Genomic DNA, 55,060 nt, shown 5'->3' with positions numbered 1-55,060 from the left:
GCAACCTGGGCCGCTTCACCTTCGCCGACGTGGCCGCCTACCGCTTCGCCCAGAAGCCGGTGCGCCTGTTCGCGGCGTCCGGCACGCTGGTCGTGGTGCTGTTCTACCTGATCGCCCAGATGGTCGGCGCCGGCCAGCTGATCAAGCTGCTGTTCGGCCTGGACTACTGGATCGCCGTGGTGCTGGTGGGCGTGCTGATGATGGTGTACGTGCTGTTCGGCGGCATGACGGCGACCACCTGGGTGCAGATCATCAAGGCCGTGATGCTGCTGGCCGCCACCAGCTACATGGCGTTCGCGGTGCTGGCCCTGTACGACTTCAGCCCGTCGGCGCTGTTCGCCAAAGCCGTGGAAGTGCACGACAAGGGCGATGCCATCATGGGCCCGGGTGGCTTCATCAAGGATCCGATCTCCGGCATTTCGTTCGGCATGGCGCTGATGTTCGGCACCGCCGGCCTGCCCCACATCCTGATGCGCTTCTTCACCGTGCCGAGCGCCAAGGAAGCACGCAAGTCGGTGCTGTGGGCCACCACCTGGATCGGCTACTTCTACGTGCTGGTGTTCATCATCGGCTTCGGCGCGATCGTGCTGGTCGGCACCAACCCGGTCTTCAAGGATGCCGCCGGCGCACTGCTGGGCGGTAACAACATGGCAGCCGTGCACCTGGCGAACGCCGTCGGCGGCGACATCTTCCTCGGCTTCATCTCGGCCGTGGCCTTCGCCACCATCCTGGCCGTGGTGGCCGGCCTGACGCTGTCCGGCGCATCGGCCGTGTCGCACGACCTGTATGCCACCGTGATCAAGAAAGGCAAGCCGGCCCCGGGCAGCGAGCTGCGTGTATCGAAATTCACGACCATTGTCCTCGGCGTGATCGCCGTGCTGCTGGGTATCGTCTTCGAGAAACAGAACGTGGCGTTCATGGTGTCGCTGGCCTTCGCCATCGCCGCCTCGGCGAACTTCCCGGTGCTGTTCATGTCCGTCCTGTGGAGCAAGTGCACCACGCGCGGCGCCACTGTCGGCGGCTTCCTCGGCCTGATCACCGCCGTGACGCTGACCGTGCTGTCGAAATCGGTGTGGGTCGACGTGTTCCACAACGCCGAAGCGATCTTCCCGTACACCTCGCCGGCGCTGTTCTCGATGACCGCGGGCTTTGTCGGCATCTGGCTGTTCTCGATCACCGACTCGAGCAAGCGCGCCGCCATCGACAAGGCCGGCTTCGAAGCGCAGGAAGTGCGTTCGGAAACCGGCATTGGCGCATCGGGCGCGCACGCGCACTGATGCCCTGAACCGAAGCTGACGGCCCGGGCGTGCGAGCGCCCGGGCCGTTTTTCATTCCAGCCGGACCGGTACGGCGAAGGAAATCAGTCCACAGGCTTGAGCGCAATCACGCGCCGGGCCATCGCCTGGCCGGATCGCCGGAGGCTTCGGCCGCATCGAACGGCAGGATCGGCACCAGCCAGTCGTCGCCGAACAGCTCGGAGGGATGCTGCGTTCGCTCGCTGCCATTGCCGCAGGCAAGGGCGTCGATGGAACAGTACTTGTCGCACCCCCAGCAGATGCGTTCTGGATGTGGCGGTTGATGCGGGAAATGTTTGCTCATGGTCTTGCTGCCGGCCCGGCAGCCCTGAAATTGCACCCATGACAGGATGGCCTTTACCCTTGTTCATTTCCATAACCTGGATTAAGCGCGGCAAGAATTGATCAGGCATGCGCGAGAGCCGTCGGCCTGCCGAACCGGCATCGATATTGCGCTGCGCCCCGGCCTGGCGAGCCAGGGCATGGCAGATGCAAAAAGCCCCGCAAGCGGGGGCCCCTGGACATGGGCACGGCAACCGGAAGGGTGCAGCGCGACTGCTATGGATGTACCTTTACATCGGATACCGCATGGCCGGACTAGGCCGCGCTCAGTTCCCAGATTGAATCGCCGTAGCGGTAGTGGAAACGGAAACCCAGGTGATCGGTGAGCCCCTCGACCTGCTCCATCAGTTCGTTCGCCAGCGTATGCGTCTTCCTGCGGTGGGAATCCTCGTCGCGGCTTTCGATCCTGCCCCATAGCAGGATATCGAACAGCGTGGAATCCACCCAGTCGACCTTCTTGTCGTAGCCGGCAACCCAGCGCAGGTGCGGCGCGGCGTTCATCAATTCCTCCAGGTTCTTCTCGGACCCGAACAGGCAGGAGCCGAAGTGCACGCAGCTGATGTTGCGGGCCGCCTGAACCGCCTGCTGGATCGACGTCCTGTTCAGGTTCTTCGATAGCCCGGACAGTTGACCATTGCTGCCGTGGCATGCGATGTACAGCAGTTTTGGACCTGCTATCGCCTCCTTGTCATAGGCCTCGACCCAGTGCTCGAACGACGCTTTGTCGAAAAAGGTCTGGTGAAATGCCTTGATGCCCCGCACTGCGGCGAATTCGCGGATCAGGGGCCAGACGGACGAGGATTCCAGCGAGTCGCTGTTCCATGGTGCTTCAAGCACGAGGATCGATTTGAACATGTTTCTCCTAAGAATAAATTTCTTAGAGAATACATTATTAGTTTCGTTGTGGCATCTTTTTTGGACGCGAAATCCGCTATGAATGGATGGGTTGTTTAGATCGACAAGGCCGGACGTGCAAGCGTCCGGGGCGTGTTTCATGCCGACGGCTTCAGCACGGCCTGCGCGGCCGTGCGCGTGGCTTCCATCGCCTGCAGGTAGGGCGCGGGGCCATGGCTGATGCGTGCAACACCCGCTTCGGCAAGGGCGCGGCTGTCTGCCATGCCGGGCATGACCATCACGTTCAATGGCAGCGCAATGGTTGCCGCCAGTTCGGCGATGACCGGCAGGTCGACCAGGCCCGGAACGAAGAAGCCGGAAGCGCCGGCGTCCGCATAGGCGGCTGCGCGCCGCCTCGCTTCGTCGACACCGTCTTGCGGTGACATATGCTCGTCGAAGAACAGGTCAGTGCGGGCATTGATGAACAGTGCGATACCGCGCGCCGCGGCCATCCTGCGCATGGCGGCGATGCGTTCGCACTGCGCATCGATCCGGTACAAGCCGGTACCGCCGACGACCCGGTCTTCGAAGTTGACGCCGACCACGCCGTGTTCGAGCAGCATCGACACATTGCTGGCGCACGCTTGCGGATCGGCGCTGTAGCCGCCCTCGATATCGGCCGTGACGGGCAACGTGACGGAACGGGCGATCCGGCCAAGGACCTGCACGACCAGCGACAGCGGAATCGACTCGCCATCCTCGTAGCCGTGCGCCGCGGCCACGGCCCAGCTGCTGGTGCCGATCGCCCGCGCACCGGTGCCGGCGATCGCCCTGGCGCTGCCGGGATCCCACGCGTTGTACAGCACCAGCGGCTCTCCCTTGCGATGCAGGGAGGTGAAATGGCGGGCGAGATCGTTTTGCTGGTTCATGTGCGAAGCTCCTTCATGATGGGTGTTGGTTGGTCCACCGATCATCGCGCCGCGCCGCCCGGCGATCAATTACCGGGGATTGCGCCCCGCCATGACCTCACAGGTTATGGAATGGTGCTGGGCAATTCGTTAAGATCGCGGGATGGAAAACGGATCGATCAGTTATGACAGCGGCACCGACGTGGGTGCGATGCTGCGCGAATGGCGCCTGGTCAGGCGCCTCTCCCAGCTGGACCTGGCGCTGCGGGCGGATGTCTCGGCACGGCACCTGAGCTATGTGGAGACCGGCAGGTCGAAGCCGAGCCGGGAAATGATCGTGCGGCTGGCTGAATCGCTGGCGGTGCCGCTGCGGGAGCGCAATGCGCTGTTCATTGCCGGCGGTTTCGCACCGAAGTACCCCGAAAGCGGACTGGATACGCCCCGGCTGGCGCAGATGCGGTATGCGGTCGAAGCGATACTTGCCCAGCAGGAGCCGTATCCGGCCTACCTGTGCAACCGCCACTGGGACATCCTGATAGAGAACCAGGCCGCCAAGCGGCTCAACCGCTGCATGCTCGACGGGCGCGACAGCCCGCACACTAACATGCTGCACCAGTTCTTCGATCCCGCCGATCTGCGCGGCTCCGTGGAGAACTGGGAGGAAATCGCCGGCAGCCTGCTGCGCTACCTGCACAACGAGGTGGCGGCCTCGCGCGAGGATACCAAGGCGGCCGGCCTGCTCGAGGAAATGCTCGCCTATCCCGGCGTGCCGGCGCACTGGCGCCACCGCGAGCTCGGCACCGCGCCGGCGCCGGTGCTCACCACCTGTTTCAAGCGCCATGGCGTGAGAATCGCGTTTTTCTCCACCATCACGACCTTCGGTACGCCACGCGACGTGACGCTGGACGAGGTATTCATCGAGTCGTGCTTCCCGGCGGATGAGGAGACGGCGGCGTTTTGCCGGCGCTTGAAGGCGGACGGGGTTTGAACTATCGGGCCAGGGGCAGGTAGCGATAGTGGCCGGTCACCGGGTAGGCGAACAGGATGTCGTCCAGCTTCGCACCGGCGCCGATGTTGTGGACGACCAGTGGCGTGCCAGCAGGCGATACCTGGTCGGCAACGATGCCGATGTGATTCAGGCCGCCTTGCAGGCGCCACGTGACGACGTCGCCGGGACGGTAATCGGCCGGCTTGTCGCTGGGCGGGAGCGATGTGCCGTGACGGCGGAAGAACGCAGCCTGGTTCGGCACGCGGCGGTGGTCGATATTGCGGTCGGTGGCTTTGCCGCCGGCCCGCCGCTGTTCGTGGATGCGCTGCTGTAGATCGACGCCGATGGCACGGTAGGCGCGGATGACGACGTCCGTGCAGACGCCGCGCTCGCGTGCCACGTCGCCGTTCGGGTAGGCGATGCGCTGGTAGCTGGGGTCGTATGCGAGCGTGACGCCGATCTGGGCGCGGGCGGCGGAGAGCAGGTCATCGGCGGGGCCGGCCAGGGCGTGCAGGGGCACGAGGGCTGCGAACAGCAGGATGATCAGGCGCGGCATGGGCGTCTCCCGGGTAAATTGAGCAGGATGGTGCTTGCCGTCCGGTCAACGAAGATGTTGCGCAGTTGAGTCCGGATCTCCATCCTATAGGCAATTATTGCGCCAAACCAACTTAGACAGCTGTCCACCGCTCGACAATGCATTGAGAAAGGGGGAACCATGCGAAAAATTTCCTTGGTCATTGCATTGTTGGCTTGTAGCGCCGTCCTGGCTCGCGGTGCGCAGTCGTGGGCGTTCGAGTACCGCCCGGTCAAAGGAAGCTACTTTGTCTACGGCGGCAGCCTGGGTGATACGACAGCGCCGACAAAACTCAGCAGAAATATCGCTTCAGCATCGAAGGCCCGGTTGCCAAAGGAATGTTTGCAGCGATGGGGCCGGACCTCAAGGATGTTTGTGGCGCGGACGATGATCAACGCATCCGTCAACGCGCCGAAGTCGTCTGCACATTCTCTGCAAAGAACGGGTACCACTGCAATTTCGGCTTCGATTTGATCACAGGCAGAAGTATTGCGGGATCGATATGCTGAAGCGAATACACGTCGCCATCGGCGCGTCGTGCTGCGTGATCGCGGTGGTCGGTACCGCCCATGCAGCCTGGGAGAACATGTACGGCAAATTTTCAGGACAGTACATCATTTACGGCGGCGAACCTGGCGAACGAGGCGCCCGGCCAGCCACGCCCGGTGATACCAAAGTCGCATTCAGTATCAAGGGACGCGCGGCAAGGGATTTGTTCCATGCGATCGGTCCCGCCCGAAGAGAAATGTCTCGAGGTGAGGAACGCTGCGAAGCCAATCCGAAAATTCGCACACGCCGTTTGGATACTATTTTTTGCCGTCATCATTCAAAGGCTGGCTACTGGTGTACGTTCGGTTTCGACCTGTCGACCGGATTAAGCACTCGGGGAAAAGTGGGCGACGCTGGGTGTGAGTGACGCACCTGATCTGTCATCAAAATACACTCGTCTGTATGCGGCGCATCGCAGTCCAGCCTGTAACCGCTACGCGGGATCGGCGGGGCGTGCCAAGTCACCCAGGCCTTGCAGACGCTGGCGATAGGTCGCCGGCGTCGCCCCGAACGTCCGTTTGAACAGGCTGATGAAAGTACTCGGCGTCGAATAGCCGAGTTGCAGCGCGATGGTCGTGACAGGCACGGCGTCGGCCAGCATTTCCAGCGCCCGCAGCAGCCGGGCACGCTGGCGCCATGCGGTAAAGGTGAAGCCCGTCTCGAGCACGAAGCGACGGCTCAGGGAGCGGGCACTGATCGCGGCCCAAGGGGCCCACGCTTCCAGGCTGCGTTCGTCGGATGGCTCATCAAGGATGGCGCGGGCGATGCGCAACAGGCGTGCGTCTTGCGGAAGCGGCAGGCCCAGCGCATCGATGGGGAGCGTGCGAATTTCATCCAGGATCACCGCGGCGATGCGTTCGCCCTGCGCATCCAGTTCCCCCGGTGGCCAGGCCGCGGCCCGCAGTACGGCTTCGCGCAGCAGACCGGAGACGCGGATACTGCAAGGCTGCGCTGGCAGGCTGGCACAACTGTCGTGCGCAACGTAGACTGCATAGCCTGAAAACAGGCCGTGCGAACGGGCCCAATGCGAGCGGTACGGCGGGACCCACACCGCATGCGTCGTCGGCACGACCCAGACACCGGTTTCCAACCCCACCGTAAGCAAACCGGACGCCGAGCCGAACAGCTGGCCGCGGCGGTGACTGTGCGGCGGCGAAGCACGCTCGCTGTCGTCACTGCCGGCCAGGACGATCACCGGCGGCGCATCGGATTCGGTGACAAAGTGGACGTCGACCGGAAGGTCGCTCATGGCGTCAAATCGATATACATTGGCTCGACTATTGTACATGCGCCATTCCGATGCGCCGTAAAGTGGCTCTTCCACAAGGAGACCACCATGACCGACACCGCCTTCCCGAACCTGAATGCCCTTTACGATCCGCCCGCCGAGCGCATCCAGAAATCCGTCCTCGACCATCTGATCGGCTTTCACCGCGACTACCTTGGCGCCGCAACTTTCTTTTGTCTCGCGACGGGCAGCGAGCGTGGACTCGACGTGTCGCCGCGCGGCGGACCGCCGGGCTTCGTGCGCGTGCTGGACGAGCGCCATGTCGCCTTTGCCGACTGGCCCGGCAACAACCGCATCGAGTCGATGCGCAATCTGGAACAGGACGACCGCGCCGGCATGCTGTTCATCTTTCCCGGCCTGGATATCTTCATGCGCATCAATGGCCGTGCCCGCGTCAGGACGACCCCGGAACTGCTGGATGCGCTCTGCGAGGGCGGCAAGCGGCCGAAGACGGCGATTGTCATCGCCATCGATGAGGTACTGTTTCACTGCGGTAAAGCGATCAATCGCGCTGGTTTGTGGAAGACGGATGCGCAGCTGGACCGCGATGCGTTGCCGACACCCGGCAAGATGGTGACGGCCATGAACGCTGCCGCCAATGGCAAGCCGGCCGATGAAGCGGAGGCTGCGCAGCTTGATGCTCATTACAGCCATGCAGTGAAGCATGATTTGTATGGTTGATGCTGCCGAAGTCGGATTGCGCGGCGTGGATACTGGTAGGCCTCCCGTGAGTCGAACACGGCACCAACGGCTTATGAGACTTTGGAGCGCGACGTTCGTCTCGATCGGCGACTAATCTCAGCAGCAGTTGTAAATTGATACCGCCCAGCGATTGAAAATTGATACACCAGTCTGAGACCATGGTCGCTTTTTGCGGAGCGGCCTTGATACCCAATGAGGTGTACGTGGAAATGGAAATACTGAAGAGGCAAGGTCTGAGTCTGCAGCGAATCGCCGCCAAGGTGGGATGCGCGGTGAACACGATGTGCAGCCATCGCGCGAGGGTGGCAGCGCCGAGGTGCGAGCGCAAGGTTACGCGGCCAAGCTCGGTCCGCACGAGGCGTATCTACGTGAGCGGCAAGCGGCGGCGGCCCCGGATTCCGGCAATGGTTCTGCTGCGCAAGATCGCCGAGCGAGGCCACACCGGCAGCCTAAGCCAGCTGCGTGCCTTCATGCGTTCGCCGCGGCCGACCGCGCCGGCCTAGCCGCTAGTGCGGTTCGAAATCCAAATGGGAGAACAATTGCAGGTTGACTGGGTCGAGTTCCGCCGCGGCGGCAAGGCACTTTATGCGTTTTGCACCACCCTGGGCTCCAGCCGTGCTAACTACGTCGAGTTCGTCGGTAACATGAAGGTGAAGACGCTTATCGCTGCCACGAGCGCGCCTTTACGATGTTCGGCGGCGTGCCGAAGAGCATTCTGCACGACAACATGAAAGCGGTAATCCTGCAACGAGACGCCGATCCGTTTCGTTCGGGTAGGTAATCCGCTGATAGCTGGATCGCATGCGAGGGTGGCGGCGATCTGGGCGTGGGCGGCTGAGACCAGATCTTCGGTTGGTCTGGGCAGGGCTTGCACGGGCGTGAGAGCTGCGAGCAGCAAATGGATCGGCTGCAGCGTCGAACTCTCGAAAAAACGAGGAATTGTAGCGTGCGTGGTCCTATCCTTCAATGCATGGCGCATGAACATTTACCTATCTCTACCCATTTCCTTCTGTTATTAGTCAAATAGCTATGACTGTTGCTGCGCAAGAATGAGCCTTCATCTTTCTTATGGAGGCACACATGGCCATCGACGTGTATTTGCAAATTGATGGAATCAAGGGCGAGTCGGCCGACTCGGCACACCTCGGGTGGATTGAAATCTCATCAGCTAACTGGGGCGTTGTTCAGCCGAGAAGTATGAGCGCCTCAACCGGCGGCGGCCTCACCGCCGAGCGCTGCGAGCACCGCACGTTGTCGTTCTCGAAGCTGGCAGATATCGCTTCACCGGTTTTAATGCAGACGTGCTCGACGGGCAAAACCATCTCCAAGGCAAAGCTGGAGTTCATGCGCGCTGACAGTAATAGCAAGCCAGTCAAGTATTACGAAGTGGAGTTGGAAAACGTGATGATCGCCAGCATGGATCAGGTAATCGGCGAAGGCATGCTGCTGCACGACGATATCGGCCTGCGCTTTTCAAAGGTGAAGTGGAAGTACACGCAACAAAAAATTAGTGGTGGAAGCGGTGGATGTACTACGGGCGGTTGGGATCTGGCTGGCGTGAAGTGCGCTCAAGGAGGCGATCATGGCTCCGATTCAACCGAAAGATTCGCTCGGCAATTTCATGCTGCCCCAAGCACCTGAAGGCGCAGGCTACTACGTCTACGGAAATGTAGGCGGTTTTCGTGGAACTGGCCATCTTGCACAATATGCTCATCCAAACTTGTTATCGATTATTTTCTCCGTTGAACGTGAATGGCAGGCCATTGATGACCGGAAATTCGGCATAGGAAACATAAGCTTGGCGGAAGGCCGTAAGTATGAACACAAAACTCATCGGAAAGGGGTTGAGATGGATATACGACCGATTCGGAAAGACAAGATGACTGGGCAAGCCGCTCGATGCTCGTATAAAGATTCAACCTACGACAGAGCCGCCACCATCAAACTACTCAGGCTCTTCTTACAACAACCGATGGTGACCAAGGTCTTCTTCAATGACGATGAAGTGACGAAGGCACTAGCGCGCGTGAGGTATATGATCGGCCACGACGATCATATCCATATCAAAATTCGGGAGTTTGTATGCATGCCCGAACTGTAATTGGTGTGCTAGCCATAGCGCTTTGCTCGATGGCTAATGCCACGGATGAGAAACAAGAGGGACGGTACTTGGCAAAACCGATTCAGGGCGATTATTACATTTACGGTGGAACGCTGGGAGAGATGACTCCACCAACAAAGAAAGATCGAAAGATATCCTTTATGTTTACTGGAACGTTAGCAAAAGAACTGTTTGACCAAATCGGCCCGGATTCGAAGAACTCATGCAGCTCGGATTCGGATTACAGAGAAAGACGGAAAGGTGATCTGGATTGCATCCACATGAAAGGGGAAGGCTATTCGTGTTACGTAGGCCTTGATGTGCGAAGCGGAAAATCGATGATTGGATCTATTTGCTAACTGAAATTGGACTGAATTTGCAAATCAGTCCAATCTCATAATTAGCTTTAAATTACTGGATAATTGATTTTAATCAACCAAGTCCAAGCTATTTTTCGGTCGTCCGTTAGGAAGCAATGAGTACTTGATCTGAAGCGTACGGTGCAGCAAGTTTCTAACGAAATCTAAAATTGATTTCATCTCTGCTCACATTTTCAGCATCAATAACGCCAAATGTTATAAGCGCAAACTTTCAGACGACTGCTTTTGTTCTCTTAAAATAGTCTAAGAAGCTAATGCACGACACTTCAACGGCGTTTAAGCCACATACCGCCGGGATCTTATAATTCGCCTTACTCTTTGGAAGCAAATTTTGAACAGCTTCGTTCGACACCAATCCCACATTGTTAACCTTAGCAGTGGCAATAATAAACAAATCGTTTTCGCCAACACCGCCGCCGTAACGGGCACCGATCTCAAGTAACTCTTTCAGTCGAAGTGCCTCGCGCAAAATCGGATTACTCATCGGTAAGTAAACTACGTCGCGACCCGAGAGCCAATCGAAACAGTCGGGCGAAACATGCTCCACCTCCCCCTGCACAACCTCTGGGAAACATATTTTTGAACTTTCTAACTCTTCCCTAGCCAAGACCATAGGCCTGGAAACTGTTCAGATGGATAATTATCCCAAGCATAGACGATTGAAGAAGTATCAAAGACTAGCATAGTGCCTTTCTAGCTCATGAATATCATTGAGCTTCAGGCCATCTAGATACGTACTAGCCTTGCTTAGCGAAATCTTCCTATCGCTAAGAGCATCTAAGACTGTGCGAACAAAATTATCGCCAAAGAGGTGCTTTGGCTCGCGATGTCTGAACAACCTTGGAGCCGATTCGGGAACTGGTTTTGGAAGAGATTGGCACCACGCACGGTAAGCTGCATATTCTGGCTGAGACAGTTTTCCGACCGCCAACAATCGCCGCAATATAACTTCTGTGCTAACACCCCATGCTCGCCTGTAAGGTTCAAGCCAATGGTCAAAAAGCGCAGCTTCACCAGGATGTGCGGACATATTTATAGTACGAAGATATTCTGGTGGCACCAGAAGATGCCCAGCAAAGCTATTCGCTTCACTTTCAGCCCCTCTAACCGATGCAATGTCGTCCTCATCATCTACTGAACTCTCACGGTGAAGCAGAAGATGACCTAACTCATGCATTAAAGTAAAAGCCTGACGTGTCTCGACACGCATTTTTCTTACGACTATAACTGGGCATTTCTCATCATAGAGCGCAAACCCTATAACGCTACTATCGCTTGCGATTTGCCATTTTCCGTTATAACCATTCGTACGAAATACTAATATTCCTTTTCTCTCAACAGCAGATCGGTAGCTTTCAAAATTATTGGTATCACCAAGCCCTAACCATTTTCTCGCAGCAGCAGCAGAAGCTGGAATATCGTCAGCTTGTAAGTCCGGCGGGGTGAATTGTGCTAGCGAATCCTGGCCGAGCTCTTCTGCTAAGCTAAGGTAAATGGAACGTTGCTGCTCCACACGTTCAATAAATAGCCTCAGCTTTGTAGAAAGCTCCGGCTTCTGATTAGCAATAGTACGAAACGCACTGGTGTGGACCTGCTCCGGCTCAAGCGGCGCTTCCTCTAGAAAAAACAGTACGCCTCTACCGAAGTATGCAGCGATTCTGCTGAGTTGTTTAAAGCTTAACCCAGCGGCCTCCTCACCGGAGACAACCCGTTGCAGTGTAGAGAGCGAAATCGAAGTATCACGCGCGAGCTGATCCAAGCCTACACCGAAGTCGGTGCAGCACCATAAAATGCGATCCGGGTTAATCGAGTGAATACGTTCCATAGCAAGTCCACTTGTTGTGAGGCGCGGACTGTTGAGAGACTCCGTGCTTGATGATAGCGCGTTGTAACGAAACGAGAAAGCACAGTTACACACGGGAAGACGCTTGAGCAGGCGCTTACAAGGTATGTACAAAGGAATCGCCATCGAAGGCAAATCTTCCATAAGTCCTTGATTTTATTGGTAGGCCTCCCCGGAGTCGAACCGGGCACCAACGGATTATGAGTCCGCTGCTCTAACCAGGCATGAGCTAGAGGCCCTGAGGTAGTGCGGATGCGCTGGCGAATGCCGGCGCGGATGTATCGAAGCCGGTGAAGCCCGCCCTGACACGAATTCGTTAAGCAAACATCTACAAAACGAACTCGGCAGAATAGGGCCTGTACCGCCTCCCGTCAAGACTTAGTTGCCTGACCGGCTAGCCTGGCTGGCCGCGCCAGCCAACGGTCAATTACCCTCGAGGAAGCTCTTCAACTTATCCGACCGCGACGGATGCCGCAGCTTGCGCAGCGCCTTCGCTTCGATCTGCCGGATACGCTCCCGCGTCACGTCGAACTGCTTGCCCACTTCTTCCAGCGTGTGGTCGGTCGACATCTCGATGCCGAAGCGCATGCGCAGCACTTTCGCTTCGCGCGGCGTCAGGGAATCGAGCACGTCCTTCACCACGCCGCGCATCGACGCGTGCAGCGCGGCGTCGGAAGGCGCGAGGGTGTTGTTGTCCTCGATGAAGTCGCCCAGGTGGGAGTCGTCATCGTCGCCGATCGGCGTTTCCATGGAGATCGGTTCCTTGGCGATCTTCATGATCTTGCGGATCTTGTCTTCCGGCATCTCCATCTTGATTGCCAGCGTTGCCGGATCGGGTTCGGCACCGGTTTCCTGCAGGATCTGGCGGCTGATCCGGTTCATCTTGTTGATCGTTTCGATCATGTGCACCGGGATGCGGATGGTGCGCGCCTGGTCGGCGATCGAGCGGGTGATGGCCTGGCGGATCCACCACGTGGCGTACGTGGAGAATTTATAGCCGCGGCGGTACTCGAACTTGTCCACGGCCTTCATCAGGCCGATATTGCCTTCCTGGATCAGGTCGAGGAACTGCAGGCCGCGGTTCGTGTACTTCTTCGCGATCGAGATTACCAGACGCAAGTTCGCTTCCGTCATCTCGCGCTTGGCCTTGCGCGCCTTCATTTCGCCGGCCGCCATCTGGCGGTTGATGTTGCGCAGGTCCGGCAGCGGCAGCACCACGCGCGCCTGCAGGTCGATCAGCCGTTGCTGCAGTTCCTTGATCGTGGGGATGTTGCGGCCCAGGATTGCGCTGTAGGCGTGGTTGGCGGCCACTTCGCCGTCGACCCACTCCAGGTTCGTTTCGTTGCCGGGGAAGACCTTGATGAAGTGGGCGCGCGGCATGCCGCACTTGTTCACGGCCACGTCGAGGATCTGCTTCTCGATGTGGCGCACTTCGTCGACCTGGCCGCGCAGCGTGTCGCACAGCTTTTCGACGACCTTGGCGGTGAAGCGGATGCCCAGCAGTTCATTCGAGATCGCATCCTGCGCCTTCACGTAGGATTTCGAGCTGTAGCCTTCCTTCTCGAAGGCCTTGCGCATCTTGTCGAACTGGTTGGCGATCTCGTCGAACTTGGCGAGGGCATTGTTCTTGAGGTTCTCCAGCTGTTCGGCCGAGTAGCCCGCGGCCGCGCCGGAAGCGTTGGCCTCTTCTTCTTCCTCTGCTTCCTCTTCTTCCTCTTCCTCTTCCTCGTCGTCCTCGTCGGAGGCGGCCGTTGGCGGCGCCTGGTTCGGCGCATCCTCGTTTTCGTCGACCAGGCCGTCGACGATCTCGTCGATCTTGATTTCGTCGTGGCGGATGCGGTCGGACGTGGCGATGATCTCGGCGATCGTGACCGGGCAGGCGGAAATGGCCTGGATCATGTCCTTCAGGCCATCTTCGATGCGCTTCGCGATCTCGATCTCGCCTTCGCGCGTCAGCAGCTCGACGGAGCCCATTTCACGCATGTACATGCGCACCGGGTCGGTCGTGCGGCCGAAGTCGGAGTCGACGGTGGACAGCGCGGCCTCGGCCGCGGCTTCCGCTTCGTCGTCGCTGGTGACCGTGGCCACGTTATCGGACAGCAGCAGCGTTTCGGCATCGGGCGCGTGTTCATACACGGCAATGCCCATGTCGTTGAACGTGCCGATGATGCCTTCGATCGCTTCCGGGTCGACGATATTGTCCGGCAGGTGGTCGTTGATCTCGGCGTACGTGAGGAAACCGCGTTCCTTGCCGAACTTGATCAGCGTTTTCAGCTTCTGGCGGCGGCGTTCCAGCTCTTCCTCGGTGGCTTCCGTATCCGACGAGAACGCATCCTTCAGCAATGCCTTTTCCTTGGCCTTGCGGTCCTTGGCCTTGGCCTTGTCCACGGCCTTCAGTTCGGCGCGCTCGACGGCGTTCAGCGCGGCGACTTCGTCGTTCTCGGGCTGGAATTCCTTTGGCTTGCGGCCGCGCCGGCCCGGCACCTTGACGGACGGGAGCACATAGCCGGACGTGTCGATCGCGGCGAGCGTTGCCGCATCGGTGGTCTGGCTGACCCCGGGTGGTGCCGCGGGCGCGCGCGGATCCATGCCCGCCTCCGTGCTGGTTTCGGACTTGTCGGCCGTCTTGGCTGCCTTGGCGGTCACTTTGCTGGGCTTTTCAGCCGCTTTGGTTTCAGGTTTCTTTGCTGGCACAGGCGCTTTCGATGTCACAACGACTTGCTTTACGGGTTAGGACGATGCCGTAATCACCGGAGCCCTCGCAGAAATAACCCTGCGGCACTCCCATCCGGCACTGCTACAAAACTTCCTTGCTCATTCCCGGCGACAGTCCTGAAGCTGCCGGCACCGCTCGATGTTAACGAACGGCTATGTTTGGCAGAAATTCTACTGTATGACTGCGCGCGGGGGCTAGGGGCACGAATGGTGTGAGGGTGCAGGCTGTTTTACCCGCGCGGCGACAAGAAACTCGCGCCGTCTCAACCAAGTCCGGACCTCGCCTCCGGCGCGCCGCATTTATCATGCATCCTGCACCGGCAATGAGCCCAACTAACTGAAAACAAACACAAATTCTGAACTGAAGAAACCTTGCCAAGGTATTGAAATACTTAGCGTTTTATTATAGCACGCCACTTTTTTAACACCAGAAGTGCGGCCTTGGCACCGCATCGCCGGCAATAAGCGGGTTTCGGCACATATTCGGCCATTAACGGCTGCCGCTCTCCGCCTGCGCTTCCCGCGATAACATCTGCTGCATCGCGGCCAATTCGTGATAACGGGCGCGCAACTCGTCGGTAAGCTTGCCGCCCGACATAATCTGGTCCAGCTCCGCCCGCACCGTTTGCTCCTTCAACTGGCGTACCGTGGCTTTCAGCCACAGGCGTTCGCCCTCGATATCCGGCTCTTCCGCGGCGGCGATTTCCCCGATCAGCGCGTCATATTCCGGGCCCTCTTCCTTCATTTGCTGGGCCAGCGCGGCAAAGGTGGCAGCTTCGCCCAGCGCCTGCGCCGTTTGCACCAGGTGAACCAGGTACTCGCACTGCTCGGCGCCGAACTGGCGGAACGCTTCCAGCGCCGACTCGTCGATCTGCAGCGACAGCGACGGGTGCGTGATGAGGCAGCGGATGATCTTCAACTCCAGCCCCACCGGCTCCTGGCGCTTCGATTTCGGCGGCGCCCGGCGGCTGGCCGCCACCGGCTTGCTCAGCTCGAACAATGCTTCGATCTCGCCGGGCGTGCTCTGCGTCATCGAGGCCAGCCCGCGCACGATCTGCAGGCGCAGTGCCGAAGGCGCCATGGCCTGCAGCATCGGCTTCGCGTCGAACTGCGCGCGGGCGCGGCCTTCCGGTTCGTTCAGGTCGTGCTCGCCGGCCGCTTCGCGCAACAGGAACTGCGACAGCGGCATGGCTTCCTGCACCTGCTGTTCGAAACCTTCGGCGCCATATTCGCGGATATAACTGTCCGGGTCATGTTCCGACGGCAGGAACAGGAACTTGATGGTCTTGTCGTCGGCCGCATAGGGCAGGCAGGCTTCCAGTGCGCGCCGCGCCGCCTTGCGGCCGGCCCGGTCGCCATCGAAGCTGAACACCACGTTATCGGTCTGCCGCAACAGCTTTTGCACGTGGACCGTGGTGCAGGCGGTGCCCAGCGTGGCCACCGCCTGGGCAAAGCCCATCTGGGCCAGCGCCACCACGTCCATATAGCCTTCGGTTACCAGCACATAGCCCGCATCGCGGATCGCCTGGCGTGCCTCGAACAAGCCATACAATTCCGAACCCTTTGAAAATAAAGGCGTTTCCGGGGAATTCAAGTACTTTGGCTCGCCCTGTTCCATGATTCGGCCGCCGAAGGCGATCACTTGCCCCTTGGCATTGCGGATCGGGAACATCACGCGTTCGCGGAAGCGGTCATAGCGCTTGATGTGGCGCCCTTCCTCGTCGACCTTGTCGATGACGAGGCCGGCCTCGGCCAGCACCGGCGCATCGTACTGGGGGAACACGGCGCGCAGGTTGTCCCAGCCTTCCGGGGCGTAGCCGAGCGCGAAGCGGGCCGCGATCTCGCCCGTCAGGCCGCGGCCCTTCAGGTAGCCGATTGCATTGGGCGCCTTGCGCAGTGCGCTCTTGTAGAAATCGGCGGCCAGGGTCATTGCCTCGGACAGCGCCAGGCTCTGCGCCTGCATTTGCGCGCGCTGGGCGGGCGGAATCTTGTCGTCCGCTTCCGGCACCGTCATGCCCGCGTTCTGGGCCAGGTCCTTGACGGCATCGACGAAGCCCAGGCCGGAATATTCCATCAGGAAGCCGATCGCGGTGCCGTGCGCCTGGCAGCCGAAGCAATGGTAGAACTGCTTGGTGGCGCTGACGGTGAAGCTGGGCGATTTTTCGTTGTGGAACGGGCACAGGCCCTGGAAATTGGCGCCGGCTTTTTTCAGCTGCACGTAGCGCCCGACCACGTCGACGATGTCGACGCGGTTCAGCAGGTCGGAAATGAAGGATTGTGGAATCACTGTGGCAACCGCGGTTCTTCCATATTGTTACAGATCAGGCTATAACGCCGTGCCAGGCTGGCGTTTGATCCAGCTCAACGGCACGGGCGTTAACCCAACAAGGCTCAGGCGCCCGTCAGCGCTTTCTTGACCAGGCCGGATACGGCGGTCATGTCGGCACGGCCGGCCAGCTTCGGCTTCAGGATGGCCATCACCTTGCCCATGTCCTGCGGGCCGGCGGCGCCGGATTCGGCCACGGCCGCCTTGACTTCGGCGGCGATTTCGTCGTCCGACAGGCCGGCGGGCATATAGGCGGCCAGCACGACCAGCTCGGCCTTCTCGATGTCGGCCAGGTCGGCACGGCCGCCGGCTTCGAATTGCGTGATCGAGTCCTTGCGCTGCTTGATCATTTTTTCAACGACCGCCAGCACCTGGGTGTCGTTCAGCTCGATTTGCTCGTCCACTTCCCTGCGCTTGATGTCCGCCAGGATCAGGCGGATCGTGGCCAGCCTGCCGGCCTCCTTGGCGCGCATCGCGGCTTTCATGTCATCGGTAATCTGGGCTTTCAGGCTCATGGGTGTCCTCGGCTAGGTAAGCTGCACCGGCAGTTCTGCAAACGGGTCTGCAAAACCGGTGCGGTAAAAACGAAAACCCGCTGCGGACGATGCCGGAGCGGGTGATCGCAACATGCGAACGGACCGGAGGCGAAAAGCGCCGTCGACGGCCCGGTCAGCGAAGGCGAGAATTAGTACAGCTTCTTCGGCAGTTGCTGGCTGCGGATGCGCTTGTAGTGACGCTTCACGGCAGCGGCCAGCTTGCGCTTGCGCTCTGCGGTCGGCTTCTCGTAGAACTCGCGTGCGCGCAGTTCGGTCAGCAGACCGGTTTTTTCAATGGTGCGCTTGAAGCGGCGCATGGCAACTTCGAACGGCTCGTTTTCTTTAAGGCGGATAGTGGTCATGTAAAATTCAAACCGTTAGAGGGTTTTTAGGAAGACGGCGATATTATCAGCTTTTGTCCAGACAGACAAGAGGCTTCGTGTCAACCCTCGTGCCTACTCGTGCTTGTTCATGCTTATCAATACACATCCGAACACAACAGAACCCGCGCCGTTACAGCGTTACCGGGTCCGGCATCATATCAGACTGCCAGCCCCGCGGCCATCCCGGAGGCCCAGGCCCACTGGAAGTTGTAGCCTCCCAGCCACCCCGTGACATCGACGGATTCGCCGATGAAGTACAGGCCGGGCACCTTGTTGGCCATCATCGTCTGCTGCGACAGCTCCTTCGTGTCGACGCCGCCGCGGGTCACCTCGGCCTTGCGGTAGCCCTCGGAACCGTTCGGCGTGACGGTCCACGCATTGATGGCCTGGCCAAGCCGGCGCAGTTGTGCGTCCTGCATGTCGGCCAGGCGCGCATCGGCCTGGAAGCCATGGGCTTGCAGCAGGCCCTCGGCCAGGCGCGAAGGCAGCCACTGCGCCAGCACGTTGCCCAGCTGCTTCTTGATGGTGCCCTTCCCTTCGAGCAGGGCCGCGGCGACGTCGAGTTCCGGCAACAGGTTGATCGTGATCGGCGTGCCGGGCTGCCAGAAACTGGAAATCTGCAGGATCGCCGGGCCGGACAGGCCGCGGTGCGTGAACAGCAGGTCTTCGCGGAAGCGCGCACCGGTAGCCTTGCGGCCCTTCAGCGTGCCGGTTTCCACATGGACCTCCAGCGACACGCCGGCCAGCGGCACGAACGGCTGCCATTGCTGGGCGTCGAAGGTGAGCGGCACCAGGGCTGGACGGGGCTCGACGATGGCCAGCTCGAACTGCCTGGCGATGCGGTAGCCGAAATCGGTGGCGCCGATCTTCGGGATCGACAGGCCGCCGGTGGCGATCACGACGGCTCCGGCGTCGACGAGACCGGCGCTGGTCTGCACCAGGAAACGCTCGCCCTGCTGTTCGACGCTCTGCACGGTGGCGGGCATGCGCCATCGCACGTTGCCGGCGTTGCACTCGGCTTTCAGCATGTCGATGATCTGCTCGGCGGACTCATCGCAGAACAGCTGGCCCTTGTGCTTCTCGTGGTAGCCGATGCGGTATTTTTTGACCAGCGCGAGGAAATCCTGCGGCGTGTAGCGCGACAGCGCGCTCTTGGCGAAATGCGGATTCTCGGACAGGAAATTGGCCGGCCCCGCATGCACATTGGTGAAATTGCAGCGGCCGCCACCGGAAATGCGGATCTTCTCGGCCAGCTTTTCGGCATGGTCAACCAGCACGACGCGCTTGCCGCGCTGCCCCGCCGCCGCCGCACACATCATCCCGGCCGCACCGGCGCCGATTACCATCACATCAAACTGTTCCGCCATCACGCCCGTCCCGCCAGTCAAACCGGGCATTCTACCGCAACGGGTGGCGGCGGGCGAATGCCTCAGCCGTGGCGGGAACGCAACTCGCGGGCAACGGTGACGATATGGCCGACCTGCTGGGCGATCGGATCGGGAACCGGGACCTCGCCGCGCAGCACGGCCTGGATCCAGGCGGCGGTGGCCGCCGCGCTCCTGTCTTCGGGCAGGACCGGTTGGACTTCGGCGATCATCTGCCGCTCGACCAGCACCGTGCGCTCGCCATCGTGGAACCAGTCGATCTTTTGCGCCTTGGTGGCGTTGGCCACCGTTTCGCCTTCGGTGCCACGCATCAGGAATGCGTCGCCGCGGGCATGCGGGGCGGCGGTAGTGAAATATTCGCCCAGCGTTTCCAGGTATTCCGGGTGCGTGTACGATACCAGCCGCAATGCCGGGCCGGCGAACGGCTGCAGGATCTTGACGATGGTGTGCGTGGAATTGCGCACGCCCAGAATACGCCGCAGTTCCAGCTGATGGGCCAGTTTCGGCGCCAGCGCGTCGATCGTGATGAAGCTGACGTGGCCATCGGCCAGCGCGCGCTCCGCCTCCGCGGCCGTGGCGGCAGCGGCGATGCCCAGCTCGGCCAGCACCTCGGCGGTGGCGATGCGCCCCACGTCGTGCGCCACGCCGTGCACCAGCACCGGCACGCCTTCGCGCGCCAGCAGCAGCGCCAGCAGCGCCGTCAGGTTGGCCATCTTGCGCGCGCCGTTGTAGGTGGGAACCAGTACCGGCACAAACGGGCCGGCAGGTGCCTGCAGCGGCGCAAACGATGCTTCAGCGGCATCGAGGAAGCCGGCCAGCTCGTCGACGGATTCGCCCTTGATGCGCATGGCCAGCAGGATGCCGCCCAGTTCCAGGTCGGAGACACGGCCGTCCAGCATGGCCTGATACAGCGTGAAGGCGTCGGTACGGCTCATGCTGCGCGCGCCTTTGACACCACGGCCGATTTCCTTGATGAAAGGCGCGGCGGCAAAACGGGTCGATGCGGATGGCAAAACGGAAGAAGATGTGTTTTCGATACTCATGGAAACAGCTTACCGCATTTCGGCTACACTAATCGACTACCCATAAGAAAACCTGAAGTCGACAGTGCATTACCGAAGCATAGTCGCGCGCCATGGCCACGAAGCCTCCAGAAACAGCCCCACGAACCGCCGCGAAATACAGCCGCGAACCATCGTCCCCAAGGACAGAAGCATAGCCATAGAACTGAAGCCATGATTGCCCTCGACCTCGAAAACATCAACGTTACCTCGTTCGCGTCCATGCCCACGCCGGCCGAACTGCACGCCAGGCTCCCCATGACGGAAAAGGCGTTCGCCACCGTTACCAAGGGCCGCGAAGACCTGCGCAATATCCTCGACCGCAAGGACAAGCGCCTGTTCGTCGTGGTCGGGCCCTGCTCGATCCACGACCCGGTCGCCGGCCTGGACTATGCCCGCCGCCTGAAAGCGCTGCAGGAAGAGGTCAAGGACACGATGCTGCTGGTGATGCGCGTGTATTTCGAGAAGCCGCGCACCACCACCGGCTGGAAGGGCTATATCAACGATCCGTTCATGGACGATTCGTTCCGGGTCGATATCGGCATGGAAAAGGCGCGCCAGTTCCTGCTCGACGTGTGCGAGCTGGGCTTGCCTACCGCGACCGAGGCGCTCGATCCGATCTCGCCGCAATACCTGGGCGACCTGATCGCCTGGACCGCGATCGGCGCGCGCACCACGGAATCGCAGACGCACCGCGAAATGTCGTCCGGCCTGTCGACGCCGGTCGGTTTCAAGAACGGCACCGATGGCGACATCAGCATCGCGATCAACGCGATCCTGTCCGCCGCCAATCCACATGCGTTCCTGGGCATCAATGGCGAAGGCAACGTGTCCGTCGTGCGCACGCGCGGCAATGCCTATGGCCACGTGGTGCTGCGCGGTGGCGATGGCCGCCCGAACTACGATTCCGTGTCGGTGACGATCGCCGAGCAGGCGCTGGCGAAAGCCAAGCTGCCGGCCAATATCGTGGTCGACTGCTCGCATGCGAACAGCTACAAGAAGCCGGAACTGCAGCCCCTGGTGATGACGGACGTGACCAACCAGATCGTGCATGGCAACCGCTCGCTGGTGGGCGTGATGATCGAGTCGAACCTGTGCGCCGGCAACCAGAAAATTCCCGCCGACCTGTCCGAACTGAAGTATGGCTGCTCGGTGACGGACGCCTGCATCGACTGGGACACCACCGTGCAGATGCTGAAGACGGCCGACGCGGAACTGCGCCGCCGGCCGTAAGCCAGGCACCTATATATAGGTGCTGGCCAGCGGCGCCACGCCGTACGTGCCGGCCAGCGCCGCCTCGGCCCGGCTGGCCGGCGCATTCAGCTCCAGCAGGTCCAGGTAGACCTTGCCGTCCTCCACCTTGACGCTGTAGCGCCGCGTGCAGCCCTGTTCCGGCGCCACCGCGCAGCCGGATTCAAGGGCGATGTTCCACTGGTGTTGCGGGCACTCCACGTGCTCGCCCAGCACCATGCCTTGCGACAGCAGGGCTCCCTTGTGCGGACAACTGTCCAGCAGCGCATAGATGCGGTCGTCGACCGTGCGGAACACCGCCACGCCGGGCAGTTCCTGCCATGCCAGGCCGCGCGGCACGTGATGCGCGCCTCCCGGCGTAATATCCTTGACCTTGCAAACCATTTTCCAATGTTCGGGCATTGCTTCTCCTTCCACGGCATATGGCCGCAATGGGAAAGAAGTAGCAAGAGCGATGCCATCGGCACGGCGGCAAACCTGCCCGCTCCGGCCCATGCCCGCACTGCCGCGGTGCGGCGGCGCCCCTTGCTGTGGCAGTGATAGCGCCGGCTGCCCCGCTGATACGGCTGCGGCTTTCCGATACAATGGCGGATTGCCCTTCATTTCCAGCTGTTTTTTCATCAACAGCGCTTTATTACAGCCCTCTTCCTATGATCGTTCTCGGCGTTGAATCCTCCTGTGACGAAACCGGCCTGGCCCTGTATGACACCGGCCGTGGCCTGCTCTCGCATGCGCTGCACTCGCAGGTGGCGATGCACGAGGAGTATGGCGGCGTCGTGCCGGAACTGGCGTCGCGCGACCATATCCGCCGTGCGATTCCGCTGCTGGAGCAAACGCTGGACGGCGCCGGCATCGCCGCGGCCGACATCGACGCCATTGCGTATACGCAAGGCCCCGGCCTGGCGGGCGCATTACTGGTCGGTTCGTCGATCGCATGCAGCCTGGGCCTGGCGCTGGACAAGCCGGTGCTGGGCATCCATCACCTAGAAGGCCACCTGCTGTCGCCGCTGCTGGCGTCCGATCCGCCCGAGTTTCCGTTCGTGGCGCTGCTGGTGTCCGGCGGCCATACGCAGCTGATGCGGGTCGATGGCGTGGGGCAGTACGAACTGCTGGGCGAAACCCTGGACGATGCGGCCGGGGAAGCGTTCGACAAGTCGGCCAAGCTGCTGGGCCTGGGCTATCCGGGCGGGCCGGCCATTTCGCGCCTGGCCGAATTCGGCGATCCGGCCGCCTACAAGCTGCCGCGGCCGATGTTGCATTCGAAAGACTTGAATTTCAGCTTTTCCGGCCTGAAGACGGCCGTGCTGACGGTGGTGAAGAAACAGGCGCTGACCAATGTTTGCGAGCAGGACAAGGCCAACATCGCGCGCGGGTTCGTCGATGCGATCGTCGACGTGCTGGTGGCGAAATGCGTGGCGGCGCTGAAGCAGACGGGCCTGAAGCGGCTCGTCATCGCCGGCGGCGTTGGCGCGAACAGCCAGCTGCGCGCCGCGCTGAACGCGGCGGCAGCAAAAGGTGGTTCAGGCAAGCGCTTCCGCGTGTATTACCCCGAGCTGGAGTTCTGCACCGATAACGGCGCGATGATTGCTTTTGCCGGCGCGATGCGGCTGTCGATCAATCCTGGTGCCGCACGCCGGGAGTATGCGTTCAATGTGCGGCCGCGCTGGCCACTGGATGAGCTGAAGGTAGTCTGACGGCGGACGCCGCCCTTCAGGCGCCCAGCAGCATTGCCGCCAGGCCGACCAGCGCCAGCAGGCCGCCCGCCGCCACGGCACCGGTCTTCACATGTTTCTTGCGCATGCCTTCCACGCGCTCGCTGCGCAGTGGCCTGCCCGGATCCCGCTCCCGTGGAGTCGGCTTGGTGGAAGTCGAAACAGATTCGCTCATGGTGCACTCCTATGGGGATTTGTCTATACGAGACAATGTAGCAGCAATTGGCGTGCCATGGCCACGAAAATGAAACGGTCGTGGCTGGATTGACAATGGCCGAGCGAGCCGATGCCGGTTCCCTCCTGGATACTACTGCGCCTCCGGTGGCAACCCCTCCCCGCAGCTCTTGCAGAAGCGCGCGCCCTCCTCGTGGCCGCCTGCCAGGCAGCGGGTGCAGGTGCGCGTGGTGAGGGCGCGCACGCCGCGCTGGTGGGTGATCTCGGAGCTGATGATCCCGGTCGGCACCGCCAGGATGCCCCAGCCCAGCAGCATCATGAACGAGGCGATCGCGCGGCCGATATCGGTCTTCGGCACCAGGTCGCCGAAGCCGACCGTGGTCACGGTCGAGATCGCCCAATAGACGCCCGTCGGGATGCTGGTAAAGCCGTGCCGCGGCCCTTCGACCACGTACATCACCGTGCCCAGCAGGAATACGATCAGGAACACGACCGACAGGAAGATCAGGATCTTGCGCCGGCTGGCCAGCAACGCATCGCCGAGCATGCTGTACTCCTGGATGTACAGCGTCAGCTTGAGGATGCGGAAGATGCGCAGCAGCCGCAGGATCCGCACGTCCAGCAGCACGTGCGAGCCGGGCACGAACAGCGATATATAGCTGGGCACCACCGACATCAGGTCGATGACGCCGAAGAAGCTGCGCGCGTAACGGTCCGGCCGCTTCACGCACAGCAGCCGGCCGATGTATTCGACCGTGAACAGCAGCGTAAACAGCCACTCGGCCGCCAGCAGCCATTGTCCATAGGCCCGCGCCACGGGAGCGATCGAGGTCAGCACCACGGTGACGACGGACAGCACGATTGCGCCGATCAGCACCAGGTCGAAGACCTGGCCCTTGCGGGTGTGCGATTCGAAGATGATTTCGTACAGCTCTTCGCGCCAGCCGCCATCGGGCTTGCCGAAATGCTGGTGCGGGTCGGCCGATTGCCCGGGCGGTGCGGGAGCCTTGGTGGGACGGTCGCTCATGGGGTGGTCACGCGGCGCTCACGGGTGGTCACGGGGGCACGGGTAGTCACGGGTAGTCAATGTAACGCCGGGCCCAGCAGGTCGGCGCGCGGGTAAGCCCAGCGCGGCACGTTGCCGCATGGCGCGCGGCCGGCGTCCGCGATATCCATCGTGGTGAAATTGCCGCGCGGCGTGGCCGAGAAACGCAGGTCGCTGGCCACTTCCGCGTCCACCGCCGGCATGCGTGCAAAGCGCAGCCACGCGTTCACATGGCAATCGCTGCTTGCCAGCGTGCGCAGCGTGGCCAGGCTGCCCTGCCATGCGGAAGCCAGGCTTACGCCGGCCGACTCCGTGTCACGGGCGGCCGGATCGGCAAACGCGGCCGGGCAATGCGCGAGCACGTCCGGCGCCAGGTTGAGCAGGCCGCGGCGGATGCGGTAGCTGCCCTGCCCGGCATTTTCCTCGATGGACACGAAGGACCAGCACAGCGGCTGTGCCGGGAAGGCCGTCATTGCCACGTCCAGCACGCGCGATGCCGGATCGGCTTTCTGCAGCGCCGCTTCCACGCGGGTCCGGCCTGCCGACGAGGCGCCGCCCTGCACGGCGATGAATGCTACCGAGACCAGCGCGGACAAGGCCAGCGCGCGCCGGCTCTGCATGCGCGTGATGCGCAGCGCCGCGATGACGCCGCCCATGGCGAGCAGGCCGGCCAGCGCGATGGGATCCAGGTAGCCGCGCCACGTCACGAAGCCGAGGAACAGCGCCAGCGCGGCCAATGCCAGGCTGCGCAGGAAGCGCCGCGGAATGGCCAGCGCCAGCGGCACGCCGAACGCGACCCAGAACACGGGTTCGACGATGAACACCAGGTCGCCGTAGAACCAGCGCGGATCGAACGGCGCCAGCGGATGGATGCCGTAGGAATTCAGGAAATCCATCGACATGTGCAGCAGGAAGCCGAGCCCGATGGCCAGGCCGAGTCCCAGCCGTGCCTGGCCGCTCCCCTTCAGCAGGCGGCGCGCGTTCGGCCACAGCAGCCACAGCGCGGCGAGCAGCAGCAGCGCCTGCGGCAAGGCATAGAGCAGCGTATGGGTATGGCCGCGATGGTGCAGCAGGTAGCCCAGCGGTGCCGGCAGCAGGTCTGTCAGCACCAGGTCCAGGTCGGGAAAATTGCTGGCGGCCGCGCAAGCCGTCAGCAGCAGGCGGTGGCGGGTGCGCTGCCGTGTTTCGTCCGGCTCGGCAGGCAGCGAGCGTTGCACCAGTTCGCCGATGCCGAGGCCGACGAAGGTGTGGGTAACATTATCCACTCAGCGGCTGACCTCGACCCCGTGCCAGAAGGCGATGCGGCCTTCGATGGCCTTGGCCTTTTCCTTCGCGGCCGGGTAGTACCAGGCGGCATTGCGGTTCAGCTGGCCATCCACCTCGATGTCGTAATAGCTGGCCACGCCCTTCCACGGACACAGCGTGGTATGGCTGCTGTCCTTCAGGTATTCGCGCTTGACGCGCTCGGGCGGAAAATACACGTTCTGCTCGACGATCTCCACCTCGTCGGCGGTGGCCTCGGCGATGACGGCGCCGTTCCAGATGGCTTTCGGCATGGCTGTTCTCCTGGTGTCTATAGTCCGATGATACGGTCCCGGCCGCGGGCACGCTTCCCTACTATGCATGGCCGGTCGAACAATATTTCGTGCCGCGGCAGTGTAGCCTAAAAGGCGGGCACCGGTCACACCGGCAAGCGCATTACTTTTCTTCCAGCAGCTGCCGCAGCGCGCCTTCGAATACTTCGGGCGGCTGGCCGCCGGAGATCAGGTGGCGCTGGTTGATGACGACGGCCGGCACCGAGCGTACGCCGGCCTGCTGCCAGTACTGTTCGAGCATGCGCACCTCGTCGGCGAACTGGCCGGATGCCAGCACCTGTCGTGCAGCCTCCCGGTCCAGCCCTGCCCGTTCGGCGGCGCGCAGCAGCACGTCGTGCGAACTGGGGTCTTCGCCGTTCGTGAAGTAGGCCTCGAACAGCGCGTGCTTCAGTTCCTTCTGGCGGCCGGCCTCCTCGGCCCAGTGCAGCAGGCGGTGGGCATCGAAGGTGTTGTAGATGCGGCTGCGCTTGTCCATCGCGAATGTGAAGCCGAGCGCCGCGCCGCGCTGGCGGATCATCTCGCGCGACTGTTCCTGCTGTTCCGGCGTGCTGCCGTATTTTTCGGCGATATGCTCGGTAATGTCCTGCCCTTCCTTGCCCATCTGCGGGTTCAGCTCGAAGGGCTGGAAGTGGAATTCGACGGCAGCTTCCGGGATGCGGGCCAGCGCGGTTTCCAGCGACTTCAGCCCGATGGCGCACCACGGGCAGGAAATGTCGGAAACGAAATCGATACGGAGGGGAGCGGACATGGCGGCCTTTCTGTACGGCCACCGGCGGCGGCCATCGGTTGCGCCGCCCACGATGGCGGCCCACGCATGATGAGGGCCGCTATCGGAATTGCAAGTCGGTCCTGCCTGCTTACCTCTTCTTCGCGGCGGCGGCCTTGTCCTTGCCCTTGCTGCCGATCCGGCTTTCCTTGCCGGCCATCAGGTTGCCGATGTTCTTCGCGTGGCGCCATACCAGCAGGCCGCTCATGGCCACCACGGCGAACAGTTGCGGTTCGACGCCGAACAGCAGGCCGTAGTAGAGCGGCGCGAACACGGAAGCGATCAGCGCGGCCAGCGACGAGTAGCGGAATGCATACGCGATGATCAGCCAGGTAGCCAGCGTGGCCAGACCGAGCCAGACGTTGAGCGCCAGCAGCACGCCGAGGGCCGTCGCCACGCCCTTGCCGCCCTGGAAGCGGAAGAACACCGGCCACAGGTGGCCGACAAACACGGCGATGGCCACCAGCGCGATGGTGCCATCGCCAATACCGAGCTGTCCGGCGAAGCGGATCACCAGCCAGACCGCGAGCCAGCCCTTGAAGGCATCGCCGACCAGCGTCCAGATCGCGGCGCCCTTGTTGCCGCTGCGCAGCACGTTGGTGGCGCCGGGGTTGCCGGAGCCATAGGTGCGCGGATCGGACAGGCCATAGACCTTGCTCACGACGACGGCAAAAGAGATCGAGCCGATCAGGTAGGCGGCAATCGCCAGCAGGAGGGTAGTCATTTCCTGAAATTATCCTATGTTTTGTTGGTGAAGCCAGCGCAGAGCCGGGCGGCGGACTGGCGGGCGGCGACTATACAGCACCCGCGTATCAGTCGGCCAGGGCGCAGGCGACCGGCCGCGCGCCCAGCACCTCGGTCAGCGCGCGCGGCGCGATGCCCACCAGGAAACCGCGCCGGCCGCCATTGATATAAATTGTTTCCAGTTCCAGGATCGACTCCTCCACGTACACCGGCATCGCCTTGCGCGTGCCGAACGGCGAGGTGCCGCCCACCAGGTAGCCCGAATGCCGTTGCGCCACGTCCGGCTTGCACGGTTCGACGGACTTGCAGCCGATGTTGCGCGCCAAATTTTTCGTCGACACCTTGCGATCGCCGTGCATCAGCACAATCAATGGCTTGGCGGCTTCGTCCTGCATCACCAGGGTCTTGACCACATGATGCTCGTCGACGCCGAGCTCGCGCGCCGACACCGAGGTGCCGCCGTGCTCTTCGTATTCGTACGGGTGTTCGCTGAACGGCACCTTGCGCTGCTTGAGGAGCGCGGTTGCCGGGGTCTCTGAAATGTGCTCTTTCTTGGCCATGCCGTGATACGATCATTGTGAAAAGGAGTTTCTCATTATGCAGGAAGAAATTCGCTTTGCCACCTTCAACGTCTGCAACCTCGCCCCGCCGGGCGCGAAATTGTACGACAACCTCGAGCCCCTGACTCCCGAAGGCTACGAAGCCAAGGCGAACTGGATCGCGCAGCAACTCGATCAACTCGATGCGGACGTGATCGGCTTCCAGGAAATTTTCTCGCAGGCGGCATTGCGCGACGTCTTGTCCCGCACCCGAAAGTACGGCGATGCGCTGCACGCCGGCTTCGACCCGGATCCCCATGCGCAGCGCCTGACGCCGAGCGTGGCCATCGTTTCGCGCCTGCCGTTCGCAGGCACGCCAGGCGTGTACGCCAACTTTCCCGCGGACGTTCCCTGTGATTCCGGCAGCCCGGATTCCGACCGTTTTGCCCGCGCGCCGCTGCATGTGCAGGTCGTGCTGCCGGGGGAGCGCATCGTGGACGTGGTGGTGGTGCACCTGAAATCGCGGCGCCCCGACTACCGCAGCGGCGATAGTGGCGAAGATCCGCTGCACCATGCGATGGCCAGCCTGCGCTCGCTCGTCTGGCGCGGCACCGAGGCGGTGGCCCTGCGCGTGCTGCTGTCGAAAATGATGCGGGAAACGCGCCGCCCCTGCGTGGTGCTCGGCGACTTCAACGACACCGCCGATGCCGTCACCACCACGATCGTGCTGGGCACGGGGGGTACGCGCAGCATCGGCAATGGCATCAATGGAACCAATGGCACCAATGGCACCAATGGAATCAATGGCGCCCAGGCCGAGGAACGCCGCAGCCGGCTGTACGACAGCAACCAGATCCAGCTTCGCCAGGATCACCTGCGCCACGTGGGGTATACCAGCATTCACGAGGGCCATTACTCGACGATCGACCATGTGCTCGTGTCGGAAGAATTCAACCGGCATTCGCCGCGCGCGATCGGCGAGGTGTTCGACGTCAGCTATTTCAACGACCACCTGCGGCTCGGGCGGCCCGAGGCATCCGACCACGGCCAGGTGCTGGTGCGGCTGCGGCTGTTCTGAACGCGCTGCGGGGAAATCCTAGCGCAGCCAGCCATCCACACCGGCCGGCCGCATGGCCGCTTCGGCCTGCCGTCCCTGGTACAGGTCGCAGCCTTCGCCGCGCAGGAAATCGAGCTGGCCGGGCGTTTCCACGCCTTCCGCGACCACCGTCATGCGCATGCTGCGCGCCATCGCGATGATGGTACGGATCACCGTTTCGTCGCACCCCTCCCGAAGGAAGGCCTGCGCGATCTTCAGCTTGTCGATCGGGTAATCCTTCAGCTGCCCGAGGCGGGACCAGCCGGTGCCGAAGTCGTCCAGCGACAACCGCACACCGAGCGCGCGCAGGCCGTGCAGCGTGGCGGCGGTGGCGCTGCCGCCCTTCATGATGATCGACTCCGTCAGTTCCAGCTCCAGGAACCGCGCGTCGAGCCCCGCAGCGTCCAGCGCGGCACGCACGCTGTCGATCAGGCCGCGCTGGACGAACTGCGTCAGCGACAGGTTGACGGCCACCGTCACCGCATGCCCGCCGTCATGCCAGCGGCGCGCATGGCGGCATGCTTCGCGCAACACCCAGTCGCCGATCGGCACCATCAGGCCGGCCTCTTCCGCCACGCCGATGAAGCGCTCGGGCAGCAGCAGGCCCAGCTCCGGGTGGCGCCACCGGATCAGCGCTTCCGCCGCCACCAGGGCGCCGCTGGCGATGTCCAGTTCCGGCTCGAAGGCCAGCTCGAACTGCCCTTCGGCCAGCGCGCGGCGCAAGCCCTGCTCGAACGACGCGCGTTCGACGATGCGCTCGTTCATCTCGGCGCTGAAGAACTGGAAGTTGTTGCGGCCGCCCTGCTTGGCGTGGTACATCGCGATGTCGGCATTCTTGACCAGCGTGTCGATGTCGTCGCCATCGCTGGGAAAGATCGATACGCCGATCGACGTGGACACGTGCATGTCGTGTTCGCCGATCGCATACGGCTGGCAGATCGCCTGCCGGATCGTGCCCGCCACGTGCGCCGCATGGTCGATGCCGCCGATGTCGGCCAGGATGATGACGAACTCGTCGCCGCCCTGGCGGCTGACGGTATCGACCTTGCGCACGCATTTCAGCAGGCGCGCCGCCACTTCCTTCAGCAACTGGTCGCCAACCTGGTGGCCCAGCGTGTCGTTGATCTGCTTGAAGCGGTCCAGGTCCAGGAACAGGATCGCCAGCATGCTGCCACTGCGGCGCGCGACGGACAGCGCGAGCGACAGGCGGTCCAGCAGCAGCACGCGGTTCGGCAGGTCGGTCAGGAAATCGTGCTCGGCCAGGTGGCGGGTCTGTTCTTCCGAGCGCTTGCGCTCGGTGATGTCGGAAACGATCGCCATGTAATTGCTGATCTGGTCGTGGCTGTCGCGGATCGCCGTCAGCGCCAGCCAGGCGGGAAACAGCTCGCCGCTCTTGCGGCGCGACCAGATTTCGCCCTGCCAGTGATCGGTGGCGAGCTGGTCCCATACCGTGCGGAAGAATGTCTCGTCTTCGCCGGAATGGTAGACCGACAGCGGCTTGCCCAGCATGTCGTCGCTGCCGAAACCGGTAATTTCCGAATATGCCCGGTTGATCGAGATGACATGGCGGTCGTGGTCCGTCAGCAGGATGGCATCGCGGCTGTTCTCGAACACCTGGGCCGCCAGGTACAGCGTACGCTCGGCGCTCTTGCGGACCGAGATGTCGCGCACCAGCACATAGAACAGGTGTTCGTGGTTCAGGGTGACGGACGTCATCAGCACTTCGGCCCAGAACAGCTTGCCGCCACAGTCGAGGTAGCGCCAGTCGTAGCGGCAGTTGCCGTGCTGGTGCGCCTGCTCTTCGAGCCGGCGCGCGCTGCCTTCGGACAACGCGCCGCCCGGTTGCTGCAAAGGCGAGAAATCGGCCAGCCGGCGGCCGATGAAGGTTGCCGGGTCCGGGCAGTTGAACAGGTGCAGCGCGGCGGGATTGGCCTCCTCGATCAGGCCGTCGCGCACCAGCAGGATCGCGTCATCGGACTTCTGGAACAGCTGGCGGAAATTCGCCCCGGCCATGGCCAGCGCATCTTCCTCCACCTTGCGCGAGGTGATGTCGACATCCATGCAGAACACCTGCGTCAGCTCGCCTTCGTGACAGACCGGCACCAGCGTGGAATACAGCCACAGCTCGCGGCCGCCGGCGGTGCGCACGCGCCAGTCGCCGATCGGCGAATGCTTGCCGGTGTGCCAGGCTTGCTCCACCAGCGCGTCGTGCTCCGCTTCGCGCTCGCCGCGCGAGAACAGGCTCTTCAGTGGCTGGCCAACCACCGCTTCCGGTGCATGGCCGGAGAGATCGGCACAGGCCTGGTTGCAAAAGCGGACCCTGCCAGCACGGTCGATACTGCACACCGCGACCAATGGCGTGAGTTCGAGCGCCGCGATGAGGCGGGAAATGAGGTCGAGCGCCGCCAGCGCCGGATTGGGCGCGGCATGCGTTGCAAAGGGGGAGAGATGATTTTGCGGGACCATCGTGCCATTCTTCCCGCCCTGCCCGGCGATCGCTTGCGCTGGCTCAAGAATGGCTGCGCACTAGGCACGATTGTTTCCGAAATACAAAATCAGGGAACAGCCACCGGAACCCGGGCAATCCTGCCCCGAATGCGGTCGCCATCCCGGTGTTCAGTGCGGCGGAGTAACGCCGACGCTCATTCCTGCCGCAGCGCCGTCGTATCTTCCTCGGCAGTGTCGAAACCCACCGTGTCGGCTTCCTGCTCACCGGCCGGGCGGTGTTTCGCTTCTTCCTTGCGCTTGGCCTTTTCCTCGGCCTTGCGCTTCTTTTCCAGCTCGCGCTGCCGTTTCTCGTACTGAAAATTCGTTTTTGCCATGACTACCTCCGTAGCACACATTATGCGACAGATTCAGCATCGCAGATTTCTCACCCCCGCGGATGATGTAACGCATGCAGCTGTTTCAACCGTTCGCGAGCCACGTGGGTGTAGATCTGGGTGGTCGAAATGTCGGCATGGCCCAGTAGCAGCTGCACCACGCGCAGGTCGGCGCCATGGTTGAGCAGATGGGTGGCGAATGCATGGCGCAGCGTGTGCGGCGACAGTGGTGCGGTGATGCCGGCCTTGTGCGCGCACTTCTTCACCACCACCCAGAACATCTGCCGCGTCATCGGCCCGCCCCGGCCGGTAACGAACAGGGCATCGTCCTGCTGGCCGTTCAGGATCACACCACGCCCTTCGCGCAGGTAGCGCTCGATCCATTGCCGTGCTTCGGCGCCGAACGGCACCAGGCGCGTCTTCGACCCCTTGCCGGTGATGCGGACCACGCCCTCGTTCAAGCCGAGCTCGGTAATCTTCAGCGCCACCAGTTCCGATACCCGCAAGCCGCTCGCGTACATCAGCTCCAGCATCGTGCGGTCGCGCAGGCCCAGCGGCTCGCCCACGGCTGGCGCTCCCAGCAAGGCTTCCACGTCGCTTTCCGACAACGTGTGCACGAAGCGTGCCGGCTGTTTTGCCGAGGCCAGCTTCAGGCAAGGGTCCTCGGCAATGCGCTGCACGCGCAGCGCCTGCTGGTAAAAACGTTTCAGCACCGACAGCCGCCGGTTCGCCGAGCTGGCCTTGGTATCGCCATGCCGGTCGGCGAAATAGCCGGCAATGTCGCCGGCCTGCGCGGCCAGCAGGCCGATTCCCGGGCGGGCCTGCGCCAGCCACGCGGAAAACAGCTTCAGGTCACGCCGGTAGGCATCGAGCGTGTTCTTCGACAGGCCATCCTCCAGCCACAGCGTGTCGCAGAACTCGTCGATCAGAGCAGGGTCGTTTGCTGCCATGCGTATTCGCGGTGCCCTTCGTGTGCCAGCAGCCAGCGCTTGACGTCCAGCGTGAAGCCATTGCGGTCGTCGCTGCCGGCAAAGCCGCCCAGCCCCTGGGCGCCCGTCACGCGATGGCAGGGTATGACCAAGGGGAAGTAATTGGCGCCGCAAGCCTGGCCCACCGCGCGCGGCATGGTGCCGACGAACTTCGCGATCTCGCCATAGGTGCGTACCTCGCCGCGGGGGATCGCCCGGATCGCCTCCCACACCTTGCGCTGGAATGCGCTGCCGACCTGCGCCAGCGGCAGGTCGAAGGCGAAGTCGGGATTCATGCAATAGTGCTGTACCTGGACCGCGGCACGTTCGGCCACCGCATCGGCGGGCGCCTTCTCGGCAAAGCCGGACGGCAGGTACACCAGCTCGCTGACGACGGCGCCGCCGGTGCGAATGCCGAGGGCCCCGAACGGGGTGGAAACGATCGCCGCGAAGAGATCGGCTGCTTGTTGTATTTGCGTCACAATTAACTCCAGACTACTGTGGCAAACATGCTACACGAACCCCGGCCGGCATACCAGATTCCGTCCCGCAGGGCTGGTTCGGCGGTTCGCGCAAGCCCGTCCGCCCGCATGACAGGCATGCGGTTTCACGCAATATTTCATGAAACGCCCAAGTCACGCGAACGGCACGGGCGAAAAAAAACGCACCTTCTGGTGCGTTTTAAGTAGTACTTGGCACGATTCCGGTTGTTTGGTCCCGCCGCGGCTGGCTTTTGGCCGCCTTCAGCAGTGATGCCAACAACATACTGTGAACCGCGTGTCTCCTCGATTATCGCCGTCTCCGGCATGCCTTTTTATTACCACTCCCCACTAACTCACGTATTCGTTGCTACCTTGGTGCATATCGTTATTTGCTGCACCAAACAGGAGCGATCATAACTGATCCAAACATGCTTTTCTCCTGTTTTTTTGTAGCAAGAAAATATTTTCGTTGAAATTAAATTAGGTATGGCAATGTTTCCGAAACTTTGGTAGGGGTGTCACATTCAGCCATACACCAGGTTCGGCAACCACAGCGAAATCTGCGGCACATAGGTCACCAGCATCAGGAAAGCCAGCATGGTCAGCAGCCAGGGCATCACGGCCACCGTCAGCTCCGAGATCCCCATCTTCGTGATGCCGGAGGCCACGTACAGGTTCAGTCCCACGGGCGGATGGCACATGCCCACTTCCATGTTGACGACGATGAGGATGCCGAAATGGACCGGATCGACACCGAGCGCGACCGCGACGGGGAACAGGATCGGCGCCATGATCAGCACGATCGACGACGGTTCCATGAAGTTGCCCGCCGCCAGCAGGATCACGTTGACCACCAGCAGGAAGGCCACTTTCCCCAGACCTTGCGCCGTCAGCCAGGCCGCCATTTCCTGCGGGATGTTCTCGCTCGTCATCAGGAAAGAGAACAGTACGGCGTTCGTGATGATGTACAGCAGCATGGCAGACATCGAAGCCGAGTCGAGCAGCACCTTGCCGACCTGGCGCAGCTTCAGATCCTTGTACACGAACACGGCAATGACGAACGCATACACGGCAGCCATCGCCGCCGCCTCGGTCGGTGTAAACAGGCCGGTGTAGATGCCGCCCATCACGATCAGGATCAGCAGCAGCCCCCACGCGCTCTTGCGGAATGCCGCCAGCCGTTCGGCCCAGGTGGCTTTGCGCATGCGTGGATAGCCGCGTTTCTTCGCCAGCACCCACGTCGTCAGACCCAGCAGGAACGCCAGCATGATGCCCGGCACCACGCCCGCCATGAACAGCGCGCCGACCGACGTATTCGTGGTGACCGAATACATCACCATCACAATCGACGGCGGAATCAGGATGCCCAGCGCGCCCGACGTGGTGATCACGCCGGCGCCGAAGCGCTTCGGGAAGCCCTGCTTCACCATCGCCGGCAGGATGATCGAACCGATCGCCACCACGGTGGCCGGGCTGGAGCCCGACACGGCCGCGAACAGCGCGCAGGCCAGCACGCCGGCCAGCGCCAGTCCACCGTGCCAGTGCCCGACCATCGACGTGGCGAAGTTGATCATGCGCCGCGCCACGCCGCCGTGGGTCAGGAAATTGCCGGCCAGGATGAAGAACGGAATCGCCATGATCTCGAATTTCTCGATGCCGGTGAACAGCTTCAGCGCCACCGCCTCGATCGGCACCTGCGTCATCGTGAACAGGAACGTCAGCACCGTCAGACCCAGCGAGATGGAGATCGGCATGCCGGTCAGCATCAGCACCAGCAGCAGGGTGAAAATGATCAGCGCGTTCATGCCTTCGCTCCCAGTTCGTCATCCAGCCCCTCGACATGGGCATGGTCGTGCTTCGGCAGGTCGCCGGTGCGCAGGAAATGCACCATCACCTGCAGGAAGCGGAAGCACATCAGCCAGGAACCGGCCGGCACCGCCAGGTAGACCAGCCACATCGGCACTTCGAGATCGGGCGACGTCTGGTCGGTGTGGCCGATATCCCACACGAACGATGCGCCGAGCGCGCCGACGATGCCGGTGAACAGCGCGCCGGCCAGCAGGCCGAAGACGATGAACTTGCTGCGCCACGGCGTGGAAAGCCGGTTGATGACGACATCGACGCCGACGTGGATGCCGGTGCGCACGCCATAGGCCGCGCCGAACTTGGCCATCCACACGAACATGTAGATGCACAGTTCCTGCGCCCAACTGGTATTGATCTGGATGAGTTCGTCCTGCAGCCACGGAATCGGCAAACCGGACAGGTAGCGGTGCACCACCGCCACGAAGATGATGAAGGTGGCCGCGCCCATCAGGGACGCAATGAGCCACTCTTCCAGGTGGTCCAGGAATTTCATGGTGACTTTCGGGAGCCGGCCAGGCGGCCGGTACGTCAGGAACAACAGGGCGGCAGGACGCCGCCCCACGGCGAATTACTTCGCGGTTTCCTTCGCGATCGCGTTGACGAGATCGGCGCCGATGCGGCCTTGCATCTGCTTGTGCACCGGCAGCAGCGCTTTCTTCCACGCCTCCTGCTGCTGTGGCGTCAGGGTGAGGAACTGGGTGCGGCCGGATTTCTTCATCGCATCCAGCGCCATGTCGTTGTCGCGCTGGGCGATTGCCTTTTCATACGTGGTGGCTTCGCGCATCGCCCCTTCGAGCGCGGTGCGGATATCGGCCGGCAAGCCATCCCAGAACTTCTTGTTGACGATGACGGCGTAGCCCAGGTAGCCATGGTTCGACAGCGTGGCGTACTTTTGCACCTCGTGCATCTTCTGGGTGTACATGTTCGACGGCGGATTCTCGGTGCCATCGACAACGCCCGTCTGCAGTGCCTGGTAGGCCTCGGAGAAGGCCAGCACCTGCGGGTTGGCGCCCAGCGCGCGCATCTGCGCATCGAGCACCTTCGAGGACTGGATGCGCATCTTCAGGCCGCGGAAATCGGACGGCAGGCCCAGGGGCTTGTTGGCCGACATGATCTTGAAGCCGTTATCCCAGTACGCCAGGCCGGTGATGCCCTTGCTCTCGAGCTTTTTCAGCAGGCTCTTGCCGATCGGCCCTTCGGTCACGTTGTACAGCGCCTGCTTGGTGGGGAACGCATACGGCAGGTCGAACACCTCGAATTCCTTCACGCCCAGCGGCCCGAACTTGGCCAGCGACGGCGCCAGCATCTGCACGGCTCCCAGCTGCAGGGCTTCGAGTTCTTCCTTGTCCTTGTACAGCTGGCTGTTCGGATACACCTCCACCTTCACGCGGCCGTTGGTGGCACGTTCGGCCAACTGCTTGAAGCGGGCGGCGGCCTGGCCTTTCGGCGTGTCGGTCGCCACTACATGGCTGAACTTGATGACGATGGGCGATTGAGCGAATGCGTTGGTGAAGCAGGCGGTCGCGGCCAGCGCAACCAGGATGGTCTTGAGCTTCATGCGTGTCCCCAAATATAGAAGTTACATTTATTATTCCTGCAATTACATTCTGCATAAGCCCCTGCCAAGGGGCTACTGTGGAAAACCACAATACCCGGCAGGACCAGAATGGTTACCCTCCGACAATGACCTCCCTTCGTTCCATGGCGGCGCGCCTGCCGTTTCCCAGTTCCGCGCGCTGGCTGCTGCCGGTTGTGCTGGTACTGTTGTTCCTGGCCATTCTAATCTGGCTGCCGTGGCAGGCGCGCCAGATGGAAAGCAACGAGCGCCAGGAGCAACTGATCGCCGATACGCTGTGGGTCGAGCAGACGATCCGCTTCCAGCTCGGGCGCCATGAAGAAGACCTGAAGGGGGTGGCCAACGAAATCCTGGCGGGCGCCTCGGTCAAGCGCCTGCACGAGCGCATGGCCAGCGAACTGAAGACGGGCCTGGAACTGAAGCGCCTGATGTGGGTCACGCCGGAAGGCGACGTGGCCGCGTCGAGCGACGAAGCGCCGCCGCCGGTCGCCAGGCTGTCGGCACCGTCGCGCGAAGCCGCCGAGCGGGCCCGGCTCAGCCGCAACGGCGTCTACAGCGAGCCGGCCCGGGAATCGACCTACCCGGCCGGTACGCCCGGCGCGATGATGATGGATTACCACTGGCCGCTGTACCGGGGCGCCACCTACCTGGGCACGCTGGTGGCGACCTACCAGCTGTCGGCGATCCTGGAAGAAATGGTGCCATGGTGGTTTGCCCAGGATAACCAGGTCACGCTGCTGGACCGCGACGATGAAATCCTCGCCCGCCGCGCCGCCGCCGGGCCGGGACACGGCGTCTACACGCACAAGCGCGCGCTCGACCTGCCCGGCGCGACCGTCACGCTGATGACGGACAGCGTGAAAACCTCGCCGAAATTGCTGCCGAACCTGCTGGTGGGCTCGGTCATCGTGCTGTCGCTGGCACTGCTGTGGAGCCTGCTGGCGCTGTGGGGCCACATTTCGCGGCGGCTGGTGGCCGAAGAGGCACTGCGCCAGCAGATGGCGTTTCGTACCGCCATGGAGAATTCGCTCGTCACCGGCCTGCGCGCACGCGACCTGGAAGGAACCATCACCTATGTCAACCCGGCGTTTTGCCAGATGGTCGGCTACACGGAGGAGGAGCTGGTGGGCCGCCGGCCGCCGATGCCTTATTGGGCAACCGAGGTGATGGCCGAATACGAGCATCGGCTGCACAACGTGCTGCAGGGAACCGTGACGCCGCAGTTCGAGACGATCTTCCAGCGCCCCGACGGCACCCGTATTCCCGTGCTGATCTTCGAAGCGCCGCTGGTCGACAACGACGGCCGCCATACCGGCTGGATGGGTTCCATCCTCGACATCAGCGACAGGAAGCGCATCGAAGAGCTCAACCGCGAGCACCAGGAAAAGCTGCAGGCGTCCAGCCGCCTGGCCACGATGGGCGAGATCGCCTCGATGCTGGCGCACGAGCTGAACCAGCCGCTGGCGGCGATTTCCAGCTACACGACCGGTGCCCTGAACCTGCTGGCCCGCCCGGACGTGGATCCCGCCAAGCTGAAGCCGGCCCTGGAGCAGGCCGGCACGCAGGCGCGCCGTGCCGGGCAGATCATCCGCAGCGTGCACGAATTCGTGCGCAAGCGCAAAACCGAGCGGCTCGACGTGGAGATCGCCACGATGATCGAAGGCATCCACGCGCTGATCGACTTGCAGGCGCGGCCGCACCGGGTATCGCTGCAGGTGGATCTGCCGGACGATCTGCCGCAGGTGCGGGCCGACAGCATCCTGATCGAACAGGTGCTGCTGAACCTGGCGCGCAACGGCATCGAGGCGATGGCGGCCGTGCCCTTGCAGCGGCGCGTGCTGCGCATCGAAGGGCGGCACGATGCCGCCACGGGGCAAGTCGCCGTCAACGTGATCGACAATGGCCACGGCATTCCGCAGGACGTGGCCGAACGCCTGTTCTCGCCGTTTTTCTCGACCAAGGCACAGGGCATGGGCATGGGCCTGAACATATGCCGCACGGCGATCGAGTTCCATGGCGGCACGCTGACGCACCGGGACAACCCGCAAGGCGGTACCATATTCACCTTCACGCTGCCGGCGTCGCAAGTATTTGAGGAGACTACATAACATGTTGCATATCGTCGATGATGAAGAAGTGGTGCGCGACTCGCTGTCGTGGCTGGCCTCGTCGCGCGCCATTCCGGCCACCACGTACGATTGCGGCGCCCGCTTCCTCGCTTACGTGGAAGCGGGCCAGTTCGATCCCGCCGGCGACTGCGTGCTGCTCGACGTGAGGATGCCCGACATGAACGGCGTGGCCGTGTTCGACCAGCTGCATGCGCGCGGCCTGGCGCAGCGCCTGCCGGTGATTTTCCTGACCGGCCATGGCGACGTGCCGATGGCGGTGGACACCCTGAAGCGCGGCGCCTTTGATTTCTTCGAGAAGCCGTTCAACGACAACGACCTGATGGACCGTGTGCAGGAAGGCCTGGCAAGCTCGCAGCAGGCCAGCGCCCATGCGGCGGTGCACGCCAGGCTGGCCACCCTGTCCTCGCGCGAACGCGAAGTGCTGGACCTGATCCTGGCGGGCAAGATGAACAAGGTGGTCGCGGACGAACTGGGCATCAGCATGCGCACCGTCGAGGTCCATCGCGCCCACATCTTCGACAAGATGCAGGTCAAGACAGCGGTCGAACTGGCCGGCCTGCTGAAATAGCCATGGTCATGTCCCCCACGTTCGCGATCAGCATGACGCTGCTGCGCGACACCGTGCCGGACTTCGACCGCTATCCGTTCTCGCTGCCGGCGGTGCGGCACCTCGACAAGCTGACATTTCACCCGTCCGTCACGTTCATCGTCGGCGAGAACGGCAGCGGCAAGTCCACCCTGCTGGAAGCGCTCGCGGTGGCACTTGGCTACAACGCCGAGGGCGGCGGGCGCAATTTCAATTTCGGCACCCGCCCCTCCCACTCCGCATTGCACGACCATGTGCGCATTGCAAAAGGCTACCGGCGACCGCGCGACGGTTATTTCCTGCGCGCGGAGAGCTTTTTCAATGTGGCGACCGAAGTCGAACGCCTCGGCATTCCACTTGGATCGTACGGCGGCCGCCCGCTGCACGAGCAGTCGCATGGCGAATCGTTCATGGCACTGCTGACGCACCGCTTCGGCGGCCAGGGCCTGTATGTGCTCGACGAGCCGGAAGCGGCACTTTCGCCGCAGCGCCAGCTGGCCGCCCTGCAGCAGATCCACCGCCTCGTGAAGGCCGGCTCGCAGTTCATCATCGCCACCCATTCGCCGATCCTGATGGCCTACCCGGACGCCCGCATCTACGCCTGCCTGCCGGATGGCCTGCGCCGCACCGACTACGAAGACACCGAACACTTCCAGGTCACGCTCGACTTCCTGCGCGATCCGCGCCGCGCGCTCGACACCCTGCTGGCCGACGACTGAGGCCCTGCCCGCCACATGCAGGAACATGCATGAAAAAATATTCAGGATAAATATATAAGCGCTTATGTATTGAGTTATGATGAGCGCATGAAACAAGGACTAGGTACCCAGTTGCGCCACCTGATCGAACTGCTCGACGGCGCCGTTGCCGCTTCGTACGAGGAAGCGGGCATCGACTACCGCCCGCGCTACACCCCGGTGATGCGCGCGCTGGCGGAAGGCACGCCGCGCACCGTCGGCCAGATCGCCGCGGCGGCCGGCATCACGCAGCCGGCCGCCACGCAGACCGTGGCGCTGATGCTGAAGGAAGACCTGGTGGCCACCACGGCCTCGCCGGCCGATGCGCGCCAGAAGCTGGTGCGGCTGTCGGAGCGGGGACGTGCGCTGCTGCCCCGTCTGCAGCAATGCTGGGCCGCCACGGGCGCCGCCGCGGCCAGCCTCGATGCCGACCTGCCGTATCCGCTGTCCACCACGCTGGCGCAGGCGATCGCCGCGCTGGAACGGCAACCATTCGGCGCGCGCATCCGTGCCGCGCGCCACCGGCTTTCGCAGCCCGGTTCCCTGCACGGCGACAAGGAGCAATCATGAGTACCGCATCGTTTTCGGCCCCTACCCGCCCCTCGCTGGGCAAGCGCCTGCTGGCCAACGGCTTCGTGCGGACGCTGCTGGGCATCCTGGCCGTGCTGGTGCCGATGAGCGTGGCGCTGGCACTGTCCGAAGCCGTGCCCAGGCCGTGGCGCATCGGCTGGCCCTTCCTGCTGGCGACCGCCGCCATCGTCGGCGGCTACCGCCTGTATGTGCGCAAGATCGAGCAGCGCGGCATGGCGGAACTGGCACTGCCCGGCGCGGGGCGCGAACTGGGCACCGGCCTGGGCCTCGGCGCCGCGCTGATGGTCTCCTGCAGCGTGCTGCTGCTGGCCGGCGGCGTGTACACGTACACCGGCACCGCGCACTGGAGCGCACTGTTCAAGCCGCTGCCGGAACAGGTATTCGTGGCCTTCATGGAAGAGATCCTGTTCCGCGCCGTGCTGTACCGGCTGCTGGAGAAAGCCTGGGGCACGTCGATCGCATTGGTGCTGTCGAGCGTGATCTTTGCCGCCGCCCACCTGCCAAGCGAGCACATCAGCATGCTGGGCGTGCTGGCCACCATGGCCGCCTCGGCCGCGCTGTCGGCCGGCTACATCGCCACGCGCCGCCTCTGGGTGCCGATCGGCATGCACTTCGCGTGGAACTACCTGTTCGACGCCGTGTTCTCGATCCCCGTCTCCGGCCACCCGGCGCGCGGCTGGATCCAGGTCGTGGCCAGCGGTCCGGAGTGGCTGAGCGGCGGCGGCTACGGCGTCGAGGGCTCGATCGTCGCGGTGCTGGCCTGGGGCGCCACCGCGATCGTGCTGCTGCTCGCGGCACGCCGGCGCGGCCAGTGGCTGGCCAGGCCGTGAACTAGTCCGGAGCGCAGCCGTGCTGCGCCAGTGCCCAGATCACGTGTTCGCGCACGAGGTCGGATGGATGATCGAGGCGCGCCCGCAGCGCCGCAACGATGGCGGCATCGCCCCGCGCCCGCGCGGCGGCGTTGCCGAGCCCGACGGCCAGGTTGCGCAGCCAGCGCTCGTGCCCGATGCGGCGGATCGGGCTGCCTTCCATGTTGCGGTTGAACGCCTCTTCGCTCCAGCCGAACAGGTCGATCATGGAGGCACTGCCCAGGCCATGCCGCTCGTCGAAATCGGGCAGCGTGGCGCGCTGGGCAAACTTGTTCCACGGGCAGACGGTCTGGCAATCGTCGCAGCCGTACACGCGGTTGCCCAGCAGCGGCCGCAAGTCTTCCGGGATGCTGCCCTTCAGCTCGATCGTCAGGTAGGAAATGCAGCGGCGCGCATCGAGGCGGCCGGGACCGAGGATGGCGCCCGTCGGGCAGGCCGTGATGCAGGCGCTGCACTGGCCGCAGTGCGGATCGGCGGGCGCATCGACCGGCAGCGGCAGGTCCACCAGGATCTCGCCCATGAAGAACATCGAGCCGGCATCGCGGTTGAGCAGCAGCGTGTGCTTGCCGCGCCAGCCCAGGCCGGATTTTTCCGCCAGCGGCAATTCCATCACGGGCGCCGAATCGGTAAACACCCGATACCCGAATTCACCGATCTCGCTGCGCACGCGGTCGGCCAGCTGCTGCAGGCGCGCGCGCAGCACCTTGTGGTAATCCCGGCCGCGCGCATACACGGAAATCACGGCAGCCTGCGGATCGTCGAGGCGGGCGCGTTCGCGCGCGCGCCAGTCCGCATCCTGGCTGGGCGGCAGGTAATTCATCCGCGCCGTGATCACGCGCACGGTGCCCGGCACCAGCTCGGCGGGGCGGGCGCGCTTCATGCCGTGGGCGGCCATGTAGTCCATTTCGCCATGCATGCCCGCGTCGAGCCAGGCCTGCAGGCCCGGCTCCGCTGCGGCCAGGTCGATATCGGCGATCCGCACTTCGGCGAAGCCGAGTTCCTGCCCCCACCGCTTGATGGCGGCGGCCAGGGTGGACAACACTTCGGGAGAAAGAGACATCGGGCGGTACAATGGCGGCGGCAATCCACCATTTTATGCGATCCCACCACCCATGAAAGCCCACCTGCGCGACGAAAGCCACACCAGCGCCCTCGGCGTATCGCTGGCGCGTGCCCTGCTGCCCGGCCTGTCGATCCACCTGCACGGCGACCTCGGCGCCGGCAAGACGGCGCTGACGCGTGCCCTGCTGCACGCGGCCGGCCACGCGGGCACCGTGAAAAGCCCCACGTATACGCTGTCCGAACCCTATCGGGTGACGCTGGACGGCCAGCCCGTGAACGTGATCCACTACGACCTGTACCGCATGGGCAGCCCGGAGGAATTCCTCGACGCCGGCTTTCGCGAAGACTTCGATGGCCACAATATCTGCATCGTCGAGTGGCCGGAAAAAGCCGAAGGCGTGCTGCCGCCGCCCGACCTGCGCGTCACGCTCAGCGTGGCGGGCGACGGACGTGATGTAGAATTGCAGGCGTTCTCTGCATTAGGTTTGTCATGCCTGCAACGCCTCCACTTCCCGCGGATCCTCTGATCGCCCCTTCGCGCGGGCATACCCGCCGTACCCTGCTGAAGGCCGGCGGCACGCTGCTGCTGTCGGTACTGACGCCGTTGCCCGCCCGCGCCGCGCAGATCCTCGCCGTGCGTGTCTGGCCGGCGGAGGACTACACCCGTGTCACGCTGGAAAACGATGCCGACCTGAAGACGTCGCACTTCATCATCAAGGATCCCGAGCGCCTCGTGGTCGACATCGAAGGCCTCGACCTGAACCCGGAGCTGAAGTCGCTGGTGGCGAAGATCCAGTCGAACGACCCGTACATCATGCAGGTGCGCGTGGGCCAGAACCGGCCCGGCGTGGTGCGCCTGGTGTTCGACCTGAAGGAACAGATCCGCCCGCAGGTCTTCACGCTGGCGCCGGTGGGCGAATACAAGCACCGCCTGATCTTCGACCTGTATCCGATCCAGGAACTGGACCCGATCGCGGCGATGATCGAAAAAGGCGAATGGTCCAGCGATGGCGTGCCGGTGGGCCAGCCGCCGGTGGCCGAACAGCATCCCGCCCCGGGCCTGCCGTTGCCGGACAACCGCATTCCCGCGCCGGGCGTGCCGTCCGAAGCGGTGCCGCGGCCGGATATCGCCAGGGCGGAACCGCGCAAGCCGGAGCCGCCGAAGAACGGCGACAATCTGGTGCGGATGCTGACGATCGCGCTCGATCCCGGCCACGGCGGCGAAGACCCCGGCGCGATCGGCGGGCGCGGCAGCCGCGAAAAAGACATCGTGCTGGCGATTGCCAAGCGCCTCAAGGCCAAGCTGGAACAGCACCCGAACATGCGCGTGATGCTGACCCGCGACGGCGATTATTTCGTGCCGCTGAACAAGCGTGTGGAAAAGGCCCGCAAGGTCGATGCCGACCTGTTCGTGTCGATCCACGCCGATGCGTTCGTCAAGCCCACGGCGCGCGGCTCGTCGGTCTTCGTGCTGTCCGAAAAAGGCGCCAGCTCGTCGGCGGCGCGCTGGCTGGCCAACAAGGAAAACCAGGCCGACCTGATCGGCGGCGCCAACTCGCGCGGCGGCGATCCGCAACTGGCCAGCGTGCTGTTCGACCTGTCCACGACGGCGCAGATCAACGACAGCCTGAAGGTCGGCAAGGCCGTGCTGCAGCAGATCGGCGGCATCAACAAGCTGCACAAGAACGCCGTCGAACAGGCCGGCTTCGCCGTGCTGAAGGCGCCGGACATTCCGTCGATCCTGATCGAGACGGCGTTCATCTCCAACCCCGAGGAAGAAGCGCGCCTGCTCGACAACAACTACCAGGACCAGATCGCGGACGCCATCGTGAAGGGCATCCGCTCCTACTTCGCCAAGAACCCGCCGCTCGCCAAGAACCGGCTGACCTAGGACCCTTGCATGCAACACACGACGTTCGGCCAGCTCCCGGCCGTGAGCATCACCGCGCCCGACGGCGCGCAGGCCACCATTGCGCTGTACGGCGCGCATCTCGTGTCGTGGAAAACGGCCGATGGCCGCGAACGGCTGTTCATGAGCGAGGCCTCGCCGCGCGACGGCAGCGCCGCGATCCGCGGCGGCGTGCCGGTGATCTTCCCGCAGTTCTCCACGCGCGGCACCGGCCAGCGCCACGGTATCGCCCGGCTGTCGCACTGGCGCCTGGGCGACCATGGCAACGATGCCACTACCGCCTGGGCCGAGTTCCTGCTGACGCACGAGGACGTGCCGGCCGAACTGGCGCAGGGCTGGCCGCACGCCTTCGCACTGGCGCTGCGCTTCACGCTGCAGCCCGATGGGCTCGAGATGCGCTACCACGTGCGCAACATGGGCGGCGAACCGTTCGACTTCGCCTGCGCGCTGCACACGTATTATGCGGTCGACGAATTCACGCGCACGGTGCTGACCGGCCTGCCGGACGCGTCGCCGCTGCACTTCGGCCCGCCGCTGGACAATATCTACCCCGCCCCGGCCGGCCTGGCCCTGCAGCCGGGCACGGGCACCGTGCAACTGGCGCAGCAGGGATTCACCGAGTTCGTCGTCTGGAATCCGGGCGCCGAAGCGGCCGCCAGGCTGACCGACATGCGGGACGACGAATGGCAGCGCTTCGTCTGCATCGAACCGGCGCGGGTCGACCAGAAACCGCTGGCCGCCGGCGCCGACTGGACCGGCGTGCACACGATCACGATCAGCTGAAAAAGTTGCCGAAACATTGCCCAAAAAAAGGGCGCATCGCTGCGCCCGAATTCTCCCCTCACCGGGAAAACCGTTCTCCCGCCTTACTGCGATTCCTTGATCATCCGCCCCGCGGCCGCCTGCACCGGCCGGGCGTTGAGCGGGTACAGCCGCGAGAACAGGGCCATCTGCTCGGGCGAAGCCTGCACCGGCTCCTTCATCACCAGCCACAGCACGCCTTCGGTGCATGGCGGCTCGGTCAATGAACCCATGTACGTGTAATAGTCGCGCCGCTCGGGCAGCAGGTCGTTCGGGTTGAACACGATCGACGGCGTGAAGGTTTCCTTCTTTTCCAGCGGCAGGTTGTTCCACACGGTCTGGATCGCCGGCTGGGCGCGGCCCCGTTGCAGCATCAGCGCCAGCACGGCGGTGCGCCCTTCGAGGTCCTTGTGGACCAGGTGGATGCCCATCTCGTAGGTCTTGCCGTTGACGCGTTCCTCGGCCGGGCGATGGAAGTGCAGCTGCTGCAGCTCGTACGTGCGTCCGCCGACGGACAGGAAATTGCCGGTACCCAGCGCCACCTGCACGGTATGGCCGTTGTCGGTGACGGAAAAACCGGACGGACGGTAATCGAAGGCGATCTGCTCCAGCTCGACCTTGATGCCATCGCGGATATCGATCGGCGACTGGCGGCTGCCGCCATTGCATTTGTTCCAGGCGGCGTTGATCTTGCTCCAGTTGGCCGGGCCGAATTCGCCTTCATACGTCCAGAAGGTGCCATTGGCGGGCGGCGGCGGCTGTGAAGCCACATAGGCGGCCTTGGCCGCATGTGCCTGCGCTGCCTTGCGCGCCTTCGCGGCGGCGGCCACACGGGCGGCCTGGTTGGCCTTCATCTGCGCCAGCCGCTCGGCAATCCTGGCGGACAGCTCGGCCTCGGCCTGCTCCTCCTGCTCGCGTTCCGACAGCTTCCTGGCCGGCTTGCCCGACTTGGCTTTCGCATCGCCGATACCCATCGCATCCTCGCGCGCAGGCGACGACGGCTGCACGCCGGCGATCTTGGAAGGGGAGTCGTTGGCGCTTGCCGAGCCGATGGCCAGGCAGCACGCGGTGAGGGCAATCAGCTTGCGCATGTCAATCCGGGGCAGAAAACAGACTTGCCCCGGTTAACGGATGCCGTACGGAAAAACTTGAGGTTTTTTTGCTTGAAAGAAATCAGCGGCCGAGCATGCGTCGGCTCATCTTCCACACGCCGCCCAGCGCCACCGGCACCACGGCCACGCCTACGCCGATCAGCACGATCGTGGTCAGGTTGTCGCGCACCAGGGGAATATTGCCGAAGAAGTAGCCCGCCGTGCACAGCGACACCACCCACAGCACCGCGCCGGTGATGTTATATAGCTGGAAGCGGGCAAACGTCATGTCGGAGACACCGGCCACGAACGGCGCGAACGTGCGCACCACGGGCACGAAGCGCGCCAGGATGATGGTCTTGCCGCCGTGCCGCTCGAAGAAGTTGTGCGTGCGCTGCAGCGCAGCGCGGTTGATCCACCGGTAATTGTGGGTGAACATGCGGTTGCCGATGGTTTCGCCGATCCAGTAATTGGTGGTGTTGCCGATCACCGCGGCGCAGATCAGCAGGAAGATCAGCAGCCCCAGGTGCATGTGCCCGGTGGCGCAGAAGGCACCGGCAATGAACAGCAGCGTATCGCCGGGGAAGAAGAACAGGACGACGAGGCCCGTCTCGCAAAAAATGATGGCGAACAGGATCGCGTAGACCAGCGTGCCGTACTGCGCAATCAGCGCGTCCAGCGCCTTGTCGACGTGAACCAGCATTTCCATCAATTGAACGAATTCCATAGTAGTCCTGTAAGGTTGCGGCGGGAATCATACACCAGGCAAAGGGCTGGCGAATTATTCCCGCTGCAACAAAATTTTCAATAAATAAGTTTTAAAGATTACAATTTTATAGCTCGGCCGAGCAAGCTATCCAGGAGACCCGATGACCCGCTGGCCCCTCTATTTTCTCGCCTCCTTCGCCGCAATGCCACTGGCGGCGGCAGAACTGCCGCCGAAAGCGTCGGTCGCCGATGTGATCAAGGCATCGAAGAGCGCCGAATGGCGCGCGCTCGATCCGGCCAGCACGCTGTACATGGAACTGCCGGCCGGCCGCGTCGTTATCGAACTGGCGCCCGCATTCGCGCCGAAGCATGCCGAGAACCTGCGCGCACTGGTGCGCGACGGCTACTTCGACGGACTGGCGATCCTGCGCGCGCAAGACAATTTCGTGGTGCAGTGGGGCGACCCGGACGAAGCCAATCCTCGGCCCGTGAAAACGGCCAGGGCAAAGCTGGACGGCGAATTCACGGTACCCCTGAAAACCGCCGGGCAGTTTACGCGCCTGCCCGACCGCGACGGCTATGCACCGCAGGTGGGCCATTCGAACGGCTTCCCGTCCGCGCGCGACCCGAAGAGCGGCCAGGCCTGGCTGGCGCACTGCTACGGCATGGTGGGCGTGGGGCGCGACGTGGGGGCGGACAGCGGCAACGGCGGCGCGCTGTACGCCGTGATCGGCCAGGCGCCGCGCCAGCTGGACCGCAATATCACCGTGGTCGGCCGCGTGATCGACGGCATGCCGCTGCTGGCCGTGATGCCGCGCGGCCCCGGCGCGATGGGCTTCTACGAGGACCCGGCGCAACGCGTGGCGATCAAGTCGGTGAAGCTGGCCGCCGACGTGCCGGACGCGCAGCGCAGCAGGTTCGAGGTGATGCGCACCGACTCGGCCAGCTTCAAGGCGGTGGCCGAGGCGGCGCGCAACCGCGGCGGCCCCTGGACCAAGGTCGCCGCCGGCCACGTCGACCTGTGCAACGTGCCGATCCCGGTGCGGCCGGCAGGTACGTAACGGGCCAGCGGCGCGGGGCCTGCCCGCCAGGCTGCTCAGGGCGGGAACGGCGCCGCAGCGCCGCTCCGGTATAATTTCGCCACCATGAACGCCCCGATTCCGCCCCGCCCGATCCGGGCACTTCCCGACCAGCTCATTTCGCAGATCGCCGCCGGCGAGGTGGTCGAGCGGCCGTCCGCCGTGGTGAAGGAGCTGCTGGAAAACGCGCTGGACGCGGGCGCCAGCCAGGTCACGGTCCGGCTCGAGGAAGGCGGCGTCAAGCGCATCTGCATCACCGACAACGGCAAGGGCATCCCGCCGGAGCAGATGCCGCTGGCACTGGAACGCCATGCCACGTCGAAGATCGCCTCGCTGGACGACCTGGAAAACGTGGGAACGCTGGGCTTTCGCGGCGAGGCGCTGGCCTCGATTGCCTCGGTCGCGGTCGTCACGCTGACCTCGCGCACCGCGGACGCGGCCCATGCCTGGGAACTGCAAGGCTCGCATCTGGGCACGGTCGTGCCATCGTCCGGCGCGCCGGGCACCACGGTCAATGCGCAGGACCTGTACTACAACACGCCGGCGCGCCGCAAATTCCTGAAGTCCGAGCAGACCGAATTCGGCCATTGCGCCGAAGTCGTGCGCCGCATCGCGCTGGCGCGGCCGGACGCGGCCTTCACGCTCACCCACAACGGCCGCACCGTGGACCACTGGATGGCCAGCGACATGGCCAAACGCAGCGCGCAGATCCTCGGCGAAGCATTCGCCGAGGCGCGCATTCCCATCGACGAAGCATCCGGCGTGCTGCGCCTGCACGGCTTCGCCGGCTTGCCGACCGCCTCGAAGGCGCGTGCCGATTGCCAGTACTTCTATGTCAACGGCCGCTTCGTGCGCGACAAGCTGCTGGTGCACGCGGTGCGCGCCGCCTACGAAGACGTGCTGCACGGCGACCGCTTCCCGTCCTACGTGCTGGCGCTGGAACTGGACCCGGCGCTGGTGGACGTGAACGTGCACCCGTCGAAGATCGAGGTGCGCTTCCGCGACGGCCGTACCGTGCACCAGTTCGTGTTCCACGCGGTGCAGCGGGCGCTGGCGCAAACCTCCGCCACGGCGCACGGCAACGTGCCCGCGCCGCTGCCCGCCGCGCAGACGCTGGGCGGCGACGTTCCGCTCAGCGGCCACGCCTGGCGCCCGCAGCAGCAGACCTCGTTCGGCGCGATGATGAATCCGACCTACACGCCGACGTTCTCGCCCTCCCCCTTCGGCGCACGCGACGGCGGCGGCGTGGCGCAAAGCACGGAACGCTACGGCGCGCTGTTCGCCGATGCGGAGCCGCCGCGCGCCGCCGAGCAGGCCGCGCCGTATGCGATGCCGCAGCCGGCCGGCTATACCGCCAACGCGGCCGCGCTGGCGCACGAGGAATTCCCGCTCGGCTTCGCGCTGGCGCAGCTGCACGGCATCTATATCCTGGCGCAGAACAGCAAGGGGCTGGTACTGGTGGACATGCATGCGGCGCACGAACGCATCCTGTACGAGCAGCTGAAGAATGCGCTGGACGCGCAGATCGCCGGCACCGACATGCAGGTGCAGGCGCTGCTGATCCCCGTCACGTTCTATGCCGACCCGGTCGAGGTGGGCACGGTGCAGGAACATGGCGAGACCCTGACGGCGCTGGGCTTCGACATCGCCGCGCTGTCGCCGACCACGCTGGCGGTGCGTGCCGTGCCCAGCCTGCTGAAGAATGCCGACGCGCAGACACTGGCGCGCGACGTATTGCGCGACGTGCGCGAATTCGGCGGCTCGCGCGTGCTGATCGAGCGCCGCAACGAGCTGCTCGGCACGCTGGCCTGCCACACGGCCGTGCGCGCCAACCGCATCCTGACCACGCCGGAAATGAACGCGCTGCTGCGCCAGATGGAAAGCACCGAACGCGCGGACCAGTGCAACCACGGCCGCCCCACCTGGGTGCAGGTTGAAATCTCCGCATTGGATAAACTGTTCCTCCGAGGGCAGTAAGCCGCATGAACCATCAAGCCAAGCGTCCGCTCGCGGTCGCCATCATGGGCCCGACCGCGTCGGGCAAGACCGCCGCCGCGCTGGCCATCGCCGAGCGCATCCCGTCCGAAATCATTTCCGTGGATTCGGCACTGGTCTACCGGGGCATGGACATCGGCACAGCCAAGCCCACGCGCGCAGAGCGGGCCGCTGCGCCGCACCACCTGATCGACATCCTCGACCCGCTCGATGCCTACTCGGTCGCCCAGTTCCGCGACGATACGCTGCGCCTCGTGGCCGACATCGTTGCGCGGGGCAAGCTGCCGCTGCTGGTCGGCGGCACGATGCTGTACTTCAAGGGCCTGGCCGACGGGCTGGACGACCTGCCCGGCGCCGATCCCGCGGTGCGGGCGGAACTGGAAGAAGACGCGGCGAAAATCGGCTGGCCTGGGCTGCATGCGCGGCTGGCCACGCTGGACCCGGCAACGGCCGCGCGTCTCAATCCGAACGATGCGCAGCGCATCGGACGCGCGCTGGAAATCATCCGGCTGTCGGGCCAGCCCATGTCGGCCCTGCTGGCGCGGCGCGAAAAGGAGCCGCTGCCATTCGATCTGATGTCGTTCGCGCTGGAGCCGAACGACCGCGCCGTGCTGCACGAACGGATCGCGCGCCGCTTCGACATCATGCTGGAAGACGATGCGCTGATCGATGAAGTGGAAGTGCTGCGCCGGCGCGGCGACCTGCATCCGGGCCTGCCGTCGATGCGCTGCGTGGGCTACCGCCAGGTGTGGGAATACCTCGACGGCCGCATCGGCTACCAGGACATGCGCGAGACCGGCATCATCGCCACGCGCCAGCTCGCCAAGCGCCAGCTGACATGGCTGCGGGCCATGCCGGAACGGATCGTGATCGACTGCCTGGCGCCCGACGCGACCGGGCAGATCCTGGCGCAGCTGCCCGTACCGCACAGCTGAACCAGGCACTGTTGCGTTCGATGGCGCGCATTTACGCTGCACGTTACTGATTTGCGCTATATTGTTCGATTGTCCATTGCCAGCGCAAAATGGGCGCTTTCCTTGACAGCGCGGGTGGCAAGGGCCATAATGCCTGCCGTTGCGGTGATATAGCTCAGCTGGTTAGAGCACAGCACTCATAATGCTGGGGTCGGTGGTTCAAGTCCACCTATCACCACCACCAGAATTCAAGACGAATGGCCTGACCGGCAACGGCTCAGGTCATTTTTCTTCAGGAACATCGTTGTACAGTTTGCGGTGATATAGCTCAGTTGGTTAGAGCACAGCACTCATAATGCTGGGGTCGGTGGTTCAAGTCCACCTATCACCACCAGATGTGAAAAAGCCGCCGGTCGCGAGACTGGCGGCTTTTTTTATTCTTGCGAAGTCAGTCGGCCATGCCTTGCAGGGCTTCGGTCGTCGTGGTTATGCCGCTGGTACTCTCTGCGCGAATGCTCCCGAAGAAAACACGGGCTTCGGCGGCGCATGCCAGCATCCTGCCCCCTGCGGCAACAAGCTCTGGATCATCCAGGTCTATCAGCGCCCTGCCGACGCTGGCTTGGGCAATGTAGTCGTGACGCATGGCGGCGGCACCGACGAAGCGCGATAGGCCGCTATCGGGTGCGCCCACATGATCTTCAGAATCGAGCCAGACCTCATTCTGCAATTCCACGTACAGATGGCCGAGCCGATGCAGGTGCAGCCATTCCGCCAGTTGCACGAATTGGTAGCGTGCCGTCATGTCGTCCGCTTCGCCGAGGCGGGAAAGCAGCAGCGTGCGGGCGAGCCAGTTGCCACGCGCGGCTGCGTGCTGCAGGCCGTCGACCAGCGCCTTGTCATCCTGGCTGCCGGGCAGATTGTCGGCGTAACGCAAGACCGACTGCATCATCGGCAACGCACCCACTTCCGCCGGGGTCTTGCAGACGAAACGGCGCACGTCCACTGTCCGGGCCTCATTGACCACCTGGCCGACGAGGCGCTCCCAACGCCGGCCGAGATCGGTGTAGCCGGGCGTCGACGGCATTGGGCCCAGCCATGCATAGGGATCCTTGGAGGCGGCCGGCCCAAGCGGCCGCCGCGTTCCTGCGGTGTGAATCAAACCCAGGCCCAGCAGCAATACCACCAGGATCATCAATTGGCGTGTCATGTAAGCCTCCCCGTTGATTGTTCAACCGCGCGCCGCCAGCGCCCGGCTTCGTTCCGCTTGCCGGTACACCGGCAGCGCCTTTGCCGCGCAATCGAGCATGCGCCGGCCCACGGCGGCCTGCCCGCGGTCGCCGCTGCGCTGCAGTTCGCGTCCTACCTTGTATTGCGATGGATAGTTGTGGTGCATGGCGGCGTAGATGTCGAGGCTCGACAGCATCCCGTCCGATGCGGCCGGATGCTGGCCCGATGCGCCGTCCGCATCGCCGATGGCCGCGTACAGTGCGCCGATGCGGTGCTCCTGCATCCACTCGATCAGCGTGATCGTGCTGAAGATGCTGGCGTCGTCCGGCGCCTGGTTGCCGAGCCGCGACAGGAAAACCTGCACCTTCGCCAGCCAGTTGCCCCGCTGCGCGGCAGCGTGCAGGCCGCGCAACAGGTCGGGGTCGTGGCGGCTGTCCGGCAAGCCGCGCAGGTATGCGTCGACGGCGTCCAGCAGAGGAACCGGCCCCACCTCGGCCGGCAGCTTGCAGACGAAACGGCTCGTATCCTGCTGCGCAGGCACGTCGCGCCGCACTTTTTCCAGCAGCCGGGCGATCCGGCCGTCGAGCGTTTCGGCGGAAAAATACGGTACGCCACGCGCCGTGCCATTCGCCTGCGCCATTTTCGCCGCAGCGTCGCCGCCGCGCCGATGCGATTGCAGCGTGTCACGCGGGTGCTGCGAGGCCGAGTAAATCAGGCCGCCGGCCAGCAGCAGTAGCACCGCCAAGGTTCCCTGGTTTTTCATGCTTCCCCGCTTATGGACTGTTGGGAATCCAACTGTATGCGGGGTGGCAAACTACGAAATTGCGACAGCGCAATTCTTCCGAGCAATCATTGCTTCAACTCATTAAATACATCCCCACTCAGCGGCAGACTGTGGTTTTGACACACAGGAGGAAACCATGGTCGACCTGATGCAACCCGTATCGCGCGTGATCGGCGAACACCGCGCACAGATCCTGCAGAAGCTGGATGGCAAGCCGGGGGAATGGACCGTCGCGACGCTGCAGAACCAGCAGGCGATGGATACCGTCATCGGCTGCTGCTATGAGCTGCTGCCCGGTCTCGTGCGGCTGGCTGTCAAGGAGCCGGCATTCCGAACGTTCATGATGAACAACCGAGACCGCGTGCTGGCGCAGCTGGCGCAGCCGCAGGCGTAAAAAAAGGTTCATCGCACTTTGCCGGGGAACGCATTCTTGATTTTCAAGAAGAAGTAGGATGCGTCCCGGAATCCGTAAGCCATGCGTTTGATCACTTTGATGCGATTGTTGACGCCTTCCAGGATGGATGAGTTCATCGGATAGATGGCCGAAGCCAAGATACCGCGCCGGTATTTGGCCAAGCGTTTAGCGAACTGGATCAGCGGTGCGATCTGGCTTTCCAGGGCGAGCTTGAGCCAGGTTTTCCATCGACGAGCACCTTCCCAGGCCGATGGCGCATACCAGATCTCTTTCAGTTCGGTCTTGAGCAGGTAGACCGTTGCCAAGGGCTGGTTGGCGGCGAGCAGTTCGTCAAGTTTGATCGCCTGGTCGGTTTTGAGATTGTCGCGATTACGCAGCAAAAGCCATCGGCTGCGCTTGATGACCTGACGGGCTTTTGGCTCTGCACGTAGTGCATTGGCTTGATCGACCCGTACCCGGTCAACGACTTCGCGGCCAAAACGGGCCACGACATGAAATAGGTCGTAGACCACCTCGGCATTGGGGCATTGCTGGCGCACTTCGAGATCCATAGCCGTGTTCATGTCCATCGCCACGGCTTCAATCCGCTGGCAGCCTTCCGGTCCCAGCATCTCGAAAAATGGCCGGATCGCTTCCCGGCTATTGCCTTCTCCAACCCACAATACGCGCATCCGTTCAGCATCGAGCGCGACAGTGGCATAGCGGTGTCCCTTGTGCAGGGCGAATTCGTCCATCACCAGGCGCCGTACACCCTCTGCTGAGAAGTCAGCATGCAAGTGCTTCAAGCGCCGATGATCGATCTCTTTGACGGTATGCCAGTGTAGGCCGGTCAGCCGGGCCACATGTGCTATCGGAAGCAGTTGCGCCAGCGCCTCGACCCACAGGCGCACACGATGCGTAATGCGTGAACGCCGGTCAAGCCAGACAATGTGCTCGGCAACCCGTGCATTACAGTGATGGCAGTCCAGTCGCCGCACTGGCACATCAAGCCAGACGCGTTTGTCCAGAATATCGCGGTCGCGCACCTTGCGTCTTCGGCGCTCATGCACCAAGGCGCAAGGCTGGCGGCACGACCCACACAAAGCATCACTTGTCGGACAGGGTTCGAGAACGATCAGCAGGGAACCGTCTTTCTGTTCTTGGACGGAGTCGAGAATATGGCCTTCCCAAAACGGGAGAGACGACATAGCATTGAGCATGGCGGTGGTTTGAAAGATTGACTTGTTTGGCGACTATCAATCTACCAACTTCAGACCCCCGCCACCACTTCCTGCTCAGATCGTCAATCCCGTCTTCCCCCATTCCCCGCGAAGAACC

General features: G+C 63.3%; 56 protein-coding genes, 3 tRNA genes and 1 pseudogene (1 of these 60 cut by a window edge). 25 read left to right on the top strand and 35 right to left on the bottom strand.

The genetic code is table 11. From position 1 onward, the window contains the following. Positions 1-1,277, top strand: the 3' portion of a protein-coding gene (locus ACY34H_RS17005; RefSeq protein WP_464978653.1) for a cation acetate symporter. It extends 403 nt beyond the left edge of the window; 1,277 of the gene's 1,680 nt are visible here — the last part of the coding sequence; its start codon lies beyond the left edge, outside the window; its stop codon occupies positions 1,275-1,277. 106 nt (positions 1,278-1,383) lie between these two features. On the opposite strand, the gene ACY34H_RS17000 is transcribed toward ACY34H_RS17005, so the two are convergent. The 3 genes from ACY34H_RS17000 to ACY34H_RS16990 all read right to left on the bottom strand — a co-directional run bounded on the left by ACY34H_RS17000 (position 1,384) and on the right by ACY34H_RS16990 (position 3,400). Beyond that, on the bottom strand, positions 1,384-1,599 hold the full coding sequence (locus tag ACY34H_RS17000) for a DUF3079 domain-containing protein (protein ID WP_464978652.1): 216 nt from the start codon (positions 1,597-1,599) through the stop codon (positions 1,384-1,386). Positions 1,600-1,892: 293 nt separating this feature from the next. Beyond that, positions 1,893-2,492, bottom strand: coding sequence for a hypothetical protein (locus ACY34H_RS16995; RefSeq protein ID WP_464978651.1), 600 nt, complete (start codon positions 2,490-2,492; stop codon positions 1,893-1,895). Between the two features lie 137 nt (positions 2,493-2,629). Continuing rightward, the gene (locus ACY34H_RS16990) at positions 2,630-3,400 is read right to left on the bottom strand and encodes an isocitrate lyase/PEP mutase family protein (RefSeq protein ID WP_464978650.1); all 771 of its coding nucleotides are present in this window, start codon (positions 3,398-3,400) and stop codon (positions 2,630-2,632) included. 142 nt (positions 3,401-3,542) lie between these two features. On the opposite strand from ACY34H_RS16990, the gene ACY34H_RS16985 reads away from it, so the two are divergent. Then, a complete protein-coding gene (locus ACY34H_RS16985) occupies positions 3,543-4,367 on the top strand; it encodes a helix-turn-helix domain-containing protein (protein ID WP_464978649.1) in 825 nt (274 codons plus the stop codon). Between the two features lies 1 nt (position 4,368). On the opposite strand, the gene ACY34H_RS16980 is transcribed toward ACY34H_RS16985, so the two are convergent. Further along, positions 4,369-4,923, bottom strand: coding sequence for a DUF1287 domain-containing protein (locus tag ACY34H_RS16980; RefSeq protein WP_464978648.1), 555 nt, complete (start codon positions 4,921-4,923; stop codon positions 4,369-4,371). A gap of 159 nt (positions 4,924-5,082) precedes the next feature. Here ACY34H_RS16980 and ACY34H_RS16975 point away from each other — a divergent pair, with 159 nt between their 5' ends. Then, positions 5,083-5,415: a hypothetical protein gene (locus tag ACY34H_RS16975; RefSeq protein ID WP_464978647.1), complete on the top strand. Its 333-nt coding sequence runs from the start codon at positions 5,083-5,085 to the stop codon at positions 5,413-5,415. A gap of 28 nt (positions 5,416-5,443) precedes the next feature. Beyond that, positions 5,444-5,857, top strand: coding sequence for a hypothetical protein (locus ACY34H_RS16970; RefSeq protein WP_464978646.1), 414 nt, complete (start codon positions 5,444-5,446; stop codon positions 5,855-5,857). 66 nt (positions 5,858-5,923) lie between these two features. On the opposite strand, the gene ACY34H_RS16965 is transcribed toward ACY34H_RS16970, so the two are convergent. Further along, positions 5,924-6,739, bottom strand: a complete 816-nt coding sequence (locus tag ACY34H_RS16965; RefSeq protein ID WP_464978645.1) for an AraC family transcriptional regulator — start codon at positions 6,737-6,739, stop codon at positions 5,924-5,926. Positions 6,740-6,826: 87 nt separating this feature from the next. Here ACY34H_RS16965 and ACY34H_RS16960 point away from each other — a divergent pair, with 87 nt between their 5' ends. The 4 genes and pseudogenes from ACY34H_RS16960 to ACY34H_RS16945 all read left to right on the top strand — a co-directional run bounded on the left by ACY34H_RS16960 (position 6,827) and on the right by ACY34H_RS16945 (position 9,581). Then, a complete protein-coding gene (locus ACY34H_RS16960; protein WP_464978644.1) occupies positions 6,827-7,459 on the top strand; it encodes an MSMEG_1061 family FMN-dependent PPOX-type flavoprotein in 633 nt (210 codons plus the stop codon). A gap of 203 nt (positions 7,460-7,662) precedes the next feature. After that, positions 7,663-8,240, top strand: a pseudogene (locus ACY34H_RS16955) (DDE-type integrase/transposase/recombinase); the annotation flags it as partial. Positions 8,241-8,560: 320 nt separating this feature from the next. After that, complete coding sequence (locus tag ACY34H_RS16950; protein WP_464978643.1) at positions 8,561-9,121, top strand: Hcp family type VI secretion system effector; 561 nt, start codon at positions 8,561-8,563, stop codon at positions 9,119-9,121. Then, entirely contained in the window at positions 9,063-9,581 is a 519-nt protein-coding gene (locus ACY34H_RS16945) for a hypothetical protein (protein ID WP_464978642.1), read from the top strand. Before ACY34H_RS16950 ends, ACY34H_RS16945 begins: the two co-directional genes overlap by 59 nt. Positions 9,582-10,172: 591 nt before the next feature. On the opposite strand, the gene ACY34H_RS16940 is transcribed toward ACY34H_RS16945, so the two are convergent. The 9 genes from ACY34H_RS16940 to ybiB all read right to left on the bottom strand — a co-directional run bounded on the left by ACY34H_RS16940 (position 10,173) and on the right by ybiB (position 20,192). Beyond that, a complete protein-coding gene (locus ACY34H_RS16940; RefSeq protein ID WP_464978641.1) occupies positions 10,173-10,568 on the bottom strand; it encodes a type II toxin-antitoxin system VapC family toxin in 396 nt (131 codons plus the stop codon). A 63-nt stretch (positions 10,569-10,631) separates the two neighbouring features. Next, complete coding sequence (locus tag ACY34H_RS16935; RefSeq protein WP_464978640.1) at positions 10,632-11,786, bottom strand: ImmA/IrrE family metallo-endopeptidase; 1,155 nt, start codon at positions 11,784-11,786, stop codon at positions 10,632-10,634. Positions 11,787-11,964: 178 nt separating this feature from the next. Next, positions 11,965-12,043 (bottom strand) — tRNA-Ile (locus tag ACY34H_RS16930). Positions 12,044-12,227: 184 nt separating this feature from the next. After that, entirely contained in the window at positions 12,228-14,498 is a 2,271-nt protein-coding gene (rpoD, locus tag ACY34H_RS16925; RefSeq protein WP_464978639.1) for an RNA polymerase sigma factor RpoD, read from the bottom strand. A 511-nt stretch (positions 14,499-15,009) separates the two neighbouring features. Further along, positions 15,010-16,806, bottom strand: coding sequence for a DNA primase (dnaG, locus tag ACY34H_RS16920; RefSeq protein ID WP_464978638.1), 1,797 nt, complete (start codon positions 16,804-16,806; stop codon positions 15,010-15,012). 104 nt (positions 16,807-16,910) lie between these two features. After that, the gene (locus ACY34H_RS16915; RefSeq protein ID WP_464978637.1) at positions 16,911-17,360 is read right to left on the bottom strand and encodes a GatB/YqeY domain-containing protein; all 450 of its coding nucleotides are present in this window, start codon (positions 17,358-17,360) and stop codon (positions 16,911-16,913) included. Positions 17,361-17,530: 170 nt separating this feature from the next. Beyond that, positions 17,531-17,743 (bottom strand): 30S ribosomal protein S21, encoded by a 213-nt coding sequence (rpsU, locus tag ACY34H_RS16910; RefSeq protein ID WP_005665410.1) that lies wholly within the window; start codon positions 17,741-17,743, stop codon positions 17,531-17,533. 179 nt (positions 17,744-17,922) lie between these two features. Continuing rightward, a complete protein-coding gene (locus ACY34H_RS16905) occupies positions 17,923-19,131 on the bottom strand; it encodes a BaiN/RdsA family NAD(P)/FAD-dependent oxidoreductase (RefSeq protein ID WP_464978636.1) in 1,209 nt (402 codons plus the stop codon). Between the two features lie 62 nt (positions 19,132-19,193). Continuing rightward, entirely contained in the window at positions 19,194-20,192 is a 999-nt protein-coding gene (gene ybiB, locus ACY34H_RS16900) for a DNA-binding protein YbiB (RefSeq protein WP_464978635.1), read from the bottom strand. Positions 20,193-20,384: 192 nt separating this feature from the next. On the opposite strand from ybiB, the gene ACY34H_RS16895 reads away from it, so the two are divergent. Beyond that, positions 20,385-21,443: a 3-deoxy-7-phosphoheptulonate synthase gene (locus ACY34H_RS16895; protein ID WP_464978634.1), complete on the top strand. Its 1,059-nt coding sequence runs from the start codon at positions 20,385-20,387 to the stop codon at positions 21,441-21,443. 9 nt (positions 21,444-21,452) lie between these two features. Here ACY34H_RS16895 and nirD read toward each other — a convergent pair whose 3' ends face one another. Continuing rightward, complete coding sequence (gene nirD / locus ACY34H_RS16890; RefSeq protein ID WP_464978633.1) at positions 21,453-21,863, bottom strand: nitrite reductase small subunit NirD; 411 nt, start codon at positions 21,861-21,863, stop codon at positions 21,453-21,455. Between the two features lie 248 nt (positions 21,864-22,111). Here nirD and tsaD point away from each other — a divergent pair, with 248 nt between their 5' ends. Continuing rightward, entirely contained in the window at positions 22,112-23,155 is a 1,044-nt protein-coding gene (gene tsaD, locus ACY34H_RS16885) for a tRNA (adenosine(37)-N6)-threonylcarbamoyltransferase complex transferase subunit TsaD (RefSeq protein WP_464978632.1), read from the top strand. 16 nt (positions 23,156-23,171) lie between these two features. On the opposite strand, the gene ACY34H_RS16880 is transcribed toward tsaD, so the two are convergent. The 7 genes from ACY34H_RS16880 to ybaK all read right to left on the bottom strand — a co-directional run bounded on the left by ACY34H_RS16880 (position 23,172) and on the right by ybaK (position 28,057). Continuing rightward, the gene (locus ACY34H_RS16880; protein WP_464978631.1) at positions 23,172-23,348 is read right to left on the bottom strand and encodes a hypothetical protein; all 177 of its coding nucleotides are present in this window, start codon (positions 23,346-23,348) and stop codon (positions 23,172-23,174) included. A 132-nt stretch (positions 23,349-23,480) separates the two neighbouring features. Continuing rightward, on the bottom strand, positions 23,481-24,374 hold the full coding sequence (locus ACY34H_RS16875; RefSeq protein ID WP_464978630.1) for an ion transporter: 894 nt from the start codon (positions 24,372-24,374) through the stop codon (positions 23,481-23,483). A gap of 56 nt (positions 24,375-24,430) precedes the next feature. Beyond that, entirely contained in the window at positions 24,431-25,657 is a 1,227-nt protein-coding gene (locus ACY34H_RS16870) for a metal-dependent hydrolase (protein WP_464978629.1), read from the bottom strand. Beyond that, positions 25,658-25,948: a DUF427 domain-containing protein gene (locus tag ACY34H_RS16865; RefSeq protein ID WP_464978628.1), complete on the bottom strand. Its 291-nt coding sequence runs from the start codon at positions 25,946-25,948 to the stop codon at positions 25,658-25,660. A gap of 142 nt (positions 25,949-26,090) precedes the next feature. Continuing rightward, positions 26,091-26,735, bottom strand: coding sequence for a DsbA family oxidoreductase (locus tag ACY34H_RS16860; protein WP_464978627.1), 645 nt, complete (start codon positions 26,733-26,735; stop codon positions 26,091-26,093). 109 nt (positions 26,736-26,844) lie between these two features. Next, positions 26,845-27,477, bottom strand: coding sequence for a glycerol-3-phosphate 1-O-acyltransferase PlsY (gene plsY, locus ACY34H_RS16855; protein ID WP_464978626.1), 633 nt, complete (start codon positions 27,475-27,477; stop codon positions 26,845-26,847). 88 nt (positions 27,478-27,565) lie between these two features. Next, positions 27,566-28,057 (bottom strand): Cys-tRNA(Pro) deacylase, encoded by a 492-nt coding sequence (gene ybaK / locus ACY34H_RS16850; protein ID WP_464978625.1) that lies wholly within the window; start codon positions 28,055-28,057, stop codon positions 27,566-27,568. Positions 28,058-28,094: 37 nt separating this feature from the next. On the opposite strand from ybaK, the gene ACY34H_RS16845 reads away from it, so the two are divergent. Continuing rightward, positions 28,095-29,114, top strand: coding sequence for an endonuclease/exonuclease/phosphatase family protein (locus tag ACY34H_RS16845; RefSeq protein ID WP_464978624.1), 1,020 nt, complete (start codon positions 28,095-28,097; stop codon positions 29,112-29,114). 18 nt (positions 29,115-29,132) lie between these two features. On the opposite strand, the gene ACY34H_RS16840 is transcribed toward ACY34H_RS16845, so the two are convergent. The 7 genes from ACY34H_RS16840 to ACY34H_RS16810 all read right to left on the bottom strand — a co-directional run bounded on the left by ACY34H_RS16840 (position 29,133) and on the right by ACY34H_RS16810 (position 36,828). After that, positions 29,133-31,598, bottom strand: coding sequence for a sensor domain-containing protein (locus tag ACY34H_RS16840; RefSeq protein WP_464978623.1), 2,466 nt, complete (start codon positions 31,596-31,598; stop codon positions 29,133-29,135). A gap of 176 nt (positions 31,599-31,774) precedes the next feature. Continuing rightward, positions 31,775-31,954, bottom strand: a complete 180-nt coding sequence (locus tag ACY34H_RS16835) for a hypothetical protein (RefSeq protein ID WP_464978622.1) — start codon at positions 31,952-31,954, stop codon at positions 31,775-31,777. Positions 31,955-32,004: 50 nt separating this feature from the next. Next, on the bottom strand, positions 32,005-32,904 hold the full coding sequence (gene xerD / locus ACY34H_RS16830) for a site-specific tyrosine recombinase XerD (RefSeq protein ID WP_464978621.1): 900 nt from the start codon (positions 32,902-32,904) through the stop codon (positions 32,005-32,007). Beyond that, on the bottom strand, positions 32,880-33,404 hold the full coding sequence (locus ACY34H_RS16825; RefSeq protein WP_464978620.1) for a methylated-DNA--[protein]-cysteine S-methyltransferase: 525 nt from the start codon (positions 33,402-33,404) through the stop codon (positions 32,880-32,882). Before ACY34H_RS16825 ends, xerD begins: the two co-directional genes overlap by 25 nt. 524 nt (positions 33,405-33,928) lie before the next feature. Beyond that, the gene (locus tag ACY34H_RS16820) at positions 33,929-35,209 is read right to left on the bottom strand and encodes a TRAP transporter large permease (protein WP_464978619.1); all 1,281 of its coding nucleotides are present in this window, start codon (positions 35,207-35,209) and stop codon (positions 33,929-33,931) included. Next, on the bottom strand, positions 35,206-35,763 hold the full coding sequence (locus ACY34H_RS16815; protein WP_464978618.1) for a TRAP transporter small permease: 558 nt from the start codon (positions 35,761-35,763) through the stop codon (positions 35,206-35,208). Before ACY34H_RS16815 ends, ACY34H_RS16820 begins: the two co-directional genes overlap by 4 nt. A gap of 75 nt (positions 35,764-35,838) precedes the next feature. Then, positions 35,839-36,828 carry a TRAP transporter substrate-binding protein gene (locus ACY34H_RS16810; RefSeq protein WP_464978617.1) on the bottom strand — a complete coding sequence of 330 codons (990 nt, stop codon included), beginning with the start codon at positions 36,826-36,828 and terminating at the stop codon, positions 35,839-35,841. A gap of 125 nt (positions 36,829-36,953) precedes the next feature. Here ACY34H_RS16810 and ACY34H_RS16805 point away from each other — a divergent pair, with 125 nt between their 5' ends. The 5 genes from ACY34H_RS16805 to ACY34H_RS16785 all read left to right on the top strand — a co-directional run bounded on the left by ACY34H_RS16805 (position 36,954) and on the right by ACY34H_RS16785 (position 41,719). Continuing rightward, positions 36,954-38,954, top strand: coding sequence for a sensor histidine kinase (locus ACY34H_RS16805; protein WP_464978616.1), 2,001 nt, complete (start codon positions 36,954-36,956; stop codon positions 38,952-38,954). Position 38,955: 1 nt separating this feature from the next. Next, on the top strand, positions 38,956-39,543 hold the full coding sequence (locus ACY34H_RS16800) for a response regulator transcription factor (RefSeq protein WP_464978615.1): 588 nt from the start codon (positions 38,956-38,958) through the stop codon (positions 39,541-39,543). A gap of 2 nt (positions 39,544-39,545) precedes the next feature. Then, on the top strand, positions 39,546-40,280 hold the full coding sequence (locus ACY34H_RS16795) for an AAA family ATPase (RefSeq protein WP_464978614.1): 735 nt from the start codon (positions 39,546-39,548) through the stop codon (positions 40,278-40,280). Positions 40,281-40,367: 87 nt separating this feature from the next. Next, positions 40,368-40,868, top strand: coding sequence for a MarR family winged helix-turn-helix transcriptional regulator (locus tag ACY34H_RS16790; protein WP_464978613.1), 501 nt, complete (start codon positions 40,368-40,370; stop codon positions 40,866-40,868). Beyond that, complete coding sequence (locus ACY34H_RS16785) at positions 40,865-41,719, top strand: lysostaphin resistance A-like protein (protein WP_464978612.1); 855 nt, start codon at positions 40,865-40,867, stop codon at positions 41,717-41,719. Before ACY34H_RS16790 ends, ACY34H_RS16785 begins: the two co-directional genes overlap by 4 nt. A gap of 1 nt (position 41,720) precedes the next feature. Here the strand turns inward: ACY34H_RS16785 and queG are convergent, their stop codons facing one another. Further along, positions 41,721-42,818 (bottom strand): tRNA epoxyqueuosine(34) reductase QueG, encoded by a 1,098-nt coding sequence (gene queG / locus ACY34H_RS16780; RefSeq protein WP_464978611.1) that lies wholly within the window; start codon positions 42,816-42,818, stop codon positions 41,721-41,723. Positions 42,819-42,870: 52 nt separating this feature from the next. Between queG and tsaE the strand changes: the two genes are divergently transcribed. The 3 genes from tsaE to ACY34H_RS16765 are packed head-to-tail and all read left to right on the top strand — an operon-like array spanning position 42,871 to position 45,512. Beyond that, the gene (tsaE, locus tag ACY34H_RS16775; RefSeq protein ID WP_464978610.1) at positions 42,871-43,347 is read left to right on the top strand and encodes a tRNA (adenosine(37)-N6)-threonylcarbamoyltransferase complex ATPase subunit type 1 TsaE; all 477 of its coding nucleotides are present in this window, start codon (positions 42,871-42,873) and stop codon (positions 43,345-43,347) included. Next, positions 43,311-44,711 carry an N-acetylmuramoyl-L-alanine amidase gene (locus ACY34H_RS16770; RefSeq protein ID WP_464978609.1) on the top strand — a complete coding sequence of 467 codons (1,401 nt, stop codon included), beginning with the start codon at positions 43,311-43,313 and terminating at the stop codon, positions 44,709-44,711. Before tsaE ends, ACY34H_RS16770 begins: the two co-directional genes overlap by 37 nt. 9 nt (positions 44,712-44,720) lie before the next feature. Then, positions 44,721-45,512, top strand: coding sequence for a D-hexose-6-phosphate mutarotase (locus ACY34H_RS16765; protein ID WP_464978608.1), 792 nt, complete (start codon positions 44,721-44,723; stop codon positions 45,510-45,512). A gap of 83 nt (positions 45,513-45,595) precedes the next feature. Here the strand turns inward: ACY34H_RS16765 and ACY34H_RS16760 are convergent, their stop codons facing one another. Together ACY34H_RS16760 and ACY34H_RS16755 are read right to left on the bottom strand one after the other, a co-directional pair. After that, positions 45,596-46,621, bottom strand: coding sequence for a carbonic anhydrase (locus tag ACY34H_RS16760; protein ID WP_464978607.1), 1,026 nt, complete (start codon positions 46,619-46,621; stop codon positions 45,596-45,598). 82 nt (positions 46,622-46,703) lie between these two features. Beyond that, on the bottom strand, positions 46,704-47,348 hold the full coding sequence (locus ACY34H_RS16755) for a VTT domain-containing protein (RefSeq protein ID WP_464978606.1): 645 nt from the start codon (positions 47,346-47,348) through the stop codon (positions 46,704-46,706). Positions 47,349-47,490: 142 nt separating this feature from the next. On the opposite strand from ACY34H_RS16755, the gene ACY34H_RS16750 reads away from it, so the two are divergent. The 5 genes from ACY34H_RS16750 (at position 47,491) to ACY34H_RS16730 (ending at position 51,711) form a co-directional block, all read left to right on the top strand. Further along, positions 47,491-48,390 carry a peptidylprolyl isomerase gene (locus ACY34H_RS16750; protein WP_464978605.1) on the top strand — a complete coding sequence of 300 codons (900 nt, stop codon included), beginning with the start codon at positions 47,491-47,493 and terminating at the stop codon, positions 48,388-48,390. Positions 48,391-48,474: 84 nt separating this feature from the next. Then, positions 48,475-50,385, top strand: coding sequence for a DNA mismatch repair endonuclease MutL (mutL, locus tag ACY34H_RS16745; protein WP_464978604.1), 1,911 nt, complete (start codon positions 48,475-48,477; stop codon positions 50,383-50,385). A 5-nt stretch (positions 50,386-50,390) separates the two neighbouring features. Next, positions 50,391-51,338: a tRNA (adenosine(37)-N6)-dimethylallyltransferase MiaA gene (gene miaA / locus ACY34H_RS16740; protein WP_464978603.1), complete on the top strand. Its 948-nt coding sequence runs from the start codon at positions 50,391-50,393 to the stop codon at positions 51,336-51,338. Positions 51,339-51,481: 143 nt separating this feature from the next. After that, positions 51,482-51,558 (top strand) — tRNA-Met (locus ACY34H_RS16735). A 76-nt stretch (positions 51,559-51,634) separates the two neighbouring features. Next, positions 51,635-51,711: transfer RNA gene (locus ACY34H_RS16730), tRNA-Met, on the top strand. 54 nt (positions 51,712-51,765) lie between these two features. On the opposite strand, the gene ACY34H_RS16725 is transcribed toward ACY34H_RS16730, so the two are convergent. Together ACY34H_RS16725 and ACY34H_RS16720 are read right to left on the bottom strand one after the other, a co-directional pair. Next, positions 51,766-52,524, bottom strand: coding sequence for a hypothetical protein (locus ACY34H_RS16725; RefSeq protein ID WP_464978602.1), 759 nt, complete (start codon positions 52,522-52,524; stop codon positions 51,766-51,768). A 21-nt stretch (positions 52,525-52,545) separates the two neighbouring features. Continuing rightward, positions 52,546-53,307 (bottom strand): hypothetical protein, encoded by a 762-nt coding sequence (locus ACY34H_RS16720; RefSeq protein WP_464978601.1) that lies wholly within the window; start codon positions 53,305-53,307, stop codon positions 52,546-52,548. A 157-nt stretch (positions 53,308-53,464) separates the two neighbouring features. Between ACY34H_RS16720 and ACY34H_RS16715 the strand changes: the two genes are divergently transcribed. Beyond that, complete coding sequence (locus tag ACY34H_RS16715) at positions 53,465-53,722, top strand: hypothetical protein (protein WP_464978600.1); 258 nt, start codon at positions 53,465-53,467, stop codon at positions 53,720-53,722. An 8-nt stretch (positions 53,723-53,730) separates the two neighbouring features. Here ACY34H_RS16715 and ACY34H_RS16710 read toward each other — a convergent pair whose 3' ends face one another. Beyond that, positions 53,731-54,942 (bottom strand): ISL3 family transposase, encoded by a 1,212-nt coding sequence (locus ACY34H_RS16710; protein WP_464975433.1) that lies wholly within the window; start codon positions 54,940-54,942, stop codon positions 53,731-53,733. Positions 54,943-55,060: the final 118 nt, after the last annotated feature.

It is taken from the genome of Pseudoduganella sp. jia 9 (assembly GCF_055502615.1).
This window is presented reverse-complemented; position numbering and strand designations above follow the sequence as displayed.

What these genes read in the sequence shown, in the direction of transcription:
- ACY34H_RS17000 (WP_464978652.1), bottom strand. Translation starts at nt 1,599, where the DNA reads ATGAGCAAACATTTCCCGCATCAACCGCCACATCCAGAACGCATCTGC.
- ACY34H_RS16995 (WP_464978651.1), bottom strand. Translation starts at nt 2,492, where the DNA reads ATGTTCAAATCGATCCTCGTGCTTGAAGCACCATGGAACAGCGACTCG.
- ACY34H_RS16990 (WP_464978650.1), bottom strand. Translation starts at nt 3,400, where the DNA reads ATGAACCAGCAAAACGATCTCGCCCGCCATTTCACCTCCCTGCATCGC.
- ACY34H_RS16985 (WP_464978649.1), top strand. Translation starts at nt 3,543, where the DNA reads ATGGAAAACGGATCGATCAGTTATGACAGCGGCACCGACGTGGGTGCG.
- ACY34H_RS16980 (WP_464978648.1), bottom strand. Translation starts at nt 4,923, where the DNA reads ATGCCGCGCCTGATCATCCTGCTGTTCGCAGCCCTCGTGCCCCTGCAC.
- ACY34H_RS16975 (WP_464978647.1), top strand. Translation starts at nt 5,083, where the DNA reads ATGCGAAAAATTTCCTTGGTCATTGCATTGTTGGCTTGTAGCGCCGTC.
- ACY34H_RS16970 (WP_464978646.1), top strand. Translation starts at nt 5,444, where the DNA reads ATGCTGAAGCGAATACACGTCGCCATCGGCGCGTCGTGCTGCGTGATC.
- ACY34H_RS16965 (WP_464978645.1), bottom strand. Translation starts at nt 6,739, where the DNA reads ATGAGCGACCTTCCGGTCGACGTCCACTTTGTCACCGAATCCGATGCG.
- ACY34H_RS16960 (WP_464978644.1), top strand. Translation starts at nt 6,827, where the DNA reads ATGACCGACACCGCCTTCCCGAACCTGAATGCCCTTTACGATCCGCCC.
- ACY34H_RS16950 (WP_464978643.1), top strand. Translation starts at nt 8,561, where the DNA reads ATGGCCATCGACGTGTATTTGCAAATTGATGGAATCAAGGGCGAGTCG.
- ACY34H_RS16945 (WP_464978642.1), top strand. Translation starts at nt 9,063, where the DNA reads ATGGCTCCGATTCAACCGAAAGATTCGCTCGGCAATTTCATGCTGCCC.
- ACY34H_RS16935 (WP_464978640.1), bottom strand. Translation starts at nt 11,786, where the DNA reads ATGGAACGTATTCACTCGATTAACCCGGATCGCATTTTATGGTGCTGC.
- ACY34H_RS16915 (WP_464978637.1), bottom strand. Translation starts at nt 17,360, where the DNA reads ATGAGCCTGAAAGCCCAGATTACCGATGACATGAAAGCCGCGATGCGC.
- rpsU (WP_005665410.1), bottom strand. Translation starts at nt 17,743, where the DNA reads ATGACCACTATCCGCCTTAAAGAAAACGAGCCGTTCGAAGTTGCCATG.
- ACY34H_RS16905 (WP_464978636.1), bottom strand. Translation starts at nt 19,131, where the DNA reads ATGGCGGAACAGTTTGATGTGATGGTAATCGGCGCCGGTGCGGCCGGG.
- ybiB (WP_464978635.1), bottom strand. Translation starts at nt 20,192, where the DNA reads ATGAGTATCGAAAACACATCTTCTTCCGTTTTGCCATCCGCATCGACC.
- ACY34H_RS16895 (WP_464978634.1), top strand. Translation starts at nt 20,385, where the DNA reads ATGATTGCCCTCGACCTCGAAAACATCAACGTTACCTCGTTCGCGTCC.
- nirD (WP_464978633.1), bottom strand. Translation starts at nt 21,863, where the DNA reads ATGCCCGAACATTGGAAAATGGTTTGCAAGGTCAAGGATATTACGCCG.
- tsaD (WP_464978632.1), top strand. Translation starts at nt 22,112, where the DNA reads ATGATCGTTCTCGGCGTTGAATCCTCCTGTGACGAAACCGGCCTGGCC.
- ACY34H_RS16880 (WP_464978631.1), bottom strand. Translation starts at nt 23,348, where the DNA reads ATGAGCGAATCTGTTTCGACTTCCACCAAGCCGACTCCACGGGAGCGG.
- ACY34H_RS16875 (WP_464978630.1), bottom strand. Translation starts at nt 24,374, where the DNA reads ATGAGCGACCGTCCCACCAAGGCTCCCGCACCGCCCGGGCAATCGGCC.
- ACY34H_RS16865 (WP_464978628.1), bottom strand. Translation starts at nt 25,948, where the DNA reads ATGCCGAAAGCCATCTGGAACGGCGCCGTCATCGCCGAGGCCACCGCC.
- ACY34H_RS16860 (WP_464978627.1), bottom strand. Translation starts at nt 26,735, where the DNA reads ATGTCCGCTCCCCTCCGTATCGATTTCGTTTCCGACATTTCCTGCCCG.
- plsY (WP_464978626.1), bottom strand. Translation starts at nt 27,477, where the DNA reads ATGACTACCCTCCTGCTGGCGATTGCCGCCTACCTGATCGGCTCGATC.
- ybaK (WP_464978625.1), bottom strand. Translation starts at nt 28,057, where the DNA reads ATGGCCAAGAAAGAGCACATTTCAGAGACCCCGGCAACCGCGCTCCTC.
- ACY34H_RS16845 (WP_464978624.1), top strand. Translation starts at nt 28,095, where the DNA reads ATGCAGGAAGAAATTCGCTTTGCCACCTTCAACGTCTGCAACCTCGCC.
- ACY34H_RS16840 (WP_464978623.1), bottom strand. Translation starts at nt 31,598, where the DNA reads ATGGTCCCGCAAAATCATCTCTCCCCCTTTGCAACGCATGCCGCGCCC.
- ACY34H_RS16835 (WP_464978622.1), bottom strand. Translation starts at nt 31,954, where the DNA reads ATGGCAAAAACGAATTTTCAGTACGAGAAACGGCAGCGCGAGCTGGAA.
- xerD (WP_464978621.1), bottom strand. Translation starts at nt 32,904, where the DNA reads ATGGCAGCAAACGACCCTGCTCTGATCGACGAGTTCTGCGACACGCTG.
- ACY34H_RS16820 (WP_464978619.1), bottom strand. Translation starts at nt 35,209, where the DNA reads ATGAACGCGCTGATCATTTTCACCCTGCTGCTGGTGCTGATGCTGACC.
- ACY34H_RS16815 (WP_464978618.1), bottom strand. Translation starts at nt 35,763, where the DNA reads ATGAAATTCCTGGACCACCTGGAAGAGTGGCTCATTGCGTCCCTGATG.
- ACY34H_RS16810 (WP_464978617.1), bottom strand. Translation starts at nt 36,828, where the DNA reads ATGAAGCTCAAGACCATCCTGGTTGCGCTGGCCGCGACCGCCTGCTTC.
- ACY34H_RS16805 (WP_464978616.1), top strand. Translation starts at nt 36,954, where the DNA reads ATGACCTCCCTTCGTTCCATGGCGGCGCGCCTGCCGTTTCCCAGTTCC.
- ACY34H_RS16800 (WP_464978615.1), top strand. Translation starts at nt 38,956, where the DNA reads ATGTTGCATATCGTCGATGATGAAGAAGTGGTGCGCGACTCGCTGTCG.
- ACY34H_RS16795 (WP_464978614.1), top strand. Translation starts at nt 39,546, where the DNA reads ATGGTCATGTCCCCCACGTTCGCGATCAGCATGACGCTGCTGCGCGAC.
- ACY34H_RS16790 (WP_464978613.1), top strand. Translation starts at nt 40,368, where the DNA reads ATGAAACAAGGACTAGGTACCCAGTTGCGCCACCTGATCGAACTGCTC.
- ACY34H_RS16785 (WP_464978612.1), top strand. Translation starts at nt 40,865, where the DNA reads ATGAGTACCGCATCGTTTTCGGCCCCTACCCGCCCCTCGCTGGGCAAG.
- queG (WP_464978611.1), bottom strand. Translation starts at nt 42,818, where the DNA reads ATGTCTCTTTCTCCCGAAGTGTTGTCCACCCTGGCCGCCGCCATCAAG.
- tsaE (WP_464978610.1), top strand. Translation starts at nt 42,871, where the DNA reads ATGAAAGCCCACCTGCGCGACGAAAGCCACACCAGCGCCCTCGGCGTA.
- ACY34H_RS16770 (WP_464978609.1), top strand. Translation starts at nt 43,311, where the DNA reads ATGCCTGCAACGCCTCCACTTCCCGCGGATCCTCTGATCGCCCCTTCG.
- ACY34H_RS16765 (WP_464978608.1), top strand. Translation starts at nt 44,721, where the DNA reads ATGCAACACACGACGTTCGGCCAGCTCCCGGCCGTGAGCATCACCGCG.
- ACY34H_RS16760 (WP_464978607.1), bottom strand. Translation starts at nt 46,621, where the DNA reads ATGCGCAAGCTGATTGCCCTCACCGCGTGCTGCCTGGCCATCGGCTCG.
- ACY34H_RS16755 (WP_464978606.1), bottom strand. Translation starts at nt 47,348, where the DNA reads ATGGAATTCGTTCAATTGATGGAAATGCTGGTTCACGTCGACAAGGCG.
- ACY34H_RS16750 (WP_464978605.1), top strand. Translation starts at nt 47,491, where the DNA reads ATGACCCGCTGGCCCCTCTATTTTCTCGCCTCCTTCGCCGCAATGCCA.
- mutL (WP_464978604.1), top strand. Translation starts at nt 48,475, where the DNA reads ATGAACGCCCCGATTCCGCCCCGCCCGATCCGGGCACTTCCCGACCAG.
- miaA (WP_464978603.1), top strand. Translation starts at nt 50,391, where the DNA reads ATGAACCATCAAGCCAAGCGTCCGCTCGCGGTCGCCATCATGGGCCCG.
- ACY34H_RS16725 (WP_464978602.1), bottom strand. Translation starts at nt 52,524, where the DNA reads ATGACACGCCAATTGATGATCCTGGTGGTATTGCTGCTGGGCCTGGGT.
- ACY34H_RS16720 (WP_464978601.1), bottom strand. Translation starts at nt 53,307, where the DNA reads ATGAAAAACCAGGGAACCTTGGCGGTGCTACTGCTGCTGGCCGGCGGC.
- ACY34H_RS16715 (WP_464978600.1), top strand. Translation starts at nt 53,465, where the DNA reads ATGGTCGACCTGATGCAACCCGTATCGCGCGTGATCGGCGAACACCGC.
- ACY34H_RS16710 (WP_464975433.1), bottom strand. Translation starts at nt 54,942, where the DNA reads ATGCTCAATGCTATGTCGTCTCTCCCGTTTTGGGAAGGCCATATTCTC.